At 61.4% G+C, this 57393-nt stretch carries 54 protein-coding genes (2 of these 54 running past the window's edge); 16 read left to right on the top strand and 38 right to left on the bottom strand.

Annotated elements, in window-relative coordinates:
* The 6 genes in view from PSV38_RS05795 to PSV38_RS05770 are tightly spaced (at most 53 nt apart) and all read right to left on the bottom strand, a layout consistent with a single transcriptional unit that may run on beyond the window.
* Positions 1–232 carry the beginning of a SprT family zinc-dependent metalloprotease gene (locus tag PSV38_RS05795; protein WP_300545851.1) on the bottom strand. 653 nt of this gene lie to the left of the window's left edge, so only the first 232 of its 885 coding nucleotides appear in the window; its start codon is at positions 230–232; the stop codon falls past the left edge of the window.
* Positions 233–248: 16 nt separating this feature from the next.
* Positions 249–857: a D-glycero-beta-D-manno-heptose 1,7-bisphosphate 7-phosphatase gene (gmhB, locus tag PSV38_RS05790; RefSeq protein ID WP_300545849.1), complete on the bottom strand. Its 609-nt coding sequence runs from the start codon at positions 855–857 to the stop codon at positions 249–251.
* A 17-nt stretch (positions 858–874) separates the two neighbouring features.
* Complete coding sequence (gene glyS, locus PSV38_RS05785) at positions 875–3007, bottom strand: glycine--tRNA ligase subunit beta (RefSeq protein WP_300545846.1); 2133 nt, start codon at positions 3005–3007, stop codon at positions 875–877.
* 2 nt (positions 3008–3009) lie between these two features.
* Positions 3010–3966, bottom strand: a complete 957-nt coding sequence (gene glyQ / locus PSV38_RS05780; protein ID WP_300545843.1) for a glycine--tRNA ligase subunit alpha — start codon at positions 3964–3966, stop codon at positions 3010–3012.
* A gap of 53 nt (positions 3967–4019) precedes the next feature.
* Positions 4020–5570, bottom strand: coding sequence for an apolipoprotein N-acyltransferase (lnt, locus tag PSV38_RS05775; protein WP_300545840.1), 1551 nt, complete (start codon positions 5568–5570; stop codon positions 4020–4022).
* Between the two features lie 50 nt (positions 5571–5620).
* Positions 5621–6475: a transporter associated domain-containing protein gene (locus tag PSV38_RS05770; protein ID WP_300546037.1), complete on the bottom strand. Its 855-nt coding sequence runs from the start codon at positions 6473–6475 to the stop codon at positions 5621–5623.
* Positions 6476–6630: 155 nt separating this feature from the next.
* Between PSV38_RS05770 and PSV38_RS05765 the strand changes: the two genes are divergently transcribed.
* From PSV38_RS05765 to hslU, 5 genes are all read left to right on the top strand, one after another.
* Complete coding sequence (locus PSV38_RS05765; RefSeq protein WP_300545838.1) at positions 6631–7671, top strand: GTP-binding protein; 1041 nt, start codon at positions 6631–6633, stop codon at positions 7669–7671.
* Between the two features lie 137 nt (positions 7672–7808).
* Positions 7809–8597 (top strand): RNA polymerase-binding protein DksA, encoded by a 789-nt coding sequence (gene dksA / locus PSV38_RS05760; protein ID WP_300545836.1) that lies wholly within the window; start codon positions 7809–7811, stop codon positions 8595–8597.
* 48 nt (positions 8598–8645) lie between these two features.
* Positions 8646–10445 carry an STAS domain-containing protein gene (locus PSV38_RS05755; RefSeq protein WP_300545834.1) on the top strand — a complete coding sequence of 600 codons (1800 nt, stop codon included), beginning with the start codon at positions 8646–8648 and terminating at the stop codon, positions 10443–10445.
* A 46-nt stretch (positions 10446–10491) separates the two neighbouring features.
* Entirely contained in the window at positions 10492–11040 is a 549-nt protein-coding gene (hslV, locus tag PSV38_RS05750; protein WP_300545832.1) for an ATP-dependent protease subunit HslV, read from the top strand.
* 4 nt (positions 11041–11044) lie between these two features.
* On the top strand, positions 11045–12376 hold the full coding sequence (gene hslU, locus PSV38_RS05745) for an ATP-dependent protease ATPase subunit HslU (protein ID WP_300545830.1): 1332 nt from the start codon (positions 11045–11047) through the stop codon (positions 12374–12376).
* A 1-nt stretch (position 12377) separates the two neighbouring features.
* Here the strand turns inward: hslU and PSV38_RS05740 are convergent, their stop codons facing one another.
* Positions 12378–13142 carry a type III pantothenate kinase gene (locus tag PSV38_RS05740; protein ID WP_300545828.1) on the bottom strand — a complete coding sequence of 255 codons (765 nt, stop codon included), beginning with the start codon at positions 13140–13142 and terminating at the stop codon, positions 12378–12380.
* Between the two features lie 206 nt (positions 13143–13348).
* On the opposite strand from PSV38_RS05740, the gene PSV38_RS05735 reads away from it, so the two are divergent.
* The gene (locus tag PSV38_RS05735; protein ID WP_300545825.1) at positions 13349–13927 is read left to right on the top strand and encodes a chalcone isomerase family protein; all 579 of its coding nucleotides are present in this window, start codon (positions 13349–13351) and stop codon (positions 13925–13927) included.
* Positions 13928–14033: 106 nt separating this feature from the next.
* Positions 14034–14876, top strand: coding sequence for an HDOD domain-containing protein (locus tag PSV38_RS05730; protein WP_300545823.1), 843 nt, complete (start codon positions 14034–14036; stop codon positions 14874–14876).
* A 9-nt stretch (positions 14877–14885) separates the two neighbouring features.
* On the opposite strand, the gene PSV38_RS05725 is transcribed toward PSV38_RS05730, so the two are convergent.
* From PSV38_RS05725 to PSV38_RS05710, 4 genes are read right to left on the bottom strand one after another with little or no spacing between them, the layout of a single operon-like run.
* Complete coding sequence (locus PSV38_RS05725; RefSeq protein ID WP_300545821.1) at positions 14886–15842, bottom strand: S49 family peptidase; 957 nt, start codon at positions 15840–15842, stop codon at positions 14886–14888.
* Between the two features lie 15 nt (positions 15843–15857).
* Positions 15858–16235, bottom strand: a complete 378-nt coding sequence (locus PSV38_RS05720; RefSeq protein ID WP_300545819.1) for a Rieske 2Fe-2S domain-containing protein — start codon at positions 16233–16235, stop codon at positions 15858–15860.
* On the bottom strand, positions 16228–16905 hold the full coding sequence (locus tag PSV38_RS05715) for an HAD-IA family hydrolase (RefSeq protein WP_300545817.1): 678 nt from the start codon (positions 16903–16905) through the stop codon (positions 16228–16230). The genes PSV38_RS05720 and PSV38_RS05715 overlap by 8 nt, the downstream gene beginning before the upstream one ends.
* Before the next feature lie 10 nt (positions 16906–16915).
* Complete coding sequence (locus tag PSV38_RS05710) at positions 16916–17902, bottom strand: RluA family pseudouridine synthase (RefSeq protein WP_300545815.1); 987 nt, start codon at positions 17900–17902, stop codon at positions 16916–16918.
* Between the two features lie 717 nt (positions 17903–18619).
* Between PSV38_RS05710 and PSV38_RS05705 the strand changes: the two genes are divergently transcribed.
* Positions 18620–21712, top strand: coding sequence for an Rne/Rng family ribonuclease (locus PSV38_RS05705; RefSeq protein WP_300545813.1), 3093 nt, complete (start codon positions 18620–18622; stop codon positions 21710–21712).
* 100 nt (positions 21713–21812) lie between these two features.
* Here PSV38_RS05705 and nagZ read toward each other — a convergent pair whose 3' ends face one another.
* The 21 genes from nagZ to PSV38_RS05600 all read right to left on the bottom strand — a co-directional run bounded on the left by nagZ (position 21813) and on the right by PSV38_RS05600 (position 41296).
* A complete protein-coding gene (gene nagZ / locus PSV38_RS05700; protein WP_300545811.1) occupies positions 21813–22928 on the bottom strand; it encodes a beta-N-acetylhexosaminidase in 1116 nt (371 codons plus the stop codon).
* Entirely contained in the window at positions 22925–23329 is a 405-nt protein-coding gene (gene acpS, locus PSV38_RS05695) for a holo-ACP synthase (protein WP_300545809.1), read from the bottom strand. The genes nagZ and acpS overlap by 4 nt, the downstream gene beginning before the upstream one ends.
* Positions 23326–24153, bottom strand: a complete 828-nt coding sequence (locus tag PSV38_RS05690; RefSeq protein ID WP_300545808.1) for a pyridoxine 5'-phosphate synthase — start codon at positions 24151–24153, stop codon at positions 23326–23328. Before PSV38_RS05690 ends, acpS begins: the two co-directional genes overlap by 4 nt.
* Positions 24150–24938 carry a DNA repair protein RecO gene (gene recO / locus PSV38_RS05685; protein ID WP_300545806.1) on the bottom strand — a complete coding sequence of 263 codons (789 nt, stop codon included), beginning with the start codon at positions 24936–24938 and terminating at the stop codon, positions 24150–24152. The genes PSV38_RS05690 and recO overlap by 4 nt, the downstream gene beginning before the upstream one ends.
* A gap of 24 nt (positions 24939–24962) precedes the next feature.
* Positions 24963–25922: a GTPase Era gene (era, locus tag PSV38_RS05680; RefSeq protein WP_300546036.1), complete on the bottom strand. Its 960-nt coding sequence runs from the start codon at positions 25920–25922 to the stop codon at positions 24963–24965.
* Between the two features lie 134 nt (positions 25923–26056).
* On the bottom strand, positions 26057–26863 hold the full coding sequence (rnc, locus tag PSV38_RS05675) for a ribonuclease III (RefSeq protein ID WP_300545804.1): 807 nt from the start codon (positions 26861–26863) through the stop codon (positions 26057–26059).
* A gap of 31 nt (positions 26864–26894) precedes the next feature.
* Positions 26895–27242, bottom strand: a complete 348-nt coding sequence (locus tag PSV38_RS05670) for a DUF4845 domain-containing protein (protein ID WP_300545801.1) — start codon at positions 27240–27242, stop codon at positions 26895–26897.
* Positions 27243–27259: 17 nt separating this feature from the next.
* The gene (gene lepB / locus PSV38_RS05665; RefSeq protein WP_300545799.1) at positions 27260–28231 is read right to left on the bottom strand and encodes a signal peptidase I; all 972 of its coding nucleotides are present in this window, start codon (positions 28229–28231) and stop codon (positions 27260–27262) included.
* Positions 28231–30039, bottom strand: coding sequence for a translation elongation factor 4 (gene lepA / locus PSV38_RS05660; RefSeq protein ID WP_300545796.1), 1809 nt, complete (start codon positions 30037–30039; stop codon positions 28231–28233). Before lepA ends, lepB begins: the two co-directional genes overlap by 1 nt.
* 437 nt (positions 30040–30476) lie before the next feature.
* Entirely contained in the window at positions 30477–32066 is a 1590-nt protein-coding gene (locus tag PSV38_RS05655) for a DegQ family serine endoprotease (protein ID WP_300545793.1), read from the bottom strand.
* A gap of 197 nt (positions 32067–32263) precedes the next feature.
* Complete coding sequence (locus PSV38_RS05650) at positions 32264–33004, bottom strand: sigma-E factor negative regulatory protein (RefSeq protein WP_300545791.1); 741 nt, start codon at positions 33002–33004, stop codon at positions 32264–32266.
* Between the two features lie 93 nt (positions 33005–33097).
* Complete coding sequence (gene rpoE, locus PSV38_RS05645) at positions 33098–33796, bottom strand: RNA polymerase sigma factor RpoE (protein WP_300545789.1); 699 nt, start codon at positions 33794–33796, stop codon at positions 33098–33100.
* A 32-nt stretch (positions 33797–33828) separates the two neighbouring features.
* Entirely contained in the window at positions 33829–34575 is a 747-nt protein-coding gene (locus PSV38_RS05640; RefSeq protein ID WP_300545786.1) for a hypothetical protein, read from the bottom strand.
* Positions 34576–34601: 26 nt separating this feature from the next.
* Positions 34602–35846: a beta-ketoacyl-ACP synthase II gene (gene fabF / locus PSV38_RS05635; protein WP_300545784.1), complete on the bottom strand. Its 1245-nt coding sequence runs from the start codon at positions 35844–35846 to the stop codon at positions 34602–34604.
* A gap of 76 nt (positions 35847–35922) precedes the next feature.
* Positions 35923–36162, bottom strand: coding sequence for an acyl carrier protein (gene acpP / locus PSV38_RS05630; protein ID WP_230181537.1), 240 nt, complete (start codon positions 36160–36162; stop codon positions 35923–35925).
* 99 nt (positions 36163–36261) lie between these two features.
* A complete protein-coding gene (fabG, locus tag PSV38_RS05625; protein ID WP_300545781.1) occupies positions 36262–37008 on the bottom strand; it encodes a 3-oxoacyl-ACP reductase FabG in 747 nt (248 codons plus the stop codon).
* Positions 37005–37943, bottom strand: coding sequence for an ACP S-malonyltransferase (gene fabD / locus PSV38_RS05620; protein ID WP_300545778.1), 939 nt, complete (start codon positions 37941–37943; stop codon positions 37005–37007). The genes fabG and fabD overlap by 4 nt, the downstream gene beginning before the upstream one ends.
* A 27-nt stretch (positions 37944–37970) precedes the next feature.
* Positions 37971–38951 (bottom strand): beta-ketoacyl-ACP synthase III, encoded by a 981-nt coding sequence (locus PSV38_RS05615; protein WP_300545775.1) that lies wholly within the window; start codon positions 38949–38951, stop codon positions 37971–37973.
* A gap of 63 nt (positions 38952–39014) precedes the next feature.
* Positions 39015–40184 (bottom strand): phosphate acyltransferase PlsX, encoded by a 1170-nt coding sequence (gene plsX, locus PSV38_RS05610; RefSeq protein WP_300545773.1) that lies wholly within the window; start codon positions 40182–40184, stop codon positions 39015–39017.
* Positions 40185–40326: 142 nt separating this feature from the next.
* The gene (rpmF, locus tag PSV38_RS05605; RefSeq protein WP_230181541.1) at positions 40327–40509 is read right to left on the bottom strand and encodes a 50S ribosomal protein L32; all 183 of its coding nucleotides are present in this window, start codon (positions 40507–40509) and stop codon (positions 40327–40329) included.
* 193 nt (positions 40510–40702) lie between these two features.
* Positions 40703–41296 carry a YceD family protein gene (locus PSV38_RS05600; RefSeq protein ID WP_300545769.1) on the bottom strand — a complete coding sequence of 198 codons (594 nt, stop codon included), beginning with the start codon at positions 41294–41296 and terminating at the stop codon, positions 40703–40705.
* A gap of 32 nt (positions 41297–41328) precedes the next feature.
* Between PSV38_RS05600 and PSV38_RS05595 the strand changes: the two genes are divergently transcribed.
* The 5 genes from PSV38_RS05595 to PSV38_RS05575 are packed head-to-tail and all read left to right on the top strand — an operon-like array spanning position 41329 to position 46300.
* Positions 41329–41955 carry a Maf family nucleotide pyrophosphatase gene (locus PSV38_RS05595; RefSeq protein WP_300545767.1) on the top strand — a complete coding sequence of 209 codons (627 nt, stop codon included), beginning with the start codon at positions 41329–41331 and terminating at the stop codon, positions 41953–41955.
* Positions 41952–42806: an SAM-dependent methyltransferase gene (locus PSV38_RS05590; RefSeq protein ID WP_300545765.1), complete on the top strand. Its 855-nt coding sequence runs from the start codon at positions 41952–41954 to the stop codon at positions 42804–42806. Before PSV38_RS05595 ends, PSV38_RS05590 begins: the two co-directional genes overlap by 4 nt.
* A 55-nt stretch (positions 42807–42861) precedes the next feature.
* On the top strand, positions 42862–43365 hold the full coding sequence (locus PSV38_RS05585) for a DUF3429 domain-containing protein (RefSeq protein WP_300545762.1): 504 nt from the start codon (positions 42862–42864) through the stop codon (positions 43363–43365).
* A gap of 11 nt (positions 43366–43376) precedes the next feature.
* A complete protein-coding gene (locus PSV38_RS05580) occupies positions 43377–45176 on the top strand; it encodes a peptidase M61 (protein ID WP_300545760.1) in 1800 nt (599 codons plus the stop codon).
* Positions 45177–45178: 2 nt separating this feature from the next.
* On the top strand, positions 45179–46300 hold the full coding sequence (locus PSV38_RS05575; protein WP_300545758.1) for a DUF3108 domain-containing protein: 1122 nt from the start codon (positions 45179–45181) through the stop codon (positions 46298–46300).
* Positions 46301–46307: 7 nt separating this feature from the next.
* Here PSV38_RS05575 and PSV38_RS05570 read toward each other — a convergent pair whose 3' ends face one another.
* Positions 46308–47078 (bottom strand): DsbC family protein, encoded by a 771-nt coding sequence (locus PSV38_RS05570; protein WP_300545755.1) that lies wholly within the window; start codon positions 47076–47078, stop codon positions 46308–46310.
* 20 nt (positions 47079–47098) lie between these two features.
* Positions 47099–48259, bottom strand: a complete 1161-nt coding sequence (locus PSV38_RS05565; RefSeq protein ID WP_366526642.1) for an FAD-dependent monooxygenase — start codon at positions 48257–48259, stop codon at positions 47099–47101.
* A 102-nt stretch (positions 48260–48361) separates the two neighbouring features.
* On the opposite strand from PSV38_RS05565, the gene PSV38_RS05560 reads away from it, so the two are divergent.
* Complete coding sequence (locus PSV38_RS05560; RefSeq protein WP_300545753.1) at positions 48362–50206, top strand: response regulator; 1845 nt, start codon at positions 48362–48364, stop codon at positions 50204–50206.
* 63 nt (positions 50207–50269) lie between these two features.
* Positions 50270–51361, top strand: coding sequence for a redox-regulated ATPase YchF (gene ychF, locus PSV38_RS05555; protein ID WP_300545751.1), 1092 nt, complete (start codon positions 50270–50272; stop codon positions 51359–51361).
* Positions 51362–51432: 71 nt separating this feature from the next.
* On the opposite strand, the gene PSV38_RS05550 is transcribed toward ychF, so the two are convergent.
* From PSV38_RS05550 to PSV38_RS05540, 3 genes are all read right to left on the bottom strand, one after another.
* On the bottom strand, positions 51433–52011 hold the full coding sequence (locus tag PSV38_RS05550) for a PEP-CTERM sorting domain-containing protein (protein WP_300545749.1): 579 nt from the start codon (positions 52009–52011) through the stop codon (positions 51433–51435).
* 84 nt (positions 52012–52095) lie between these two features.
* Entirely contained in the window at positions 52096–53034 is a 939-nt protein-coding gene (locus PSV38_RS05545) for a DUF72 domain-containing protein (RefSeq protein WP_300545747.1), read from the bottom strand.
* Positions 53031–54770, bottom strand: coding sequence for a RecQ family ATP-dependent DNA helicase (locus PSV38_RS05540; RefSeq protein WP_300545744.1), 1740 nt, complete (start codon positions 54768–54770; stop codon positions 53031–53033). Before PSV38_RS05540 ends, PSV38_RS05545 begins: the two co-directional genes overlap by 4 nt.
* A gap of 168 nt (positions 54771–54938) precedes the next feature.
* Between PSV38_RS05540 and PSV38_RS05535 the strand changes: the two genes are divergently transcribed.
* On the top strand, positions 54939–55451 hold the full coding sequence (locus PSV38_RS05535) for a chemotaxis protein CheW (protein WP_300546032.1): 513 nt from the start codon (positions 54939–54941) through the stop codon (positions 55449–55451).
* A 3-nt stretch (positions 55452–55454) separates the two neighbouring features.
* Here PSV38_RS05535 and PSV38_RS05530 read toward each other — a convergent pair whose 3' ends face one another.
* Positions 55455–57393, bottom strand: the 3' portion of a protein-coding gene (locus PSV38_RS05530; protein WP_300545740.1) for an FtsX-like permease family protein. It continues 680 nt past the right edge of the window; the window shows 1939 of its 2619 coding nt (coding positions 681–2619); its start codon lies off the right edge, out of view; it ends in the stop codon at positions 55455–55457.

The raw sequence follows: 57393 nt of genomic DNA, 5'->3' as shown, positions 1-57393 counted from the left end.
GGCGCACGCGCTGGAATTCATAGGCCACGATGACATCGCCCAGGCGCACTTCATGCTCGGCCTGGGGGTGGCGGAATACGGGAATGTCGGGCTGGGTTGGCGCGGGCATGGCGGGCGACTGGGCCAGGGCCGCGGAATGCGGCTCCTTGCCAGTGGCGCCATCCACCCAGGGCAGGCCCATCTGCTCACCCGACGACACTGGTGTCACTGTCTCAGGCGTTCGGTCACTCATCACTCAAACTTGTCTTTCATGTCAGCTCGCCCATGTGTGTGGCCACGGGGCTGTCTTCGCCATGTGCACGCCGATCCCGCAAGATCAGGAAATCGGCAAAGGACGACAGATCGGGATGGATCGTCAGATCGGAAACCTGCTGGCGCAAGTCGATCAATTCGGTTTCGGTCATCGTCGCAGCCTGCCCGGTGCGAACCAGGTGAGGCTCGCAACCCACCGACTGTGCGGCAAGAACGTCACGTGGCAAGTCACCCACCATCGGGACCCCTGCCAAAGACACGCCAAAGCGCTGCCCGATCATGTTGAACAGGCCGGGCAATGGCTTGCGGCAAGTGCATTGATCCTCAGGCGTGTGCGGGCAGAAGAAAACAGCCTCGACCCGGCCGCCATGGCGGGCCAGCAACTGGTTCATGCGCGCATGCATGGCATTGAGGGCCACCATGTCGAACAAGCCACGGCCGATGCCGGACTGGTTGGTGGCCACGACCACGTGCCACCCAGCGTGGTTGAGCCGGGCAATCGCTTCCAGCGCACCGGGCAGAGGCACCCACTCCTCCGCCGACTTGATGTAGTCGTCCCGCTCGTGATTGATGGTTCCGTCGCGATCGAGAATGACGAGTTTCATGCCCACTCCGAAAGGGGTCATGCGGCCAACCTGGACAGGTCGGCCACGCGATTCATGGCCTGGTGCAAGGATGCCAGCAAACCAAGGCGATTGGTGCGCAATGCCGCATCTTCCGCGTTGACCATGACGCCGTCAAAAAATGCGTCCACCGGGGTCTTCAGGACCGCCAGGGCTTGCAGGGAGGCGGTGTAGTCACCCTGTTCGAAAGCCGCCACCGCTTTGGCAGCGGCCATGGTGAGCGCGTCGTACAGAGCAGCTTCGGCCGGCTCCTTCAGCAAGGCGGCGTCCACCTTGGCTTCAACGGTGCCTTCGACCTTCTTCAGGATGTTGCCGACGCGCTTGTTGGCGGCCGCCAATGAGCCAGCTTCAGGCAGCGCGGCAAAAGCCCGAACGGCGGCCAGGCGCTGGCCAATGTCGGCCAAGCGCTGCGGACGCAAGGCCAGCACGGCATCGACTTCCTGGGCGCTGTAGCCCTGCTCGCGCAGGCTGCCTGCCAGGCGGTCGTAAATGAAATCGGTCAATGCCGGGGTGGCATCGGTGATCTTGACGCCGAAGGCGGCCGCCGCTTGTCGGAGGGTCGGCTCCAGGTTCAAAGGAAGATCGCGCTCGATCAGCATGCGGATCACGCCCAGGGCATGGCGGCGCAAGGCGAACGGGTCTTTGTCGCCCGTGGGCAACTGGCCAATGCCGAACAGGCCCACCAGGGTTTCCAGCTTGTCGGCCAAGGCCACCACCACCCCCACCAGATCGCGAGGCAACTCATCGCCCGCAAAACGCGGCTTGTAGTGATCTTCAATGGCTTGCGCCACCTGGTCACCCAGGCCATCGTGGCGGGCGTAGTAGCCGCCCATGATGCCTTGCAGCTCGGGGAACTCGCCCACCATGTCGGTCAAAAGGTCAATCTTGGCCAGTCGGGCTGCGGTATCGACATTGGCGGCCAGCGATGCCTGGCCCAAGGATTCCACGAGGCTCTTGGCGATGGCGCGCACGCGTTCGGCGCGCTCACCTTGCGTGCCCAGCTTGCCGTGGTAAACGACCTTGGACAGGCCCACGACGCGAGACTCCAGCGTCTTCTTGCGGTCCTGGTCGAAGAAGAACTTGGCATCGGCCAGGCGTGGACGCACCACGCGCTCATTGCCACCAACCACCGCACTGGCGTCGTCAGGACTGATGTTGCTGACGATCAGGAACTGGTTGGTCAGCTTGCCGGATGCATCCAGCAAAGGGAAGTATTTCTGGTTGGCCTTCATCGTGAGGATGAGGCACTCTTGCGGCACTTCCAGGAAGGCCTCTTCAAATCGGCCGGTCAGCACATTGGGGCGTTCAACCAGCGCCGTCACTTCGTCCAGCAGCGCGCCGTCATCGATGGGGTGGAGGTTGGTGCCTGCCTTGATGGCAGCAAGCTTGAGCTGGCGCGAGATCTCGTCGCGCCGGGCCTCGAAGCTGGCGATCACGGCGCCTTCTTGCATCAGTTGGTCTGCGTAAGTGTCAGCATTTTGAAGCACCACGGGGTTGACCTTGGCCTCGAAGCGATGGCCTTGCGTGTTGCGACCAGACACCAGGCCCAACGCACCCACAGACACCACTTGATCACCATGCAAAGCCACCAGGCCATGCGCCGGGCGCACGAAGTTGACGCTGGTCCATCCAGGCTGGAAATCAGCGCCGGGACCTTGCTCCAACTGGTAGTTCATCACCTTGGGAATGGGCAGCTTGGACAAGGTTTCGTCCAGCGCCTTTTGCAGGCCCTCGCTCAAGCTGGCACCGGCCTTGATACTGTCAAAGAACAGCGCCTCGGCCTTGCCATCGGGCAAACGCTTCAGGCTGCTGACCACTTCAGGGCCAGCGCCCAGAGCCGCCAATTTCTTCAGCAAAGCCGGCGTGGCCTGGCCTTCGGCATTCAAACCCACACTCGCGGGCATCAACTTTTGCTGCACGGACTGGTCAGCGGCCTTGGCCAACACCGACGTCACGAGCACCGCCAGACGGCGCGGCGAAGCAAAGGCCGTCGCCACGGAATCAGCACCGGCCAGCCCTTGGGCTTTCAGGCTGTCGGCCAGCACTTGGGCAAAGGACTCGCCCAACTTCTTGAGTGCCTTGGGCGGCAACTCTTCAACGAACAACTCAACGAGCAAATTGGAAGCGCTCATGCTCAGGCGACTTTCTTTTCTAGTTGTGCAAGAACCTCTTGCGCCCAGGCCCTGGGGGCCATGGGGAAGCCCAGTCGGGCACGGCTGTCCAGGTAGGCCTGGGCCACGATGCGGGCCAGGTTGCGGATGCGGCCGATGTAGGCCGCGCGCTCGGTCACCGAGATGGCACCACGCGCGTCCAGCAAATTGAAGCTGTGCGCGGCCTTGAGCACCTGCTCATACGCTGGCAAGGCCAGGTGCTGCTCGATCAGGTACTTCGCTTGCGTTTCGTAGTTGGTGAAAGCGCCCAGCAAGAACTCGATATTGCTGTGCTCAAAGTTGTAGGTGGATTGCTCGACCTCGTTCTGGTGGAACACATCGCCATACTTCAACGTGCGCTGAATCTTCTGGCCATCGGCGCCCACTTCTTCCCAACTGGTCCACACCAAGTCATAGACGTTTTCTACGCCTTGCAAATACATGGCCAGGCGTTCCAGGCCATAGGTGATCTCACCCGTCAGCGGCTTGCAATCAATGCCGCCCACTTGTTGGAAGTAGGTGAACTGCGTCACCTCCATGCCATTGAGCCAGACCTCCCAACCCAGACCCCAAGCGCCCAGCGTTGGGTTTTCCCAGTCGTCTTCAACGAAGCGAACGTCGTTCTTCTTCAGGTCAAAGCCCACGGCCTCCAGCGATCCAAGGTACAGCTCCAGGATGTTGGATGGCGCTGGCTTGAGGACGACCTGGAACTGGTAGTAATGCTGCAAGCGGTTGGGGTTCTCGCCAAAGCGGCCATCCTTGGGACGGCGGCTGGGCTGGACATAGGCCGCGCGCCATGGCTCGGGGCCCAGCGCGCGCAGGAAGGTGGCGGTGTGGCTGGTACCAGCACCCACTTCCATGTCATAGGGTTGCAGCAAGGCGCAACCCTGGGCATCCCAGTAGCTTTGAAGGCGCAAGATCAATTGCTGGAAGGTCAGCATGGCATTTTCGGGTCGGTGGGGTGGGCATCAACAAGTGACGCGAATGCCCGATTCTAAAGACTCGCGGCAAGACTCCGCGAACGACGCTTCAAGGCCAACACTGCCAGGGCCGCCAAAGCCACCATGGGCCACAGGCCGAAACGCCCTGCCCACTCGGCATAAGGCGTGTTGCCAACTCGTCCCTGGACCGATGCCACCAGGGCACCACGGGTGTTGGTGGCCAAAGCGGCAGTCACCTTGGCCGCGTGATCAATCACCACCGTGGCCCCTGTGTTGGTGGCCCTGATGGTGGGCAGTTGAAACTCGAGCGATCGCATCCTGGCGATTTGCAAATGCTGGTAGATCGCCACCGTGTCGCCGAACCAGGCCAGATTGCTGACGTTGGCAAACACGGTGGGCGCAGGCTGCCCTGGAATCACGAAACGCTGAGCCAATTCTTCGCCAAACAAATCTTCATAGCAAATGGTGGGCGCCACCCACTGGCCTTTGACGCCAAACGATGGCGCAGCGCGTGGACCCCGCGTGAAGTCACCCAAAGGCATGTTCATCATCTGAACAAACCAGTGAAAGCCCAGCGGGATGAACTCGCCGAACGGCACCAGGTGGTGCTTGTTGTAGCGGTAGAAGCCGTCAGGCAACGCCTTGGTGGCCGATGACAAGCCCACCACAGAATTAGTGTAGCCCCGCTCGAAATCACCCAAGGGCAGCCCGATCAGGGCGGCCCGATCACCCACATGGAAAGCACTTGCCAACTCGGCCCAATAACCTTCAGGCATCTGGGCGGGCAGCAGCGGAATGGCTGTCTCGGGCGCCACCACCAGGTCGCCTTTGGCAGCCACCAACTGGCGGGCATGCCAGATCAGCTGGTCAATCAGGTGCGATTGCGCAAACTTTTCATCCTGAGGAATGTTGCCTTGCAGCAAGGTCACGGACAACGGTGCCCCATGGGCGCGGGTGAACTCATGCCACGGCCGCCCACCGATGAAAGACAAGCCCCCCATCAGCAGCAGCAAGGCGGACACACTGACCAGCATTGACCGCAACCGGGGCGCGGACAACACCACCCAGGACAGCATCAAAATCCAGACCGCGCCCAGCGCATAGACACCGATCCAGGGTGCAAGAACGGCCAATGGTGAGTCCACCAGCGCATAACCGCTGGCCGCCCACGGAAACCCCGTAAAAATGCACCCGCGAATCCATTCGGCCAGCCACCACAAAGCCGCCAGCAAAACGCCATCTGAAAACCAGGCACCTCGCCGCCACCCCACCCAGGCGGCAGCCGCCAAGGCCATGAAACCCGACAGGGCCGCGCAAAGGGCCAACACGGCCAAACCTGCGATCCACGCCGGCAGGCCGCCAAATTTGTGCAGGCTCACAAACATCCAGCCGGTACCACTGACCAGCCACACCGTGCCGAACAAAGCGCCACACTTGGCCGCCAGGGAAACCGATTCCACACCGCGGAGAACACTTATAAAAGCAATCACCGCCAGCGACAACAAAGTGGCTGGCCAGGCCGCCCCTAAAGCGGCCATCCAGGGTGAAAATGCCCCCGCCAGCAGCGCCCCCGCCACCATGGACAACATCAAGGCCTTACCCACGTGCAAACTGCCTGGACGAGCACAGGCAACGGGAGCAACCGGCGTCACCCTCAAGACCCGCTCATGTCCGCGGCATCAGGCGCTCGCGTGACTTTGAACCAGCGAACTGCCCCGCCACGTGCCAACATCACCGAAAATCTGAGGCCGCCCACTTCCACAGCCTCCCCTCGGCGCGGCACTCGCCCCAATTCGTGGGCCACAAAGCCGCCAATGGTGTCGAAATCATCCATCGGCAGGTGGATTCCGAACGCGGTGTTCACGGCTTCGATGTCAGCGTCGCCTGCCACCCGCTGGCTGCCATCGGCCAAGGTGAAGATGCCGTTGTCACTCTCTCCAACGTCAAACTCGTCTTCAATTTCACCGACAATTTCTTCCAGCACGTCTTCGATGGTGATCAGACCGGCGGTCTTGCCGAACTCGTCGATCACGATGGCCATGTGGCTGCGGTTGGCGCGGAAGTCACGCAGCAACTCATTCAGCCCCTTGGATTCAGGCACGAAGACGGGCGGGCGCAGCAGAGTTCGCAAATTCAACTCAGGTGCGCGCTGAAGCTTGAGCAGATCCTTGGTCATCAACACGCCGATGATGTTCTCTCGGCCATCCTCGAACACGGGGAATCGCGAATGTCCGGCATCGATCACCTGATTCAGCAAGTCCTCGTAGGGTGCATTGATGTCAAGCAAATCCATGTGCTTGACGGCCACCATCACATCGCCAGCGCTCATGCCCGCCATGCGAATCACCCCCTCCAGCATCACGCGTGATTCGGGCTCGATCAACTCGCGCTGTTCGGCGGTGGCCAGCGATTCAATCAGCTCATCGGTGGAATCAGGCCCGGGCGCGATGAATTCAACCAAGCGCTCAAAAAGACTGCGTCGGTCTTTCCCATGGTCATGGAGCTGCAAAAAGGCGGATCTGTCGGCTTTGGTGGGCCGACTCTGGGAAGGTTCGGACACGGCAGGAGTGTCTTGGTGGCGATGTTGCAAGAATACCCGATGAAGATGGCGATTGTGCAACCCCACGGCGTCAAAGCCTTGGCAGCCGGGGCTACACTCGCAGGATGAGCCTGATACCTGTCACCATCCTTACCGGTTTCTTGGGCAGCGGAAAAACCACGCTGCTCAAGCGCATCCTGACCGAAGCACACGGCCAGAAGATCGCGGTCATCGAAAATGAATTCGGTGAAGAAAACATCGACAACGACATCCTGGTGGCCGACACCAAGGAACAGATCATCCAGATGAACAATGGCTGCATCTGTTGCACCATCCGGGAAGATCTGCGAGCCACCCTGACTGACCTGGCCGCCAAAAAACGCGACGGCAGCCTGAAGTTCGACCGGGTGGTCATCGAAACCACTGGCTTGGCCGACCCCGGCCCCGTGGCGCAGACCTTCTTCATGGACGACGAGATTGCAGAGATCTACCTGCTGGACGCCATCGTGACCCTGGTTGATGCCAAGCACGGCCAGACCCAGCTCGACCAGCGTCAGGAAGCCCAGCGCCAGGCCGGTTTCGCCGACCAGATTTTCATCAGCAAGACCGACTTGGTCACCACGGCAGAAGCCGATGACCTGTCCCACCGCCTCAAGCACATCAACCCCCGCGCGCCTCAGCAAAGGGTGCATTTCGGCGAAGTGCCATTGGGCAATGTGTTCGATCTGCGCGGCTTCAACCTCAATGCCAAGCTGGAAATCGACCCCAGCTTCCTGACCGACGAGGCGCACGACCATGGTCACCATGACCATGACCACGACCATGTGCACGACGAGCACTGCAACCACCCGCACCACCACAAGCACGACGATGATGTGAAATCCTTCGTCTACAAGTCCACCCGTCCCTTCAACCCCAGCAAGCTGGAAGATTTCCTCGGGTCGATGGTGCAGATTTATGGTCCGCGCATGCTGCGTTATAAAGGCGTCTTGAACGTCGTGGGCATGGACCGCAAGGTTATTTTCCAGGGTGTTCACCAGTTGATGGGCAGCGATGTGGGTCCGAAATGGTCGCCCGGGGAAGACAAAACCAGCAAAATGGTCTTCATCGGCATCGACCTGCCCCAAGACCTGTTCCGCACAGGCCTTGAACAATGCCTGGCTTGATGGATGAACAGGGCCGAGGGATAGTCTGGTGAAGTTGAGCTAGGAGCCTCGCTACAATCCGCGCGCCCTCACTCATGCCAAAAGCACAACCAAGGCGATGGGCCATTAGCTGGCCATGCGTCTCTTAGGAGGATCCTGTGACGAAAGCATCTGACAAGCCCTCGACCAAATCGAGCGCCACTGCCCCCGCCAAGACGGCCAAGGCGGTCAAGGACACGCCGGTCAAACCCGCTGCCAGCAAGCCCGTCGCCAAGGCTCCTCCTCAACCTGTTTCGACGACTCCCGCCAAAAAAGAAACCTCCGCCGCCAAGAAAACCAGCACGGTGGCCCCTGCCAAATCGGCTCCGCCACCTGCTTTCGCTCAAGCTTCCCCTAAAACGGCCGAAGCTGCCGTATTGGCCAAACCCGTGGCCCCGGCACGCTCACCGTCCAAAATCAGTACCCCAGACCACATGCCTACCACCGCAACCAAGGTTGACAGCAAGCTCGCCAACGCATGGAAAACCAAAACCGGCCGGGAACTCACCGAGCCTGAGTTGATGGCCATGCCTGAGACCGAGTACATGAATGAAAAGCAGTTGGACTTTTTCCGTGGTCGCCTGACCGTGCTGAAAGACGACCTGCTGTCCAATGCCGGCGAAACCACCGAACACCTGCGCGAAGACACTTCCATCGTTCCCGATCCGGCCGACCGCGCCACCATCGAGGAAGAACACGCCCTGGAACTGCGAACCCGCGATCGCGAGCGCAAGTTGCTCAAAAAAATCTCCCAAGCCCTGACCCGCCTTGATTCTGGCGAGTACGGTTACTGCGACGAAACTGGCGAGCCCATCGGTCTGGGCCGCCTGATTGCACGGCCTACCGCCACCCTGTCGCTGGAAGCCCAACAGCGCCGGGAACTCAAGCAAAAGATGTTCGGTGACTGATCTGCTGTTGCGCACCCTCACTTCTATGCCTTATTTCGGCCTGCGATCATGAGCAAGGACTCCGGCGGATTTTTACGCAAGGTGGCTCGCTTCGTTGCCAATCCAACCACGGATTGGACGCAGCTGGACGCCCCGTCTGTCGGCTCTCCTGAGAGCGAGTACGCCAAGACCGAGATCAAGGCCATGATTGAGCGCAAGCGCCGCAACGACTTCGTGCGCAAGCGCGAACTCGACATGCTGCGCAAGATCCGCCGTGAAGGCCTCAGCCAGGACAACGCACTGGCCCTGTCCGGCGCATCCAACCTGGATTCCGAATCACGCCCTCACAGCGGCCCTCGCTCGGACATCGCGGTCAAAGCCAAGATCGACGCGATCGAGCAGCAAATGGTGGGCGATCAAAGCGCGGCACGGCAAGCCGCCCAGTCGGCGCCTGCGGCCCCACGGCCGCCGCCATTGCCATTGAATGCCGCAGCAGCCTATGCGCCCACCGCTCCCAATGAGCTGAGTGCACCGGAAAGGCTCAAAGCTCGGTCCGAATTGAGCCCCCTGGAATTCGATCCGCCTGAAATTTCACAGGCCGTGTTTGATTCAGCACGCGCCAACCAGCCCCGCATGAGTGGATCTCCGCCACCGCCCATGCTCAACGAGCACCTGCCGCCAACCGCTTTCACTGGCGGCGCAGGTGTTGAGGTGACGGAGATGGAACACGATCCCGAGCTGGATGAGGCCGTGATCGCATTCGCCAATGCCGACTTCGACGAGTGCGAGCGCGCCTTGCTGGCCCTGATCGCCCCGGGCGGCCCACGGCACGAACAATCCGAAACCTGGATGGCGGTCTTCGACTTGTACCGGGCTCTGGATTTGCCACAAAAGTTCGACCACTTGGCCGTGTCGTTTGCGCACCAGTTCGGACTGTCCGCCCCGCACTGGTATTCCTTGCCTCAGCGGGTGCAGGCCTTCGTGGCCATCAGCGAACAGCAAGCCGCAGTGGCCGCCAAGGCAAACCAGGGTGACGAAGAAGGCCCAGCCACCGAACCTGGCGAAGGCGAAGCGGCACAACCCCGCGCGCTCGAAGGCTGGTTGTCCCCTGCTGTGATCGACTCGGAGGCCGTGGCGCAATTGCGCTATGAAATCCTGCAACTGCCCCGCCCATGGACCATGGATTGGAGCAACGTCCAGAAGGTCGAGCCCGAAGGTGCAGCCCAGTTGAGCCAGTTGATGAAAGCCTGGGCCAAAGACCCTATTGGCATGGCCTGGATTGGCGCCGACCAATTGCTGTCCGTGCTGGCCGAGAGCTCGCCATCAGGCGCGCGAGATGCCGACCCGGCCTACTGGATGCTGCGTCTCGATACCTTGCGCCTGTGCAACCGGCCAGACCAGTTCGACGAAGTTGCCATCGAGTACTGCGTGACTTATGAACTGTCACCCCCCTCGTGGGAGGCCTCGGCCTGCCAGGTGCGCCACATGCGCGATGGCGTCACGCCCCACACCGTGATGCTGTCGCACGTCAGTGACGTGACCACCAGCTTTGTCGAATCCCAGATGCACGACGACATCGAGTTCGTGCAAGTCGCTGCGCTGAACCTGTCGGGCCAGCTGATTGGCGACATCAGCGAAACGCTGCGCAAGTTGGACAACCAGTTAGGCGCCAGCATCACGCTGGACATCGATTGCGAGCACCTCCTGCGGGTGGATTTCATCGCAGCCGGAGACCTCCTGAACTGGGTGCTTGCTCGTCGCGGTGAAGACCGTGAAGTCACTTTTGTCAAGCCACATCGGCTCGTGGCGCTGTTCTTTGGCGCCATGGGAATCAACGAGCACGCCAAGGTCAAGCTGCAGCTGATCTAATGCCTCTGCCCATTCACAGGGCACAGGCACTCACTTGAAAAACCCCATGGATTCTTACCACGGCACCACCATTGTCAGCGTGCGCCGTCAAACACCCACCGGTTGGCAAGTGGCCATCGGCGGCGACGGCCAAGTCACGCTGGGACACATCATCGTCAAAGCCACTGCCCGCAAGGTGCGCAAGCTCTACCGCGATCAGGTGCTGGCAGGCTTTGCTGGCGCCACAGCCGATGCCTTCACCTTGTTCGAACGCTTCGAATCCAAGCTGGAAAAGCACCAGGGGCATTTGACACGCGCCGCCGTTGAGTTGACCCGCGATTGGCGCACAGACCGCGTCCTGCGGCGCCTGGAGGCCATGCTGGCCGTGGCCGATCGGGAGACCTCGCTGATCATCACGGGCAATGGCGATGTGCTGGAACCCGAGCACGGGATCATAGCGATCGGATCAGGTGGGGCTTATGCGCAAGCAGCCGCACGTGCCTTGGTACAGCACACCAAGCTGGACGCGGCCGATGTGGTCAAGAAGTCGCTTGAAATCGCCGGCGACATCTGCATCTACACCAACCAGAGCCACACCATTGAAACCCTTGGATGACGCCATGAGTGGCATGACCCCACAAGACATCGTTAACGAACTCGACCGCCACATCATTGGCCAGCGAGAAGCCAAACGGGCCGTGGCAATTGCCTTGCGCAACCGCTGGCGCCGTCAGCAGGTCGAAGGCCCCATGCGCGGCGAGATCACGCCCAAGAACATCCTGATGATCGGCCCCACTGGCGTGGGCAAGACCGAAATCGCTCGTCGCTTGGCCAAGTTGGCCGATGCGCCCTTCATCAAGGTCGAAGCCACCAAGTTCACCGAGGTGGGCTACGTGGGCAAGGACGTTGACACCATCATCCGCGACCTGGTGGAATACGCGGTCAAGCAAGAGCGCGCAGTGCAGATTCAAACTCAGCGTGCGCGCGCTGAAGACGCTGCCGAGGACCGCTTGCTGGACGTGCTGGTGCCACCACCCCGCTCCGAATTCGGGATCTCTTCCCCGCCCCCGGACAGCACTGCCCGCCAAGTCATGCGCAAGCGCCTGCGCGAAGGCACGTTGGACGACCGCGAGATTGACATCGAACTGGTCGACAGCAAGGCACCTGCCCTGGAAATCATGGGGCCTGCGGGCATGGAAGAGATGGCCGAGCAGTTGCGCGGCATGTTTGCGCAAGCCGGGGGGACGCGTCGCAAGGCCCGCAAGGTGACGGTGGCCGAAGCCCGAGCACAACTGATCGAGGAAGAGGCCGCCAAGCTGGTCAACGACGATGACATCAAGACGCGTGCGCTGGAGCGGGCCGAGCAAAACGGCATTGTGTTCATCGACGAGATCGACAAGGTGGCCAGCCGCCTTGAGGGCCAGGGCGCCGAAGTCTCGCGTCAAGGTGTGCAGCGCGACCTGCTGCCTCTGGTTGAAGGCACCACGGTCAACACCAAGTACGGCATGGTCAAGACCGACCACATCCTGTTCATCGCCTCGGGCGCCTTTCACCTGAGCAAACCCAGCGACCTGATCCCCGAATTGCAAGGCCGCTTTCCGATCCGCGTGGAGTTGTCGTCACTGTCGGTCGATGACTTCGAGGCCATCCTCACGCAACCCAGCGCCAGCCTGATCAAGCAGTACCAGGCGCTGCTGGCCGCCGAAGGCGTCACCTTGGAGTTCACGCCCGACAGCATCCGTCGGCTGGCTCAGATCGCCTATGACGTGAACGAGCGCACGGAGAACATCGGGGCACGCCGCCTGGCCACGGTGATGGAGCGCTTGCTGGACGAGATTTCGTTCAATGCCCCAGGCATGTCAGGCCAAACCCAGACCATCGACGCCGAACAGGTCGACGCCCGCCTGGGTGAGTTGTCGCGCAACGAAGACTTGTCGCGCTTCATCCTTTGAATCAGGCCTGCGACGCCAGCGTCAGCAGGCCTTCAAAGATCAGGTTCTCGACCACCCGCACCGGCAGTTCGGTCACGTGGGACAAGCGGGACACCGCACCACCCGACATCACCAGCAGGGGTTCGCGCCCCGTGTGCTGCTGTAGCCGGCGCAGGCTGCGCTCAATGGCCCCGGCGATGGCATCGGTGCCACCACTCATCAAGGCGTCGCTCGTGTTGGTGGGAAAGTCCTGCACCTCGCCCGTGGGCACTTTCAGGCCGGCGGTGCCACTTTCGAGCGCGCGGTACATCAGGCCAAAACCCGGCATGATCAAGCCGCCCAGAAAGCGACCCTGCACATCCACGGCGTCCACGGTGACTGCGGTGCCGACCATCACAGCCAACACGGGCGGCGGCGCATCGGCCGACACCTGCAAGGCGCGTTGCCGGGCCCCGATGATGGCGGCCCAACGGTCGGCCCCCAAGCGCGCAGGGTGCTCGTAGCCGTTGACCACACCAGACGCACGTGCCGACGACACCACCCAGCGGGGCTTCACCCCCCAGTTGGCCAGTTGCTCCTCAACCCGCCGTTTGATGGCATCGCCCGCCACCACGCAACCCAGCATCGCCTCAGGGGCGGCCAAAGCTTGCCATTCTTGGGTCCACAGGTGGTCAATATCCTCCAGGACCACAGCCCCATGCGCCAGCAACGCGGCACCTGGAACGCCTTGCGCATACAGACCCCACTTGAGCCGGGTGTTGCCAATATCGATGACTAAAAACGACATGCATCTATCTCGCGAACAAACCAACCGAACGATAAGGTGAAGCCCGATTTTGCCTGCAAGATCAAGTCAATATCGTTGTGGCGACGCTGCACCCGGTGAGGAACGCTGGGTATGCAGTTTTTGCAAGGCATAGTATCGACCCGCCACCTCACGGCGAATGAATGGCTGGGCACGCAAAATGCCAGGCTCAAAGAATGGAAAACACAATGACATCAATTGCACGAGCACTGCTCCTCTCGATCGCCCTGCTGGCATTGCCTGCCGTGGCCGCCACCGAGGTCAGAGGCGTCAAGTTCACCGACACCCTTCAACTTGCGACCCAACCCCTGCAGCTCAATGGCGCGGGTGTGCGAGTCAAAGTGATCATTGACCTCTACGCCGCCGGCTTGTACGTGCTCAAAACAGACACCAACGCGGCCAATGTGGTGGGTCAACCTGGTGCCAAAGTCATGAAGATCGTGTTGCTGCGCGATTTGACGGGAGAAGACTTCGCCGATGCCACCGTCAAGGGCTTCAAGGCCAACAACAGCGAGGCAGATCAGGCCAAGTTCCAGACCAAGCTGAACGAGATCAAGGCCATGATGCTGGACTTTGGCCCCGTCAAGAAAGGCACGGTCATTCAGATCGACTTTGTGCCCGGCGAAGGCACCCACGTGCTGCTGGACGGCAAAAGAAGAGGCCCAGAAATCACCGGCGATGACTTTCAACAAGCCGTGTTGCGCATCTGGCTGGGGCCCAAACCGGTGGACTCCGACTTGAAGCAATCACTGCTGGGCGGCAAATAAGACACAAAACACCCGCCTGTGAGCAATATCATGATTGAAACGCCTTGAAACAATTTCGCTTATTGTCGATAAGGTGACCATCTGCAGTTGATTTTGCAGGCTCCTCATGATTGATCAAGCATTACCTACCCTCAATGACTGGGTCACGGTTTTCACCCGAGCCGCGATCCCAGTGTTGCCCGCCTCCGTTGCCGAGCTGGCGGAGATGCGGGCCATGGAGGATGCCAGGGGCGACGTGGATGCCCACATGCTGTCGCAAAACCTGGGTGGCGACCCCTTGATCACGCTGAAGGTGCTGATGCAGGTCTCACAAGACTGCCATCGTCGGCACATCAGCTCGCCCGAGACATTGACGTCCGCCATCCTGATGCAAGGCATTGGGCCGTTTTTCAGGTCCAACGAGAACGTGCCATCGGTGATCAACTGGCTGGCAGACTACCCAGAGGCCTTGAGCGGATTACTCAAGGTCATCAAGCGGGCTCGCCGGGCCGCGCATCTGGCGGTCACTTTCGCCAGCCACCGTCAGGACGAAGACGCCGACATGCTCCAGGAGGCCGCCCTGCTGCACGACTTCGCCGAGATGCTGCTTTGGTGTCATGCCCCGCTCCTGGCCCTGACCATCGCCCAGCGCCAGAGAGCCGACCACACGCTTCGTTCAGCCGATGTGCAGAAAGAAGTGTTGGGCATTGAATTAACCGACTTGGCGCACGCCTTGATGCAAGCTTGGCAACTGCCCGAGCTGCTGATCAAGAACACCGATGATCGCAACGCCGAGCACCCCCGTGTGAAGACGGTATTGCTGGCCGTTCGCATTGCCCGCCACACCCAGTACGGCTGGGACGACCCTCACGCCCAGGCAGCGCTGCCCGATGACATCGCCGACGTGGCGCAGTTGCTCACGCTGTCGGACGAATCAGCCAAGCGCAAGATCATGGAAATCGACAGCTGATCCAATCCATCAGCGGATCGACACCGAACTGCGCATGGCATGCACCACCCCACTGCCAAAAGCCGCGCCAAAACGTTTGGCCAGGCGTTCAGCCAAGTTCTCCTTGAGCGTGTAGTCGATGATGTCCTCGGCCTTGATGACGTCACGCGCCAGGATGTCCAGACTGCCCACGTGATCGGCCAAACCCAGCCTCACCGCCTCTTGCCCGTTCCAGAACAGGCCTGAAAAAGTCTCGGGGGATTCTTGCAGGCGTTTGCCGCGCCCCTGGCGCACGACAGCAATGAACTGCTGATGGATCTGATCCAGCATGGCTTGGGCGAAGACTTCGTGTTGCGGATTGCGCGGCGAGTAAGGGTCCAGCATGCCTTTGTTGGCGCCAGCCGTCAGCAGGCGGCGTTCAACCCCGGCCTTGTCCATGATGCCGACGAAGCCAAAGCCATCCATCAGCACCCCGATCGAGCCGACCATGGAGGCTTTGTCCACGTAGATTTCATCGGCGCCCACAGCGATGTAATAGGCCGCCGAGGCACACATTTCTTCGCACACCGCATAGACTTTTTTCTTGTGCAACACCTTCAGACGGCGGATCTCGTCATTGACCAGGCCAGCCTGAACCGGACTGCCACCGGGTGAATTGAGGCGAATGACCACGGCCTGGGCACCAGCATCCTCAAAGGCGCTGCGCAAGGCGGTGGTCAGGTTGTCGGCATTGGCCTCGGTGTCACCCCCGATCTCGCCCCGCACCTCGACCAGCGCGGTGTGAGGTGCAGAAGGTGCTGTCGATGCCGGCATGTTTTCCAGCGTCGCCCAGATCATGGTGGCAGCGATGAGGATCCACACCATGCGCCAAAACCAGCGCCAGCGATGCTCACGGCGTTGCTGAAGCAAATAGGCCCTGGCGAACTCTTCCAACATGCCTTGCTGTGCCGCAGCGACAGGGGAAGAAGACGGATCAACTGCGCTCATGAACAAGACACTCTCTTAGAAAATAGGCTGAATTCGGTCGCTAGGATACCAATACACCTGCTTGTCGCGCTCTTCCACGGTCATCTTGACCAGACGCTTGCCCACACAGGGGCCGCCCACGCATTGGCCGTTCGGCGGGTCGTACAAGGCGCCATGGACCGAGCAGATGATGAAGCGCTTGTCCTGGTCCCAGAACTTGCCTGGCTCCCAGTCCATCTGGGTGGGCACGTGGGCGCACTGGTTCAGGTAGGCCACCACCTCGTTGTCGTAGCGCACGGCAAAGGCCGACACGCTTTGCCCCCACTCCAGCACGTCGAAAACCACGGCTTCACCGCACTCTTCCAATGCGGACGACTCACACAAAAATTGGGGCTCTTTGTTCAATTCAGGCATGTTGCATCAACCACTGCTTCAATTCGGCCACGGAATGGGCCACGTGACGAGTCGGGTAGTCCGCGAAGGCTGCGGGCTCGTGGGCGCCATAACTCACCGCCAGGGAATGGGTGCCCGCGTTGACCGCCAATTGCAGGTCGTGCGTGGTGTCGCCGATCATCAAGGTGCGCTCAGGGGCGATGCTGAACTCGGCCATCAGCTCCTGCAGCATCAGGGGATGCGGCTTGGATTGGGTTTCGTCGGCGGTCCGGGTGGCGTCGAACACGCCGCGCAAGGCGACGTGCTCCAAGGCTTCGTTCAAGCCTGAGCGGGTTTTGCCCGTGGCCACGGCCAGCCAGTGGTGGCGAGACTTGAGTTCGGCCAGCAACTCCAGCGAGCCGTCAAACAGGCTGAGTTCGTGCTGGCGCTGGAAATAGTGATGCCGGTAGCGCAGGCCCAGCTCGGGCACGCGCTCCTTGGGCAAGGTGGGGGCCACATGCGCCAGGGCATCGTGCAAACCCAGGCCAATCACATAAGACGCCGCCGTGCGCGACGGAATCGGCAGTTCCAGGTCAGCGCAAGCCGCCTGGATGCACCGAACGATCAGCGCTGTCGAGTCGTACAGCGTGCCGTCCCAATCAAAAACGATCAGGTCGAACTGGCGGGGGCGTGATGAAGAGGGTGAATTCATGGTCAGCACTTTACTTCTTGGGCGCTGACGCCAGCGCGGTCAACAGCGACTCGCAGTCGGTCGGCAAGGGCGCTTGAAACGTCATGTCTTCACCCGTGGCGGGATGAGGCAAGCGCAAATACCGGGCATGCAGGAACATGCGCTCGAAGCGCACGCCTGAAACCGCCCCCCCCCGGGCCATGGCTTTGTTCAAGGTGAAATCACCATATTTGTCGTCGCCCACGATGGGGTGACCTTCACTCAGCAGGTGAACGCGGATCTGGTGAGTGCGGCCGGTCTTGATGGTCACGTCCAGCAGGCTAAAGTCGGCGTAATGCTTCATCACTTTGACCAATGAAATGGAGCGGCGGCCATCGTCGTTGTCGTCTGCCACGGCCTTGACGCGGCGCTCGCCATCCGCCGTCAGGAATTTGTGCAGCGCCACATCGATGACCTTTTTGTGGTCCGGCCAGGCGCCAATCACCAACGCCGCGTATGTTTTTTGCACCTTGCGCTCACGAAAATGGTCTTGCAGTGTGGTCAAAGCGCTGCGTTTTTTGGCCACCAGCAATATGCCCGAGGTTTCCTTGTCCAGCCGGTGCACCAATTCCAGAAACTTGGCTTGAGGACGCGCGCGGCGCAATTGCTCGATCACGCCGAAACTCACACCGCTGCCGCCGTGCACCGCCACACCAGCGGGTTTGTTGATGGCCAACAGATGCTCGTCTTCAAACAATATGGGGAATTCCTTGGCGGGTATCGCCGCCGTGGTTTCCTCAGATTTCTCGGACAGGCGCAGGGGTGGCACGCGCACCTCGTCGCCCAGGACCAGGCGCGTGTCGGCCGAGGCCCGGCCTTTGTTGACCCGCACCTCGCCGCTGCGGATGATTCTGTACACCAGGGTTTTGGGCGCGCCTTTGAGCACCTTGATCAGGTAATTGTCAAGGCGCTGGCCGGCACCGCCTTCATCGATGGTCAAGCGCTGTACCGCAGCAGGGGTCGAAGTGCTTGAATTCACTGGCTTTTTTGGACTGTGAGATGCAGATTTCGCACCTATAATGGGCTGAGCCACGTGATGAAGTGTTGTGATTGTTAAATTGCAGTCGCAATCTTTGGCGAAGCCAAGCGAGAGTTTACCTTTTGAGACCGCTTTGCATCGCCCAGACGTGGCCCGGCGGGGAGTCCCGCCAAATTGATGGTGATGCATCACGTGCTGCGTTCCGGAGAAAACCACCCAAGGTGTGGTCTTGCCAGGTCGCCGCGTGTGTCAGAGCCAATGTCGAACGAACCACGACTCAAGGTTTTTTGGCGCCAGAGATTCATTTCGCTGGTGTCCGCGTCGAGTGACCGCACTAATGTCCCGGCCTATCCTGCACGTTTCCATTGCCGCCCTACACCTCGCCCTGCTTCGCACAACGAAGCCGGGCGCTGAGGTTTGCGCGCGCCACTGGACAATACGGCCCGATTCGCCCTCCTCCTGCCCGATGCCCTGGTTTGACGAGGACTTGCTGTACAGCGGTCCCGACAACCCGGGGTGGTCGCCAGGGGTTTGTGCCATGTCACCCGCGCATGCGCCCCTGCTGCACTGACCCTCTCGGGTCACCAGCCACGGCAATTCCTTCTCGGTTCTTTCTGCGTTGACTCGTGCATGAAGGTTGCCACTGACTCCGGTCGGTGGTGAATCGAGGTCTGCCTGGTGCCATCCAGGGCCGGCCTCGCATGGACTGGAGTTCACATGAAACGCATGCTGATCAATGCCACGCAGCCTGAAGAGCGCCGCCTGGCCATCGTCGACGGACAAAAGCTCCTCGACTTCGAGACCGAAATTGAGGGCCGCGAACAGCGCAAAGGCAACATTTACAAAGCCGTTGTGACCCGCGTCGAGCCATCGCTTGAGGCCTGTTTCGTCGATTACGGCGAAGAGCGCCACGGTTTCCTGCCCTTCAAGGAAATCTCGCGCCAGTACTTCCGCGAGGGTGTCGACGTCCGCTCGGCCCGCATTCAAGACGCGATCAAGGAAGGGCAAGAATTGCTCGTCCAGGTCGAAAAAGAAGAGCGCGGCAACAAGGGCGCTGCCCTGACCACCTTCGTGTCGCTGGCCGGCCGCTATTTGGTCCTGATGCCCAACAACCCGCGTGGTGGTGGCGTCAGCCGCCGCATCGAGGGCGATGATCGCGAAGAACTCAAAGAAGCGATGGATCAGCTCGAATACCCCAAGGGTATGAGCCTGATCGCCCGCACTGCTGGCATCGGCCGCTCCGCCGCCGAGCTGCAGTGGGACTTGAACTACATGCTCAAGCTGTGGACGGCCATCGACGATGCCTCCGGCACTGGCAAGGGCGCCTTCCTGATCTACCAGGAATCGTCACTGGTGATCCGCGCCATCCGCGACTACTTCACCTCCGACATCGGCGAAATCCTGATCGACACGGACGACATCTACGAGCAGGCCAAGCAGTTCATGCTGCACGTCATGCCCGACACGGCCAACCGCGTGAAGCGCTACCGTGACGATGCCCCGCTGTTCTCGCGTTTCCAGATCGAACACCAGATCGAAACGGCCTTCAGCCGCACAGTGAACCTGCCTTCCGGCGGCGCCATCGTGATCGACCACACCGAAGCCTTGGTTTCGGTAGACGTGAACTCGGCGCGCGCCACCCGTGGCAGCGACATCGAAGAAACCGCCACCCGCACCAACCTTGAAGCGGCCGACGAAATTGCCCGCCAGATGCGCTTGCGCGATTTGGGCGGCCTGATCGTGGTCGACTTCATCGACATGGAAGAGTCGAAGAACCGCCGCGAGGTCGAGACCCGACTGCGCGATGCGCTTCGCTTTGACCGTGCCCGTGTACAACTGGCCGCCATCAGCAAGTTCGGCTTGCTGGAAATGTCCCGCCAACGCCTGCGCCCTGCGCTGAGCGAAGGTTCGCACATCACTTGCCCACGTTGTAACGGCACTGGCCACATCCGCGACACCGAATCTTCGGCGCTGCAGATCCTGCGCATCATTCAAGAAGAATCGATGAAGGACGGCACGTCCGCCGTGCACGTGCAAGTGCCCGTCGAAGTGACCTCGTTCCTGCTGAATGAAAAGCGGACCGAGATCACCAAGATCGAATTGAAGCAACGCGTGACCGTGCTGTTGATCCCCAACAAGCACATTGAAACGCCGAACTACAAGCTGGAACGCCTGCGCCACGACGACCCGCGTCTGGAAAACATCCAGACCAGCTACTCGATGATCGAGGAGCCTGAGGAAGATGTCGGCATCACTCGCCGCGAGAAGAGCAAGCCCAAGCAAGAGCCGATCATCAAGGGCGTGTTGCCCGATCAGCCCGCGCCCATGGCCGTGCCCAAGCACGAACCCGCGCTGGAATCGGCAGCGACGCCTGTCGCCGCTGCGCCCAAGCCTGCGGCCGCGCCTGCACCATCGACCGGTGGTTTCTTTGGCTGGATCAAGAGTCTGTTCTCCAGCACGCCAGCCTTCACGCCTGCGACTGAAGTCAAGCCCGCGCCAGAAGCCCCGAAGGACCCCGCCAAAGACGATGGCAAGGGTGGCCGGGGTGGCAAGGGCCGTGGACGTCGTGACGGTCAAGGCCGTGGCGGCGAACGCAGCGCCAACGGTAATGGCGAACGCGCCGAGCGTGGCGGTGAACGTGGTGGCCGTGGCGAGCGTGGTGAACGCGCCGACCGTGGTGGTGAGCGTACCGAGCGCCCTGCCGCTGCCGAAGGCCGTGAGCCCCGTGAAGGTGGTGGTGGCCGCAGTGGACGTGGCCGCGCCCCGCGCGAAGACCGCGCCACCGCAACCGAGATCACCAGCGAGTTGAATGCCCGTGGTGAAGCCGCCGCACCGCGTCAAACTGACGAAGCCCGCCCCGAAGGTGGCCGTGGCCGAGGTGGCCGTGGGCGTGGTGATCGCCAGGACCGCGCACCCCGTGACAACATCGCGGTGGAAGTGCCTGAAAACGCATTTGTCGACACCATTCCCGTGGGCACCAATGCGCAAACGGAAGGAACTGCCGAACGCGATGGCGCACGTCGCCGTCGCCGTGGTGGCCGTGGTCGTGGCGAGCGTGACGATGCTGCCTTGAACACAGAAGGCCAGGCGACTGAACAACAGTCCGCCGAGTCAGGTGAATCAGCACCTCGCCAGCCAGAAGAGACCGTTCGCACCGAAGGTGCTGACGACCTCAATGAAGGCGAACGCCCTGAAGGTGAAGGCGAAAATGCCGATGGCCGTCGCCGTGGCCGTGGACGTGACCGCAATCGCCGTGGCGACCGCCGTGATCGCCCGGCGGACACAGACGAGGCTCAAGCCGCCATCGAACCCGCACCACAAGCTGGCTTGAACTTGACCTTGCCGCCACCATCGGCCGATGTGGGTCCATTCAGCCTGGCGCCCAACAGCGTTTCGACAGCACCCACTGCTGAAGCGTCTTTTGAGCCGGTGGAAGAAACGCCGCCTGTGGCCTTGGCCGTGGCCCCGGTGGAAGCCATCCAGGTGCCAGCCCCCGTCGCGACAGCGGCCCCTGTCGTCGCTGCCGAACCAGTGATGGTCGCAGCACCGGCAGCCCCTGAGGCCGAAGCCTTTGTCTTGCCCTTGAACGACCTCAATGCCATTGCGCAAAACGCAGGCCTGCAGTGGGTGAACTCGGACTCGGACAAGGTCAATGCCATCCGCGAAGCGATTGCCAGTGAGCCCAAGCCGGCCCATGTGCCACGCGAGCGTCCACCCATGGTGATCGCTGATGAAGGCCCGCTGGTGTTGGTCGAGACCCGCAAGGACCTCAATCAGATCAAGCTGCCTTTCGAGTCGACCACCAACTGATCGAAGCCCAATGAAAAGCGCCATCCCCTTAACGGAGATGGCGCTTTTTTCATGGGCCGCCCACTTTGTCGTGGGCGACTAATCGGTCAAGATGCGCGCGTCAACCCGGCAGGCGGGCCAGGGCTTGGTGGTACGGGGCGTGGTGCATCAACTCATCCCAGGTGAAGGGTGCGGTTTGCGGCAACAGGTCTAAGCGTCGAGCTTCGCTGTCGGCGCTGGGCTGCCAAAGGCCGCGCGCATGGGCAATCTGCAACCCATCGAGCAGGTCGTCCACGGCCCTGCCACCTTTCAAAGACTGGTTGCACAGCAACACGAGGTCGCAGCCAGCATTGAGCGCGGCCACGGCACCTTGGGTGTGGTCGCCCGCCACGCTGGCGCCTTCCATGCTCAGGTCATCGCTGAAGATGGCCCCGGTAAAACCCATCTGCTCACGCAGGATGTCCTGCAGCCAGCGCTGCGAAAAACCAGCCGGCATGTCGTCCACCTTGGGGTAAATGACATGGGCCGGCATCACACTGGTCAGCGAGGTACTCATCCACTCATACGGCTTGGCATCGTCGCCCAGGATCGCCTTGAGGCTGCGGCGGTCAATGGGCACGTCGACATGCGAATCGGCCTTGACGAAGCCGTGGCCCGGAAAATGTTTGCCGCAATTGGCCATGCCAGCCAGCAGCAGGCCATGCATCACGCTTTTGGCCAGCATGGCCACCACGCGCGGATCTCGGTGAAAGGCGCGGTCACCGATCACGCTGCTCTCACCAAAGTCCAGGTCCAACACCGGGGTGAAGGTCAGGTCAACGCCGCAGGCGCGCAACTCGCTGGCAAGCACGTAGCCACAAGCCGTGGCGGCATCGGTAGCCGCCATGGCCCCACTGCCCTCGCCCGCCTTGCCATCCTTCATCCACATCTCACCCAAACGGCGCATGGGCGGCACGTGCGTGAAACCATCGGTCTTGAAGCGCTGCACACGTCCGCCTTCATGGTCCACGCAGATCAGCACATCGGGCCGCAGCTCTTTGATCTCGGCGCACAAGGCCGTGAGTTGAACGCGACTCGCCCAGTTGCGGGCAAACAGGATCAGCCCGCCGGTGAGCGGGTGCTGCAGGCGACGCCGGTCATCGGCATTGAGGCTCAAGCCTTCGATGTCGAGCACCACGGGAGCGTGGATGATGTCGGAATCGACATTGGCCTGGACGGAATGGGGCGATGGGCTCATGGGTGGTCGGTTTGGGTTTCGATGACAACGAAGGCCAAAGCATGGTCCACCTCATCGGTGACCGTGACATGGGCCTGCCATTTTTTTTGGGTGAACCAGTCGGCCAGTTCGCCATTCAACACAATGCGCGGGCGGCCGCTGGACTCGTTCAGGATTTCGCAGGAGCGCCAGGTCATGGGCCAGTGAATGCCCAATCCGATGGCCTTGGAAAAGGCCTCTTTGGCGGCAAAGCGCGTGGCCAGGTAGCGAAGGCCGCGAACAGCCACGCGGGCCTGGCGTTGGCGGTAAACCAACAGCTCTTGGGGGCCCAGCACCTTCTCGGCAAAACGCTCGCCGCGCCGTTGCAAAGCCTCCTGGATGCGACGGATGTCGCACAGGTCGGTTCCGATGCCGACGATCACGCGGACACCGCCCGGCGCGCACGCACGATCTCGGCCTTGAAGTCGGCGATGGCCTGCTTCAGCCCCACCATGAGTGAATGGCCGATCAAGGCATGACCAATGTGCAACTCGGTGATCGCGGGCATGACGGCAACCAGGGCGGTGCTGCTGGACGTTGGGGCCTCGACCCCGGGCGTGGGCAGCCAGTGCTCATGCAAGGCCAGTCCGTGTCCTGCATGCGTGCGCAGGCCCAGGCTTTGCGCGAGCTTCAGCCCGGCTTGAAGGCGTTGCAACTCGGCTTGCACACCCGAAGCATCACCGGCCCACCAGGCGTTGGCTAAAGCACCTGTGTGCAACTCCACACAGGGGGCACCTGCTTGTGCCACCGCTTCGATCTGAGCCGGATCAGCGCCAATGAACAGCGACACGCGCGCCCCCACGGCGGCCAAACGCGTGCAAGCATCTTTCACCCTGGACAGCTGCCCCAATACATCCAGGCCGCCTTCGGTGGTGATTTCCTGGCGCCGCTCGGGCACCAGGCACACATGCTCGGGGCGCGTGCGCTCGATGATGTCCAACATCTCGTCGGTCACGGCCGCTTCAAAGTTCAAAGGCGTTGCGATGCTGGACTTGAGGCGCGCCACGTCGTCATCGCGGATGTGTCGGCGGTCTTCACGCAAATGAAACGTGATGATGTCGGCGCCGGCCTCGGCCGCCAGGATTGCGGCCGCCACGGGGTCGGGAAAACGGCCACCGCGGGCATTGCGCACAGTGGCGACGTGGTCGATGTTCACGCCCAGCAAAGGGGCGTCGTGCGTGGTCAGGTGCGTGGCAGAAAAAGTCATGCCTGTTGAAGCTCCATCATGAGCTGGCGAGTGCGCAGCGTGTGAGATCCGAGATGATATTGAAGCAAGGCGCGCAGCACCGTTTTGAGTTCACTCAGGGCGGGAATGCAGGCCGCCATCAGGGGCGGCATGGCCGGGACCAGTATCGTACGCCCGCCCTCACCTTCGGTTGACAAGGCGGCTTCCAATTGACGCAAAACCGCACCATCCAGGACGGACCCATCCTCGCGTTGGCTTGCGCGCGACACGCCCAACTCCGGGTGAACTTCATAGCGCTGAACTGGCTCGACCGCTTGACCATCAACGGTCACCTGCGACAGGTCTGGCAAATGACCCAACTGGCGCAGCAGCACCATCTCGAAAGCCCGCAACGCAGCCTGCAGCAGGCTGGGATCGGCCAGGGCCGACAAGGTCTGGGCGTAGGCATCGAACAAGCCGGGGTGTGGGTCGTGACGGGCCAGCAGGCGCATCAGCAATTCGTTCAGGTAAAAGCCCGGCAACAAGGCCGCCCCACCTGGCCAAGCTGGACCACCAGCCCATTCGGCCTGGCGCAGCAGCCAGACTTCAGCCTCGTCAGAGCGCTTCACGCCAAACCCCACGTGCAGGCGCTGAAAGGGCATCAGCACCGGGCGAAGTTGCGAATAAGGTCGCTTGGCCCCCTTCGCCACGGCCACCACGCGACCTTGGTCGCGGGTGAACAGATCCAGGATCAGGCTGGACTCGCTCCAGTCATGGCTGTGCAGCACAAAGGCTGCACTGGAAGGACGGGACGCCGCACGGGCCACGCAAACGCCTTTGGGACCGCGCTGTTACTCGTAGCCGTAGGTGCGCAGACGGGCGTCGTCATCGGCCCAGCCTGAACGCACCTTGACCCAGATCTCCAGGAAGACCTTGCGGCCCCACAGGTGCTCCAGCTCGGTGCGCGCTTCCATGCCGATGCGCTTGAGGCGTTCACCCTTGTCGCCAATGACGATGCCCTTGTGGGTTTCGCGCTCCACCACGATGGTGGCGGCGATCCTGATGATGCCGGTGGCGCGCGGGTGATTGGCCAGGGGCGGCTCGTCCGTGTAGGTGTCGATCACCACGGTCGAGGTGTAGGGCAGTTCGTCACCGGTGAGGCGGAACAGCTTTTCGCGCACGATCTCGCTGGCCAGGAAACGGTCGGTGCGGTCGGTCAGTGCGTCCTGGTCGTACCACCAGCCTTGCTGTGGCAAGTAGGGCCGCACGATCTCCAGGAGGCGCTTGACGTCGTCATTGCTTTGGGCCGACAGGGGCACGAACTCCGCGAAGGGGTGGCGCTCCTGCATGCTCTGCAGCCAAGGCATGATTTCAGCGCGGCGGTGCACCAAGTCCAGCTTATTGGCCACCAGGAAGACGGGTTTGTCTTTCGGGCACAAGGCCAGCACCTTGGCATCGTCCAGCCCAAAACGACCGGCTTCGACCAGGAACAGCACCACATCCACATCGGCCAGCGTGGCCTGCACGGTCTTGTTCAGGTTGCGGTTAAGCGCGGCTGTGCCCTTGACCGTGTGCCGGGTCTGAAAGCCAGGCGTGTCCACGAACACGAACTGCGTCGTGTCATCGGTGTGGATGCCGGTGATCCGGTGGCGGGTGGTCTGTGCCTTGCGCGAGGTGATCGACACCTTCTGCCCGACCAAAGCGTTGAGCAAGGTTGATTTGCCCACGTTGGGGCGACCAATGATGGCGATGAGGCCGCAGCGTTGGTTCGCCACATCTGCGCCAGCCTTGGCACCGCCCGTTTTGGCCATCGCCAGCCCAGCCAGCATGTCATCCAGTGACGGGTTCAACGCATCAACGACCGGTGGTGCAGTGGGTGCCTGGGCAGGTGCCTCGGGCGAAGTGTCATCTGGTGACGAAGGGGTATCGGGCATGGTGAGAAGTGTCAAAGAGAACGTTTAGCACCCATCGCACGTTTCTTCGATGGGGTTTTAGAAATGGTGACGCCAGCACTCGGCTGGCCGGGAACACTGACCGACGGCGAAGGCAGTTGCTGCAGTTGGAGCAAGGCCAGTTGAGCCGCTACCTGCTCGGCGGCGCGCTTTGACAGACCCTCGCCCAGAACGGAAATCCCAAAATCTGGCAAATCGCAAGCCACCACGAACACCTGCTCATGCGCCTTGCCCCGGGTGGCATCCACGCGGTAGACAGGCACGGCCATCTTGCGACCTTGAAGCCATTCCTGCAAGGCCGTTTTGGCGTCCTTGCTCCAGACTTCCAGGGTGGTTTGGGCCATCACAGGCTCGAACAGGCGCAGCACCCAGGCGCAGGCTGGCTCAAAACCTGCATCCAGGTACACCGCACCGATGACGGCTTCCAGGGCATCCGCCAGGATGGAGGGCCGCTGAGCACCACCACCACGGGACTCGCCCTCGCTCATTTTCATGACCCCTGGCAAATCCAGGTTCAAGGCCAGTTTGTGCAGCATGTCCTGGCGCACCAGGTGAGCGCGCACGCGGGTCAGGTCACCTTCATCACTGCGGTCAAATCGCGCGTACAGCATGCTGGACACGGCCAGGTTCAGGACGGCATCGCCCAGGAACTCCAGGCGTTCGTAATGATCCTGCCCAAAGCTTTTGTGGGTCAGGGCTCGCGCCAACAGGGCGGGATCCTTGAATTCATGGCCCAACCGTTGCTGCAAAGCCTTCAGCGGCGAAGCAACCGCTGCGGTCGCCGTCGTGGATCGGGGCATCAAAATCCCACGCGATCAAAACCAGACGCCATCACTTGGATTGACCGTGGAACTTGATCAAGAGGTAGACCGGCTCAATCAGTTCGATTTCCTTGTCGTAGGCAAACTTGACCACGATCTTGTCGTTTTCCTTGGTGATCTCCAGATCACGCGAACTGATGGCCTCGACGTTGTACTGCACCGACTTGTCTCGGTCAAAGGCCGCCCGGATTTCCGGGACTGTGCTGCCTGCACCGGCGGCGCTCGTGACCATCTTCTGGATGGTCTGGAACTCCATGACGGCCGGCACCACTTTCATGATGACCAAGGCGAAGCTGCAAAGAATCACCGCCCAAAACATCAAGCCGATCAATGTGATGCCCGACTGCGAACGTTTCATGTTGTCCCCCACACGAATCATTGGAAAAAGCCAATGCGCTTCAAACTGCTGAAATTCATCCACACCACGAATGCCTTGCCGACGATGTTTTCGTCAGGAACAAAGCCCCAGAAGCGCGAATCCTGTGAATTGTCGCGGTTGTCGCCCATCATGAAGTAATGGCCGGCTGGCACCTTGCAGACCACACCTTCAACACTGTAGCTGCAGTTTTCCTTGAACGGATATTCTTCAATACCCTGAGCTGGAATATCAGGCTGGCGGGCTTTGTCCACCAAAATCCGGTGATTCGTACCGCTGAGGTTTTCCGCAAACTGCAAGAAATAACGCAGGCTGTCCTCGTCGTAAAATTCGGCCAAGGGCGTTTGTTCGATGGGCGTGCCGTTGATGGTCAGGCGCTTGTTGATGTAGGCGACCGTGTCACCCGGCAGACCCACCACCCGCTTGATGTAATCCAGGCGAGTATTGACGGGGTAACGGAACACCATCACATCGCCACGCTTGGGATCGTGGTTGGCGATGATCTTTTTATTGATCACCGGCAGGCGGATGCCGTAGTGAAATTTATTGACCAGGATGAGGTCGCCGATCAGCAAGGTCGGCACCATGGAGCCGGACGGGATCTTGAAGGGCTCGAACAAGAACGAGCGCATCAGGAACACCACCACGATGACGGGGAACAAGCCGGCCGTCCAATCCAGCCACCAGGGCTGCATCAACAGGCGCTCTTTGGCCTCGGTCACATTGCCATCAACCTGGGCAATGCCTTGACGCCTCAGTTCCGCACGGCGGGTTTCGTCTTGCGCGACAAGGTTGGCAGCAGCCGCTTCGCGCTGAGGCTGGAACTTGAAGCGCTCAGCCAGCCAATACAGCATGGTCACGACAGACATGATGAACAGCAGGAACGAGAAGTTGCCTTGCCATTGACCAACGTACCAGCCGCCCAGGTAGATTGCCAGGGCGCCATAAAAAATACCGGTGAGAAAACTCATCAATCTTCCACTTGAAGGATGGCCAGGAACGCTTCTTGGGGCACTTCAACCGACCCAATCTGCTTCATCCGCTTCTTCCCGGCCTTTTGTTTTTCGAGCAACTTGCGCTTGCGGCTGATGTCGCCGCCGTAGCATTTTGCCAGCACGTTCTTGCGCAGCGCCTTGATGTTCTCCCGCGCAATGATGTTGGAGCCAATGGCCGCCTGGATGACCACGTCGTACATCTGCCGCGGAATGTGTTCGCGCATTTTGGCGGCCACGCCACGACCACGGAACTGGCTTTGCACGCGGTGCACGATGATCGACAGGGCATCGACTCGATCACCATTGATCAGAATATCGACCTTGACCACGTCGGAGGCGCGGTACTCCTTGAAGTCGTAATCCATCGAGGCATAACCGCGCGACACGCTCTTGAGCTTGTCGAAGAAGTCGAGCACGATCTCGGCCAGCGGCATCTCATAGGTCAGCATGACCTGGCGGCCGTGGTAAGCCATGTTGAGCTGCACGCCACGCTTCTGGTTGGCCAGGGTCATCACCACGCCAACATGGTCTTGCGGCATGTACAGGTGCATGGTGACGATGGGCTCGCGGATCTCCTTGATGCGGCCCAGCTCGGGCATCTTGGACGGGTTCTCGACCGAGACGATCGTACCGTCGTTCAACTCGACCTCGTAGACCACGCTGGGCGCGGTCGTGATCAGGTCCTGGTCGAACTCGCGCTCCAGGCGCTCCTGCACGATTTCCATGTGCAGCAGGCCCAGGAAGCCGCAGCGGAAGCCGAAGCCCAGCGCTTGCGAAACTTCTGGCTCATACCGCAGCGACGAGTCGTTGAGCTTGAGTTTCTCAAGCGCATCACGCAGTTGGTCGTACTCGCTGGCCTCGGTCGGGTACAGGCCGGCAAACACCTGTGGCTGGATTTCCTTGAAGCCAGGCAGGGCTTCGGTGGCCGGGCCCGCGTTGTTGGGCTGCTTCTTCTCGACCGTGATGGTGTCGCCGACCTTGGCGTTCTGCAGCTCTTTGATGCCGCAGATCACGAAGCCCACTTCGCCTGCGCGCAATGCAGGGCGATCGACCGACTTGGGCGTGAAGACACCCAGGTGTTCAGCGGGGTAAACGGCATTGGCCGCCATCAGCCGAATGCGTTCGCCCTTGCGCAACTCACCGTCAATCACGCGCACCAGCATGACCACGCCGACGTAGTTGTCGAACCACGAGTCAACGATCATGGCGCGCAGCGGGCCATCGGGATTGCCTTGCGGTGGTGGCATGCGGGCCACGACGGCTTCGAGGATGTCTTCGACACCCATGCCGGTCTTGGCAGAACAAGGGATCGAGTCGGTGGCATCGATGCCGATCACGTCTTCGATCTCCTCCTTGGCGCGCTCGGGGTCGGACTGCGGCAAGTCCATCTTGTTCAAGACGGGGATGACCATGACACCCAGGTCAAGCGCGGTGTAGCAGTTGGCCACGGTCTGCGCTTCAACACCTTGGCTGGCATCGACCACCAACAGCGCGCCCTCACAGGCCGACAGCGAACGGCTGACTTCATAAGAGAAGTCCACGTGTCCAGGGGTGTCGATCAAGTTGAGGTTGTAAACCTGACCATCTCTGGCTTTGTAAGACAGCGCAGCGGTCTGGGCCTTGATGGTGATGCCACGCTCTTTCTCGATGTCCATCGAGTCGAGCACCTGGGCTCCCATCTCTCGGTCGCTCAGGCCTCCACACAGCTGAATGATGCGATCGGCCAGGGTGGATTTGCCGTGGTCGATGTGGGCAATGATGGAGAAATTACGGATGTGATTCATAAAAAAAAGGCACGTCGAAATGTATGACGCGCCTTCCAACAAAAACGTATGGCAACTGCTTGTTGGGACTTCATTGTAGCCAAAACGACCCCACCCAGAGCCGCATCCCGGCCGGGCAAAGGGTCGTTGCAGGCCGCCAACAAAGACATTGTCAACAGGTTATCCACAGACTCTTGTTGACAAGTTCGGCGATTCGGGGACCCGTTCGGTCATTCGGCGATGACCTCTCATATCCCGATCAGCAATGGCGCGCTCAACGGGTGGATTGTAGCCAGATTCCAACGCGATCGAGCCGAGTTATCAACAGCAATTGCACAAGAAAAAGACTTGCAAGATGTGCCACAAGTCCGTGTATTTTTTGCAATAAGAAATCCCGCAAGCCCTTTTGGAGCTTACGGGACCGGTTCAGTCGGGCTTTCGCAAATCAGCCAGGCTCATCACTTGCTGGGGCGAATCAGCACGTATTGCGCGCCATCACCACGGCGCACCAGCACATTCACCGGGCGGCCCTTCTCCAATTTGGCCAAGGCCGCCTCGAATTGGCGCACGTTGGCGACCTGAGCGTTGCCAACGCTCAAGATGACATCACCAGGGCGCAAGCCTGCGCGTGCGGCCGGACCACCCACCTCTTCGACCAACACACCGCCGTTGATCTTGAGCTCGGCTTTTTGCGCGGACGTCAGATCGGTCAGACCCAAGCCGAGGGACGCCACCGCAGTGGGCTTGGACTCGGCCGGTGCGTTGTCACCAGCGGCGGCTTTGGCGGCCTTCTCAAGGTCAAGCTCGACCACCGTGATGCCCAGGTCTTTGTAGGCGCCGCGACGGAACACTTGCAAAACCGATTTGGTGCCGGGCTTGGTGCCCCCCACCAAACGTGGCAGGTCACCAGCGGTCTCCACCGTCACACCATTGAACTTGGTGATGATGTCACCGGCTTCCAGCCCAGCCTTCGCTGCAGGGCCACCGGGCTCCACCATGCGAACCACCGCGCCTTGCGCCTTGCTCAAACCCAAGGACTCGGCCACTTCTTTGGTGACCGGTTCAATCTGCACACCAATGCGGCCACGCACCACCTTGCCGCCCGAGCGCAGCTGGTCGGCGACCTTGATCGCATCGTCGATGGGAATCGACAAGGAGATGCCCATGAAGCCGCCCGAGCGACTCAGAATCTGCGAGTTGATGCCCACCACCTCACCGCGCATGTTGATCAGCGGACCACCGGAGTTGCCGGGGTTCACCGCCACGTCGGTCTGGATAAAGCGGACCTCTTCACCGGTGTCGCGCGCTTTGGCGCTGACGATGCCGGCCGTGACCGTGTTCTCCAGGCCGAACGGCGTGCCAATGGCCATGACCCATTCGCCCACCTTGAGTCGACTCACATCACCGATGCGCACTGCGGGCAGGTTCTTGGCTTCAATCTTGAGCACGGCCACATCGGTGCGCTTGTCGGCCCCCACCACCTTGGCCTTGAACTCGCGTTTGTCGGTCAAGGTGACGTAGACATCATCCGCGCCATCAATGACGTGGGCATTGGTCATGACCAGGCCGTCAGCGCTCAGGATGAAGCCAGAGCCCAAACCACGGGGGCGCTCCTCGCCCTCGGCATCGCCTTTGGGCGTGGCCTTGGGGGTGCCTTTTCGCTGACCTTGCCCTGGCATGGGCGTGCCAAAAAAGCGGCGGAAGAACTCACGCATCTGCGCATCAGCATCGTCACCGCCGTCTTCGCCAGCGTCAGTGGCGACTCGTTGGGTGGTGCGAACGCTGGCCACAGACGGCCCCACTCGCTCCACCAACTGGGTGAAGTCAGGCAGCCCCTGGACCAACAAGGGAGGCTGAGGCGTGGTGGGCGCTGGGACGGCGATAGGCGTCGCTGCGGCCAACACGGTGGCTGGCTGCTGCGCCTGGGAGGCGTGAGGCAACAGGCTGGAGCTCAATAACAGGCCCACCGCCATCACGACGCCGCCCACGACCAAGGTGCGACGCACGACCGAGCTGGTGGAAGGTCCCGACTGGAAAGAAGATGTCATTGCTGAAAACCTCACAAATACAAACAAGTAACGATTGAATCAACGTTGGAGCCACTCAACCGAATGACAGTTCACCATCCGATGGTTTCTGTTGGTAAAGCGGCACCCCCGGCATGATCACTACAAACAGCAACGCCGCTTGGGCAAACCAGAGCGGCGCTACATCACAGGATGGTGGATTTCAAACAACGCGGTGATCAGGGCGTTTCATAGAGCACATTGCGCACCAACCCACCCGGCGAGGCAAATGATGGCTGGCCGTGGCCTTGAGCACGACGAGCGGACAGAGCTTGCTCAAGCTGTGGATCACGCCAGACCGACGCGCCCGCTGCCGCAGGATCATTGCCCATCGTAGAGGGAAAGGCAGCCCCCTCGGCCAAAGAGGCGGCGGTCACGCCACTGCCTGACCACGTCGCAATGGTTGCCGTGGCAGATGGCGCGAAGGCCTGTTGTGCTTGGTCAGGGGCCGGAAAGGCGCCCTGAGCCAGACTGTCGGCGGGCAAAGACTGCCCGGTCGGCAAACCACTTTGATGGGTCACCAAAGCGCCCACCACCATCACGAAGCAGGCGGCCACGGCCATGGGGCCAGCCCACACGCGTCGGCGCAAGGGCTCGGCACGCGGCACAGCCACCACACCGATGTCGACCACGGAAGACTGGTGGCGCGCCACCAGACCGGCGGGCGCCAGCACGACCGGCTCTTGAACCAGCCGCTCACGGAATGATTTGAGGAAATGTGAACTGCCGGATGCATGGGCCAGTTCATCTGAACGCATGACGTCACCAATGAGGTGGTAGTCGCTCCAGCGAGCACGAGCCTTGACATCATCACGCCACGAGGCACAAGCGCGGGCGACCTCAGCGACGTCAGCCTCGCCATCGGCCAAAGCCGAAAGCGTTTCCAAGGGCAAATCATCATCCATGCGGCGGTCAGACATAGGCGGGCTCCGTGTCGACATTTAAATCAGGCCAAGGAATTTTGGCCATTCTGGCAATTCAGAGGCCCCAGTTCACAAAAAGTTCACTCAACTTCACCAACGATCGCCATCTTTGGTGTCCAGCAGGGGGCGCAAGCGTTGCGCGATGGCATCCCGGGCCCGAAAAATGCGCGATCGAACCGTGCCAATGGGGCAACCCATCACCTCGGCAATCTCCTCATAGCTGAGGCCTTCGATTTCGCGAAGGGTGATCGCTTGGCGCAAGTCTTCGGACAAGGCCTCGATGGCGGCATTGACGGTGTTGGCAATCTGGCGGCTGGCCATCAAGGATTCGGGGGTTTCCCCGGTGGTGAGTTCGTTCTCGACGCGGGAAGTGTCTGAATCATCGTCATCACCCGCGCCTGCTCGCGAGGATTCAGTGACCAAGGGGTCACGGCGCAAACCAATCAGCGCCTTTTTGGCGGTGTTGACCGCGATGCGGTAAAGCCAGGTGTAGAACGCACTTTCGCCACGAAAGTTGGGCAAGGCGCGGTAAGCACGGATGAAGGTCTCCTGGGCAATGTCTTCCACCAGGTCAACATCGCGCACCATGCGGGCAATCAGGCGCTGGATGCGGCGCTCGTATTTCACAACCAGCATTTCAAAGGCACGTTGGTCGCCGCGTTGCACGCGCTCGACCAACAAGGCGTCCACGTCAACGATGGGCGTGACCGGGCCGGCATCTTGGCCTTCCACGCCCACCGCGATCAGGGATGGGTCGAAGGCCTCCGCTGACACAGGCTGGTCAGGCATCACGGGCGGCTCGGAAGGCATGCGCGGCGGAGTCACGAGCGTACCTTCCGTTGAACAGCCTGCTTGGATTCAACCAGGATCATCGTTTCGGCAAAGTCACTGTTGACCACTGCATCGTTGGGTTTGAAGGATGAAAGCAAGTTGGACCACTGACGTTGACGATGCCCGGATGATGCCACCACTTGCTCTGAACCGACCTGATTGGCTCGCGGGCTGAACAGCAGTGCCCGCAGGTGGTGCCCCGCGCCGCCTTTGAAACAAATCCTTGCGTTCAGCCATGACCAGGACACCGCTGGTTGCTCCTGCCCTTTGCAAAGCATTTTGACCAAAACCCAGGAGCCCAAATCAAAAACCACATGAACAACGACGGCCTGTGAGCACGCTGAAGGAGCTTCTTTCACCGACCATCCGGGAGGGATCTCGGCCGGAGAGCTGCCTGGGCGGAAAGGCGGCAAACCACCCCAATGCAAAGTCACCGCCCGGTTGACGTTCAGGCTCTGCCATGACCGCCAACACATCATCATCCAAGGCACACCCACCGTGAATGCGATCACAACGGGGAGCCTGGCCCCCTGCCCTGACCATGCTTGCGAAACCAGCGCCAACGTCCAAGTCAACAACAATGCCGTGGCAGACAGGAGCAAAGCCTGAGCAGCCCGACGCACTGGTCGCGCTTGGGCCACACCCATGGGCAACTGCCATTGTGCGTGCGACCCCAATAGCCCCTGATGCAAAAAGCGCCCGTCCGCAGCCCCCGCAATGTCATCGGCGAAAGGCATGGAACGGGCGCTCAAAACGCTGAATCTCAGATCCGCTTGAACACCAACGAGCCGTTGGTGCCACCAAAGCCAAAATTGTTCTTCAGGGCGGCATCGATTTTCATCTCACGCGCGGTGTTGGCGCAGTAATCCAGGTCGCAATCAGGATCCTGGTTGAAGATGTTGATCGTGGGCGGCGAGATCTGATGGTGAATGGCCAAGACCGTGAACACCGATTCGATGCCCCCAGCGCCGCCCAACAAGTGGCCGGTCATCGATTTGGTCGAGTTGACCACCAGGTTTTTGGCATGATCGCCGAACGCACGCTTGATGGCGTTGGTTTCGTTGGCATCGCCCAACGGGGTTGAGGTGCCATGTGCGTTGAGGTACTGCACCTGGTCAGGGTTGAGGCCGGCGTTGCGCAGCGCGGCCCTCATTGAACGCGTGGGGCCGTCCACATCGGGCGCGGTCATGTGGTATGCGTCGGCGCTCATGCCAAAACCACTGATCTCGGCGTAGATCCTGGCACCACGGGCTTTGGCGTGTTCGTATTCTTCGACGACCATCACGCCGGCGCCCTCACCGAGGACGAAACCATCGCGGTCCTTGTCCCAGGGGCGTGATGCCGTTTGAGGATCATCGTTGCGTGTCGACAGGGCGCGGGCAGCGGCAAAGCCGCCAACGCCCAAAGGCGAGACCGTGGCCTCGGAGCCGCCAGCGACCATGACGTCGGCATCGCCGTATTCGATCATGCGCGCGGCTTGACCGATGCTGTGCAGGCCGGTGGTGCAGGCCGTGACGATGGCCAAGTTGGGGCCCTTGAAACCGCAATGAATGGACACATGCCCCGAGATCATGTTGATGATCGAAGCCGGAACGAAGAATGGGGAGATGCGGCGCGGGCCGCGGTCAGCGTACTCTTGGTGGGTGGCCTCGATCAAAGGCAGGCCACCAATGCCGGAGCCCACGATGCAGCCAATGCGCTCGGCCACTTCAGGGGCAAGAGCATCGCCCATGGGCAGGCCTGAATCCTTGACCGCCTGGATGCTGGCAGCCAGCCCATAGTGGATGAAGGTGTCCATGTGCCGGGCTTCTTTGGCGGGGATGTAATCCTCGATGTTGAAGCCCTTAACCTCACCGGCAAAACGACAGGCGAAGGCCGATGCGTCGAACTTGGTGATGGTGTCAATGCCGGACTTGCCAGCAATCAGATTCGACCAGGACTCATCGACCGTGTTTCCAACGGGGGTGACGAGGCCTAAGCCGGTGACAACGACGCGACGACGGGTCATGCTGGGTGTGGCAAAAAATTGAGGGTTAGAGACAACCAAGGCCCCGAAGGGCCTCAGAGATCAACAAGTTGTTATTTTAGGCCTTGGCGTGGCCCTTGGCATAGTCGATGGCCAGCTGAACGGTGGTGATCTTTTCAGCTTCTTCATCGGGGATTTCGATGCCGAACTCGTCTTCGAGCGCCATCACCAATTCAACGGTGTCCAGCGAATCAGCGCCCAGATCGGCCACGAAGGCTTTTTCAGGGGTGACTTCGGATTCGGCTACACCGAGTTGTTCGGCAATGATCTTCTTGACGCGTGCTTCGATATCGCTCATGACTCCTCCAGGAGTGGGTGCAAATAAATCGGGGATTTTAGCGGCTTAGCGGCACAAACCGCCAAACCCGAAAAACGAATTTGAGAACCCCGTAAAAACTCAATTCATCAACATGCCACCGTTGACGTGTAATTCCGTCCCGGTGATGTAAGCGGCTTGAGGCGACGCCAGAAAAGCAACCGCCTCGGCAATGTCTTCAGGTTGGCCCAGGCGCCCCAAGGGAATCTGGGCCTTCAATGTAGCTTGCTGTTCGTCGGTCAGCGCGCGTGTCATGTCAGTGTCGATGAAACCGGGGGCCACGCAATTGACCGTGATGTTGCGGCTACCCAACTCGCGCGCCAGGGCGCGGGTCATGCCGGCCACACCAGCTTTGGCCGCAGCATAATTGGATTGGCCACCATTGCCCATCGCCCCCACCACCGATGTGATGTTGATGATGCGGCCATGGCGTTGTTTCATCATGGGGCGCATCACGGCGCGGCTCATGCGGAAAACGGCTTTGAGGTTGGTGTCCAGCACGGCGTCCCAATCGTCATCCTTCATGCGCATGGCCAGGGTGTCGCGCGTGATGCCGGCGTTGTTGACCAGCACGTGCAGAGCGCCGTGTTCTTTGAGGATGACATCGATGGTGGCGTCTACCGCAGCGGCATCGGTCACGTTCAGGACCAGGCCTTTGCTGCCCGGAAAAGCGCTCAACGCCTCGCTGATGGACTGCGCGCCGGATTCGGTCGTGGCCGTGCCCAGGACCTTGTAGCCGCGTTGAGCAAGCGTCACCGCGATGGCGCGGCCAATGCCACGGCTGGCGCCGGTGACCAGGGCCACTTGGGGAGTTGATTCGCCGCTCATGCCAGCAAGCCTTTCGCTTCCAGCAAGGATGCCGGGTCAAAAATGGTGGCGCTGATCAGTTCGCCATCAATGCGCTTGACCATGCCGGACAAGACTTTGCCAGGACCACACTCGATCACATGGGTCAAGCCGCGAGCCTTCAGCGCGTGGATGGTTTCCACCCAGCGCACGGGGCCGAACGCCTGGCGATACAGGGCATCGCGCAATTCATCAGCCTGCGTGACCGAGGCCACGTCGATGTTGTTGATGACGGGGATGGAAGGCAGGGAGAAGGTCGTGGCCGCGAGCTTGGCCTTGAGCCGTTCAGCGGCGGGCTTCATCAAGCTGGAGTGGAAAGGGGCGGACACCGACAACAGCAATGCGCGCTTGGCGCCTGCCGCTTTGAGCACCACGCAGGCCTGGTCCACCGCAGCTTTGGTGCCGGCGATCACGGTTTGCTTGGGGTCATTGAAGTTCACAGCTTCGACCGCTTCACCGCTGGCTTTGGCAGCTTCAAGGCACCCCGCCCTGACGGTTTCAGCATCCAGGCCAAGGATGGCGGCCATGCTGCCCACGCCCACGGGCACGGCCTCCTGCATGGCCTGGGCACGGAAACGCACCAGGGGCAAGGCTTCGGCCAGGGTCAGGGCGCCTGCGGCCACCAGGGCCGTGTATTCGCCCAATGAGTGCCCGGCCACGGCAGCTGGCTTCAAGCCGGTCTCGGCCAGCCAAGCGCGCCAGCAGGCCACGCCCGCAGCCAGCATCACCGGCTGGGTGTTGGTGGTCAGGTCCAGGACCTCTTTCGGGCCTTCGGCGATCAGCCGACCCACGTCTTCACCCAGGGCCTCGGAAGCCTCGGCCAGGGCGTCGCGCACGGCGGCGTGCCCTGCCCAGCCATTGAGCATGCCCACGGACTGCGAGCCTTGCCCGGGAAACACGAATGCAAATGCGGTCATCTTGTTTGTGTCCTCAGTACCCATCAATCAGTAATCCACCAACACGGCGCCCCAGGTGAAGCCACCACCCACGCCTTCCAGCAGCAGGGTCTGGCCTCGCTGGATGCGGCCATCGCGCACAGCCTGGTCCAGCGCCAGGGGCACGGACGCGGCCGAGGTGTTGCCATGCTCATCAAGCGTGACGATCATCCTATCTTCTGGAACCTGCAGCTTGCGCGCCGTGCTTTGCATGATGCGCAAATTGGCTTGGTGCGGCACCAGCCAGTCGATGCAGGAGGCATCCCGACCAGCGGCTTGCAGCACTTCGTTGGCCACTTGCTCCAGCACGGTCACCGCGAGCTTGAAAACACCAGGGCCGTCCATTTTGACCGTGGGATCGCCCAGAATCGCCCCACCAGAAACCGTGCCAGGGGCGCACAGCATGCCAGCCTGCTGACCGTCAGCGTGGAGGCGTGACGCGACGATGCCGGCTTGCTCGGACCCCTCCAGCACCACCGCACCGGCGCCATCGCCGAACAGCACACAGGTAGTGCGGTCGCTGAAATCAAGCAAGCGGGAAAACACCTCAGCCCCGATGACGAGCGCGCGGCGCGCTGAACCTGTTCGGATCATGGCGTCGGCCACGGTCAAGGCGTAAATGAAGCCGGAGCACACAGCCTGCACGTCAAACGCCGCGCATCCCCGGATGCCCAGCTTTTGCTGAATCAGGCAAGCGGTGGACGGGAACACCATGTCGGGCGTTGACGTGGCGCAGATGATCAGGTCGATGTCTTTGGCCTCAATGCCTGCGGCTTGCAAGGCCTTTTGCGCCGCCAGCACACCCAGGTCGCTGGAGCCGACGTGCGGCTCGGCAAAGTGGCGCGCGCGGATGCCCGTGCGAGACACGATCCATTCATCGGAGGTTTCGATGCCCTGACAGGCCAGCTGATCGGCCAAATCCTGGTTGGTGAGTCGTCGTGGCGGCAGGTGAGCGCCAGTACCGGCTATGCGTGAGTGCTTGATGGGCATTTCAGGGGGGCAACGCGGTGCTGGTTAAAACACCCCGATGCCCTTTGGGCACGGCCCGAAGGATCAGGCCGCGCGGTCAACCGCACCTGCAGATCCAACAGCCGCCGACGTGCCTTCTGGATTGGCTGAACCGGCTGCATCTGCAACCGGCAAACCATCGAGCGATGCCGCGATGCGGTCATGTACACGCTCCAAAAGGCTGTGACGAGCCGCATCATAGGCCCTGTTGATGGCCAACTCGAAAGCAAAGGCATCGGCAGAACCATGGCTTTTGAACACCAGGCCGCGCAAGCCCAGCAAAGCCGCGCCGTTGTAACGGCGGTGATCGGCCCGCTTTTTGAATTGGTTGAGCACCGGCATGGCAATCAAGGCCACCAGCTTGGTCAACAGATTGCGCGAAAATTCTTGCTTGATGAAATTAGCCAACATGGACGCCAGCCCTTCGGCCGATTTGAGCGCCACATTGCCCACAAAGCCATCACACACGACGATGTCGGTGGTGCCTTTGAAAATGTCATTGCCCTCGACATTGCCCTGAAAGTTGATCAGGCCCTTGTCGCCAGCATCGCGCAGCAATTCGCCAGCGCGCTTGATGACTTCACTGCCCTTGATGACTTCTTCGCCGATGTTGAGGAGGCCCACGGTGGGCGATTCCTTGCCATCCACGGCCGACACGAGCGCGCTGCCCATGACCGCGAATTGCAGCAGATGCTCGGCAGAGCAATCGACGTTGGCCCCCAGGTCGAGCACCGTGGTTGAGCCATCCAGCTGATTGGGCAAGCCAAAGGCAATGGCCGGACGGTCGATGCCTTCAACTGTTTTGAGCACGTAGCGCGCCACGGCCATCAAAGCCCCGGTGTTGCCCGCAGACACGCAGGCGTGCGCATTGGCGGGCGCATCGGCCGAAGCCTTGACCTGCGACACAGCCACACGCAAAGATGAATCTTTTTTGCGCCGCAAGGCCACTTCCACCGGATCGTCCATGGCGACGACCTCACTGGCTGGAACCAGGGTGACACGCTCCCAATCCTTGGCGGGCGCCAGGGCTTCGGGCAACCCCACCAACACCAGCTCGGCCTCCGGGTGCTTGGCCAGGAAGGCCTTGCACGCGGGCAACGTGACCGACGGGCCATGATCACCACCCATGCAATCAACTGAGATGCGAACGCGGCCTTGGCGATCCGGAATGGCGGCACGGCTGGGGGCCAAGGTGGAAAGGGTCGAAACAGTCATCGGGTGGGTCTTGGGTGGGGGTATTGCTCAGCGAGCCCAAAACAACAATGGGCCGGAGGGCTGACCAGTGTCAGCCTATCCAGCCCTTTGCTTCTTGACGAATTTTGAAAGAACCCGGCACAGGGCCAGGCTCGATCAAGAATTAAGCGTCAGCCTTGGTCTTGAGCACCTTGCGACCACGGTAAAAACCGGTGGGGCTGATGTGGTGACGCAGGTGAATTTCGCCGGTGGTGCTTTCGACGGCGGTGCCCGGGGTGTTCAGCGCGTTGTGCGAACGGTGCATTCCGCGCTTGGAGGGGGACTTTTTGTTTTGCTGAACGGCCATGGATGACTCCAGAAACCGAGCCTCACGGCTCGTTGGATGCAAGCTCTCACCGACTTTTACAGCGCGAAATACCAATGACTTGATACCCGTCGCGCCAGTCGTTTTTAGCCTGCGAAGTTGACAAATTGTATAAATCCCGGGGCCTTTCCCGGAAAACCATAGATTCTAGCACGAGTGAGCCAGACAATTCAAATCAGGAACTGCCCTTTTTCAGGGAAGCCAAGACTGCGAAAGGATGGGGCTTGTCGGTCGCTGATTCTTCGTCCGCCAATTCATCCACTGGCGTGCCGTCGGGCGCCACCAGGCCGGATTGCATCAGAGACTGCACATCCGTGGGACATTCGTCGTGCCGGGGAACGATGGGCTGAGCCATGATCAATTCATCCTCGATCAAGGCCAGCAGGTCGAATTGGCGACTGATCGCGAGCACGTCGTCGTCAGAATCCGCGTCCAACTCGGCGGCCGTGGCCTCGTCCGCCACAAAACGAACGGTGTGGTCCACGGTGACGGGGATGAACACCGGCTGAAGGCAACGCTGGCACTCCCAGGGGAGGTTGCCCTCGGCGTGCAAATCCAGCCACAGCTGGGGGCCACCCGTGCGCTGGGGCTCCAGTCGGCCTTCAGCCCACCAGGTTAAAGGCTCAAGGGGCGTCAAATCGAGGTCTTGTGCCAGACCGGAGGCCAGGCGAGTCAGCGCGACCACGGGCAACTGCCCTTCCAGGCGCGACTCTTCATTGATGAAAGCCCCCAAGTCGAGCTTGTGGGGCAAAAACGTGCGTGCATTCATGCCAGGTAGTGTAGAGGCTGGACAATAGAGGGATGACCACAACCGCTTTCCCCCGCCTGATCCTGGGCTCAACCTCACGATACCGCCAAGAGTTGCTGCAAAGGCTGGGCCTGCCCTTCGATGTGCAGGCGCCCGATGTGGACGAAAGCCCCCTGCTTGGTGAAACCCCGGCCGATCTGGCCATGCGCCTGGCCTTGGCGAAAGCCCACGCGGTCGCGGCATTGAACACCGACGACGTGGTGGTGATCGGCTCCGATCAGGTGGCCGACTTGGCAGGCCGACCCTTGGGCAAGCCTGGCAACCATGAAAGCGCGGTAGCGCAACTGACGGCCATGCGTGGCCAAGCAGTGCTTTTTCACACGGCTGTGGCGGTGGTTCGACCCCGCACGAGTTACTCGCAAACGCTGATGAGCACCACCCGAGTACAAATGGGCCACTACAGTGACGATGACATCGAAACCTACTTGCGGTGCGAGCAGCCCTATGACTGCGCCGGCAGCGCCAAATCCGAAGGATTGGGCATCGTGCTGTTAGAGCGCATCGAGTCGGACGACCCCACTGCCCTGATTGGCCTGCCGCTGATCCCCACTACCCAAATGCTTCGACAAGCGGGGCTGGATCCCCTGGCCTGGCGCGCCATGCATCACCCACAATCATGACCACCAAACCAAAAACCGACACTGTTGCGAGCCCCAAAGGGCGTCTTCTGCTGATCCCCAATACCCTGGACTTTGGCTGCGTGGCGGAGGGGCCCGACGCCGTATTGCCCGACCTGCGCGATGTGCTGCCCATGGGCGCGCTGAACGCGGCGGCACGATTGCAGCATTGGGTGTGCGAGAACGCCAAGACCACACGCGCTTTTTTGAAACGCGTGGATGCCATCGTGCCCTTGGCCGCGCCATTGCAAGCCCTGGACATCCAGGCTTTGCCCCGCCCCAACAAGGGCGGTGAGAAAAGCGCCAACAAGACCCATAAGAAGCCCGATGGCAAGCCCGCGCCTAATCCGGATGCCGAGATCGACGCCTTGCTGGCGCCTGCCTTGGCGGGCCACGACGTCGGCTTGATGTCGGAAGCTGGTTTGCCAGGCGTGGCCGACCCAGGTGCTGCCTTGGTGCTGGCGGCGCATCGCCTGGGCGTGACGGTGGTGCCGATTTCTGGCCCCAGTTCCCTGGTGCTGGCACTGGCCGCCAGTGGCCTGAATGGCCAAAGCTTCGCCTTCGTCGGCTACCTGCCGGTGGACGCTATTCAACGGGGTGACCGCATCCGCGAACTGGACCAGCTGTCCCGCCGCGCACGCCAGACGCAGCTGGTGATCGAAACACCCTACCGAAACACCGCCCTGTGGTCCGCCCTGACCAAGCACCTGCAAGCCGACACCTGGCTGAGCGTGAGCTGTGGTTTGACGCTGGAAAAAGGCTGGAGCCGCACCCAGCGCGTCAGCCATTGGCAAAAGCATGCACTGACGTTGCCGGACGACATCCCCACCGTGTTTGCGTGGCTGTCAGCGTGAACCACCCGCCGGGCACCTCGCTTCTTGCCACAATGCCGAGTACTTGCAGTCATCCATGAATACGCCTCCTTCATCCACGATTCCATCGCCCCACCCCGGCCTGGCAGAACCCAACGAACTGGCCCGCAAACTGGGCCACGCCGGACTGATTCCCTTTGTGGGCGGCGCCCTGTTCGTGTGGCTGTTGGTGGGCCGCATCGAGCCTCAGCCTTTTGCTTTCGTGGTGAGTGCCTTCACCAGCTACGCGGCCTTGGTGGTGTCCTTCCTGGGCGGCCTTCCCTGGGGGTTGAGCATGCTGCGGCAGGGCTATGACCAGCCCGCTTCGCCCGCACAGAAGCTGGGTTTGATCTGGGGCGTGGTCTATTCATTGGCGGCCTGGCTGGCCCTGATGATGCCGCCTCATGCCGGCTTGGCCGCCCTGGGCGGCCTGCTGATCGGCTGCTACTTGGTGGACCGCAAGTGCTATCCGGAACTGGGCGCGGCTGGCTGGCTCAAGCTGCGTTTCAGGCTCACCCTGGTGGCCAGCCTGAGCTGCTTCCTGGCCGCCGCCCAACTTTGAGAGACGCCCCCATGATCGATTACCGCATTGAGGTAGGTAGCGCCCACGCCCATCGTTTCCTGGTCACCTTGCGCATCGCGCAGCCACAGGCCAGGCAGCGCTTGAGCTTGCCGGTGTGGATACCCGGTAGCTACCTGGTGCGCGAGTTCGCCAAGCACCTGTCGCCGCTGTCAGCGCAGCAAGGCCAGCGCGTGCTGGAGGTCCAGCAGTTGGACAAATCCAGCTGGGTGGTTGATTGCACCGGCAAAGGCGCTCTGACGGTCACCTACGAGGTCTACGCTTTTGACAACTCGGTGCGCGCAGCTTTTCTGGATTCGCGCCGGGGGTTTTTCAACGGTACCAGTGTGTTCCTGAAGGCCGATGGGTTCGAGGACCAAGTACAGAGGCTGAAAATCACCGGGCTTCCCAAGGGCTGGGGCGTGGCCACCGGGCTGCCCCCCGTGAAGGTCAATGCACATGGCTTGGGCGACTACCAGGCCCCTGACTATGACAGCCTGGTGGACCACCCTGTCGAGCTGGGCACCTTTTGGCGCGGCACGTTCACGGCCAAGGGTGTGGTTCACGAGTTCGTGGTCTCAGGAGCCACCGCAGACCTGGATGGCCCCCGACTGCTGGCCGACACACAACGCATTTGCGAGGCGCAGATCGCCTTCTGGCATGGCCGCCGCAAAACCGCTTTTGAGCGCTACGTGTTTTTGCTCAACGCGGTCGATGACGGCTATGGCGGCCTGGAGCACCGCAACAGCACGGCCCTGATCTGCGCGCGCCGCGACCTGCCCCGCCATGGTCGGCCCGTCAACACCGAGGCCTACCAGACCTTGCTGGGACTGATCAGTCACGAGTACTTCCACACCTGGAACGTCAAACGGCTCAAGCCTGCCGAGTTCGCGCCTTATGACTTCACGCAAGAGAACTACACCTCATTGCTGTGGTTCTTCGAAGGCTTCACGTCTTACTACGACGATCAGTTCCTGCTGCGCACAGGCCTGATCGACGCCAAGACCTACGTCAGGTTGCTGGCCAAGACCATCAACCAGGTGCAGGCCACGCCAGGCAGGCACCGCTACAGCGTGGCCCAGGCCAGTTTCGACGCCTGGACACGCTACTACCGCCCCGACGAGAACACCGCCAATGCCACGGTGAGCTACTACACCAAGGGATCGCTGGTGGGCCTTTGTCTGGACCTCAGCCTGCGCCAATGCCCCGCTGATGGCAAGAACACGCCATCGCTGGACGGCGTGATGCTGCGCTTGTGGCAGTTGCATCGGCCCATTCAGGAGGCCGACATCGTTCAGGCACTGCAGGACGAAGCACCAGGCGGACCACCGGCCTGGGCCACCACCCACTCCTGGGCCAAGCTCTTGCACACCTGGGTGCACGACACCGACGAGCTGCCCCTGAAATCCCTGCTGAGCACTGCCGGTGTGACCTGGGTCAGCAAGCCTGCCGCCCTGGCTCAGCGACTGGGGGTGCGGCTCAGCGATGCCGGGGGTAACCTGAAGGTTCAGGCGGTGATGCGCCACAGCGTGGCCGAAAGCGCAGGCTTGAGCGCCACCGATGAACTGATTGCCCTGGACGGGTGGCGCCTCCGCAAAAACGATGACCTGGCCTTGTGGCACAACGAGCGGCAACCTCAAGCTCTGCTGATCTGCCGGGACCAGGCCATGCTGACGCTCACTCTGCCTGCGCTGGTGTCGGCCCATTCTGCGACTGGCCCCAAAGGCGCCAGCGGCGAGATCATTGCCCTGGCGCTGACCGAGAATCTGGATGCCAGCACGGCACAACGACGGCACCAATGGCTTAAATACTGAGCATGTTGCAGTCGGGGTCACGTCGCTGGTGGTTGCTGCTCATCATCCTCGGGGTGATGGGCTTGCACGCCTGGCTGACATGGTCGATGGCCTCGTTGTTGACCGACATGCAGCCCAGCGATACCTCCGGCATCAAGCCGATGGAAGCCACGGCCATGAGCGAGCTCAAGCTCAGCGATCCACCTGTGGCCGCGCCCGCGCCCGCCAAGCCACGGGCTTCCCCAAAAGCCTCGCGCAAACGCCAACCCAAGCCCCCGGCTCCGACGGCTTCGGCCCCCGAGCCAGCACCGCCACCGCCGGATGAGGGAGCCAGTGCGTCCGAGACCGCGGAGGCAGCTGTCGCCGTGGCCGAAGCCAGCAGTGCCCCCGAACCAACTGCTTCCGAACCCATGCCCGTGGTGTCATCGGCCAGTGCGCCCAGCACACCCACGGGCCCACCCTTTGTCTGGCCCTTGGCCACCCGAGTCAGTTACAAGGTCCGCGGGTACTTCCGTGGCGACGTGCATGGCAATGCCAAGGTGGAGTGGGTTCGGCAAGGCATGGACTACCAGGTTCGCGTGGACACCACGATCGGGCCCAGCTTTGCACCCATTGGCTCATGGAATCTGATCAGCGCAGGCACCATCACCCCGGAAGGCTTGTCCCCTAAGCGCTTTGAACAAGTCAATCGCTTGCTGATCAAAACATCGCCCCCCCGCACCGTGGTCTTCAATGATCAGGATGTGGTGCTGGATTCAGGCGAGAAACTGCAGCGCATCCCGGGCATGCAAGACGCTGCCAGCCAGTTCATCCAACTGTCCTACCAGTTCATCATGCAGCCCGACCTCCTGCGCCCAGGCAACACCATTTACATCCCACTGGCCTTGCCCAAGCGCCTGGAGATCATTGCCTACGACGTGATCGGCGAAGAAATGCTGGACACGCCCATTGGCAAAGTTCCCACCTTCCACGTCAAGCCCCGCAAGATGTCCACAGAAGGTGGTGTTTTGCCGGTCGAGATCTGGTTCGCGCCTGGACTGCAGTACCTCCCGGTGCGAATCATGGTGCGGGCGAACGACAAATCCTACATGGACCTGCAGATGGAGCGGGCCCCTGAGCAGGCCCCTGAGCTGCTCGGCCAGTGAAACAGCTTCAGGAGGCGCCGCCCACCTTGGCGGTGGCTTTGGTCAGTCGCTGCTCAATGACATTGACCGGCGCGGCAGAAGGCAAGCGGGTGCCATCTTCAAAGAACATGGACGGAGTGCCGTTCACGCGCAGCTTCTGGGCCAGCGCATTGTTGCGCTGCGTGGGCGTGGCGCACATGCCAAACGCCTTGGGCGGCTCGGTGTTAGCCAGCATCCAGTCCCGGTAGGCCTGAGTGCGGTCCTTCATGCACCAGATGTTGTTGGCCTTGACCTTGGAGTCATCACCCAGGATGGCCACCACGAAGGTGTAAACGGTCACGTCTTTGACCTGCTGCAGGTCTTTTTCAAGGCGTTTGCAATAGCCACAGTTCGGATCGGCGAACACCACCATGCGACGCTTGCCGTTGCCGTTCTTCCAGACCACGGCGTCCTTGAGGGGCAGACTGGCGAAATCAATCTGGTTGATCTCGTCCATGCGCTCTTCAGTGAGGTTGCGCTGCGTTTTGGTTTCCACCAGATTGCCCTGGATGATGAACTCGCCCTTGGGGTCGGTGTAGATGATGTTGTTGCCAGAGCGCAGCTCAATCAAGCCCGACATGGGCGTGGTTTGCGCCGAGTCGATGGGGGGGAAGTCGGGCAGATTTTGAGTCAGCCTTTGCTTGAGCTGCGCCAACTGCGCGGGCGACAACTCGCCAGCCCACGCGGATGACGCCAACAGCACCATGCCGACGCCCAAGATGGCCTGCAGCGGGGATTTCAAAACGGAGAGGCGATTCATGACAGGAACCTTATTTGAATTCAGGCGTCAAGCGCGCGGCTGACCAGCCAGCGTTTGACAGGAGATATTTGATCTAACAGAGCCATGCCGGTGTTGCGAAGTTCCCTCAATGGTGCCCGATCATCGGCAAAAAGACGCAACAAGCCATCGGTGACCCCGGCCATGGCGCGGGTTGGCAGCTCGCGCCGCCGAGCGTAACGCCGAAGCAAACGTTCATCGCCTGCGGTGCGCCAAGGCTCCATGCGGCGCGACTCGGTCAAGGTGGACACCAGCGTGTCGACATCGGCCAAGCCCAAATTGAGCCCTTGGCCGGCCAAGGGGTGAAGCTGATGAGCGGCATCGCCCAGCAGGACCCACCCCGGGCCACTCCAGCGTTCGGCCTGGGCCAGTGCCAAGGGCCAGGCCGCCACGTGCGACCTCAAGGACAAGGTGCCCACCACGGCAGATGCCCCTGGATCAACCTCGTCAAGCGCCTGCCGCAAGGCGGCTTCGAACTCGGCCGGGGCCAGCGCCATGACTTCTTGGGCCCGAGCCTGGGGCAAGGACCAGACCAGGCCGTAAGACGAGCCCGGCACCGGGTCGTGAAACGGTAGCAAGGCCAAAACATCGGGTGAGCGAAACCACTGGCGGGCCACGCCCTGGTGGGGCTGGGTGCTGCTCAAACGCGCGGCCACGCCCCAATGGCCGTAGTCCGCCTTCTTGAAATCGACCCCCAGGGCGGCGCGGGTGGCTGAATGCTTGCCTTCGCAAATGGCCAACAGGTCGGCATCCACCGGTGGCGAGCCCTCGGCCAAAGGCGGCACCACGGTCACATGCGGGGCGAACTTCAAGGCTTCGCCCAGCAAACGCTCCAGGGCGGCCGCGTCCACGATCCACGCCAGCTCCGACACGCACTGCTGCCAGGCCGAGAAGGCCAAGTGCCCACTCCCATCGCCGCGAATCTGCATGTTGTGCACCGGGGTGGACGCCGATTGCAATGCTGGCCAGATGCGCAGCCGCTCCAATAATGCGACAGAGCGGGAATTCAGGGCGTAGGTTCGAATATCCTCCGCCTTGGCCTGACCGCCTTGTTCAGCGCATGCCCAGGCCACACGCCAGCCGTTGCTGGAAAGTGCCAAAGCAAGGCCGCGAGCCACAGCACCCGAACCGCTGATACACACGTCGAATTTTTTGATCGTCATCTAGGGATTCTAGGTAATCCAATGGCCGAATAAGCAAGACACCATCAAGTGTCGGGTAAGTGACATTTTCTGACCGATGAACAGGGACATGCATTGGATCAAGTGAAACAGCCTGAACCGCCCGGCGAAATGCGCCGCGACCGGTTCTTGTCTTTGATTGAACGAAAAACCGCGCTTGGGTTTTACCTCATCGCGGCGGTCGCCTGCCTGCTGGTATGGGGCAGCGAATTGACGGCGGGCATCAGCACACCCCATGACCGCTGGGCCCAACCCCTGCTGGCCCTGCTGCTGCTGTGGATGTGGGCCATGCTGCGCCGCAATCCGCAATCACTGATGCTGACGCAACGCGTGGTAGTGGCCGGTGTGTGCCTGTATTTCGTGGTGGGCTCACTCAGCGTCCTGATCTTCAACCAGCAGCCAGCCTCGCCTTACTGGATCGCCACCAATTTCCAGTGGATGCCCGTGGTGGCCTTGCTGATGCACATTGCCTGGCCGTGGCGCTGGGCGGTCGGCCTGTCGATTGCGCTGCTGGCGCTGGTGGCCATTCCGGCTTGGGTGCTGGAAGTTGGCGCGCAAGACGAGGTTTGGTCCGGTGTGGTCCGGTCCTTGGTGGTCAATGGCGTGTTGATGCAGGTCACCTTCCTGGTCAGCCTGCTCAGCGTCACACGCCTCAAGCATGGCGTCAGCCTGGTGGTCGCGGGCGATCCCCACGGCCCCACCGATGCGCGGGATGCCTTGAATGCCTGGGTGCAGGAGCGCACCTCCGAGCTGGCCCAGGCCCGTGACGCGGCAGAGACCGCGTCCTTGGCCAAAAGCCGTTTCCTGGCGGTCATGAGCCATGAGTTGCGCACGCCTTTGCACGCCATGCTGGTGTCGGCCGATCTGTTGGCCGACCACCCCGAGCGCGCCCGCGACCCGCGTGATGCGCTGCTGATCCAGACCATCCACAGCAGCGGCCAGCACCTGCTGACCTTGATTGACCAGGTGCTGGAGTTGTCGCGCATCGAGTCGGGCAAGGTGGAACCCGTGCTGGCTCCGTTTGACTTGTCGGCGATCGCGGACAAGGCACTGGCAGCCGTGTCACCCCAAGCCACGGTCAAGGGCCTGGAGTTGCGGCGCCATGTCAGCCCCAGTCTGGCCTTGAACCGCATGGGCGACGAACTGCGGCTCACCCAGGTTCTGATCAACCTGCTGGCCAATGCCATCAAGTTCACCGATCGGGGGCATGTGTCGCTCAGCATGGGCCCCAGCCCGGCCAAGGCCCTGGATGGGGTGGCTGGCGTGCGGCTGTCGGTCAGCGACACCGGGCAAGGCATGTCCCAGTCAGAACAGTCGCGCGTGTTCGAGGCCTTTTTCCAGGCAGACACCAACAGCACACGCACCAACGGTGGCGTGGGCCTGGGCCTGACCATCACCCAGGAGCTGGTGGGGTTGATGCAAGGCACCATCAACGTGAACAGCCGTGAGCGCCAAGGCACCCGCATCGACATCGATTTGCCGCTGGCAGTGTTGGCCGATGACGCCCGCGTGCCTGCGCGCCGGGTCTTGGGCAGGCCTGATCTAAAAGGCACCGAGGTGCTGGTGGTAGACGACGATCCCGTCAACAGCATGCTGGCCGCCGAGGTGTTGCGCGCGGCCGGGGCCACGGTGTTCACCGCCGACACGGGCCCAGCGGCTTTGGCATTTTTGCGCCAGCACACACCCAATGTGGTGCTGATGGATTGGCGCATGCCGGGCATGGACGGCCTGGAGGCCACACGCCGCGTTCGCCTGGGCGAAGCAGGCGCAGCAGCGCTGGATGTTCCTGTGTTGGGCCTGACGGCCAATGCCTTTTCGGAAGACCGCAGTGCGTGCCTGAACGCCGGCATGAATCATGTTCTGACCAAACCGGTGGACCGCCAACAGCTTCTGGAAGAGGTTGGATATTGGGCAACTCAGTCGGACTGAGCTCGCAAACACGCGATCACCGGTAAAATGGGGGGTTATCCACCCTCCAGTCCAGGAACGTCCATGAGCCTCAAATGCGGCATCGTGGGTCTGCCAAACGTCGGCAAGTCCACCCTCTTCAACGCGCTGACCAAGGCCGGCATTGCCGCCGAGAACTACCCGTTCTGCACCATCGAGCCCAATGTGGGCATCGTTGAACTGCCCGACCTGCGTCTTGCTGGCCTGTCGGACATCGTCAAGCCCGAGCGCATCGTGCCGGCCATTGTTGAGTTCGTCGACATCGCCGGCTTGGTGGCGGGTGCCTCGCAGGGCGAAGGCCTGGGCAACAAGTTCCTCTCGCACATCCGCGAAACCGACGCCATCATCAATGTGGTGCGTTGCTTTGAAGACGACAACGTGATCCACGTGGCCGGCAAGGTCGACCCGATCTCCGACATCGAAGTCATCCAGACCGAGCTGTGCCTGGCCGACCTGGGCACGGTTGAAAAAAGCCTTCATCGCTACAACAAAACCGCTCGCTCAGGCGACAAGGAAGCCGCCGCGCTGGTCAAGGTGCTGGAGAAGTGCCAAGCCGCGCTGGACCAGGCACAGCCCGTGCGTTCCATTGATTGGACCAAGGAAGAACTGGTGCTGGTCAAGCCGCTGTGCCTGATCACCGCCAAGCCCGCCATGTTCGTGGGCAACGTGGACGAAAGCGGTTTCGAGAACAACCCCTTCCTGGACCGTCTGAAGGAATACGCTGCCAAGCAGAACGCCCCCGTGGTGGCCATTTGCGCCAAGACCGAAGCCGAGCTGTCGGAGATGAGCGATGAAGACCGCAGCATGTTCCTGTCAGAGATGGGCCAGGACGAACCGGGCTTGAACCGCCTGATCCGTGCCGCTTTCAAGCTGCTGGGCCTGCAAACGTACTTCACGGCAGGCGTCAAGGAAGTGCGCGCCTGGACCATCCACATCGGCGACACGGCGCCTCAGGCGGCTGGCGTGATCCACACCGACTTCGAGCGCGGCTTCATCCGGGCCCAGACCATCGCTTTTGATGACTTCATCGCCTTCAAGGGCGAGCAAGGCGCGAAAGACGCGGGCAAGATGCGCGCGGAAGGCAAGGAGTACATCGTCAAGGATGGCGATGTGCTGAATTTCTTGTTCAACGTCTGAACGAAAAAGGCGACTTCAAAAGGCTGTTTAAGCCTTTTGAAGTCGCCAGATCAATGCCCCGCAGCAGTTGATCAGCGGCGGCGGCGCCTCACCGCGATGCCAACCACGCCCAGGCCTGCAGCCAGCAAGGCATAGGATCCGGGCTCTGGCACGGCCGACGTGCTGTACCACAACGACGAGTCCGCGCCCGAGATTCCCACCCCTTGGATGTGCGCCGCAAAGCTCAGCGTATCGAGGCTTTGATTGGCACCAACCCAGGTCCAGCTCACCGACTCGTTGTCAATCAAGCGGGCTTTTTTAGGCCCGGTGAGGTCAATGCGAAAGTCAAACACCCCGCCCGGGCCGCTGCCATTGCCGAACGCCACGGGTGAATCGCCCACTACAGACGAGATGGAACCAGTCTTGAGACCGTCGACCGCGATGGCACCCAGGAAAGAGTCAGGGCCCAGCAGGTCAAGGCCTTTCGCCGACAACGAGAAATTGAGGTCATTGCCGCTTTGGGTCACTGTCAGCGTGGCCAGATTGAGATCTTGCGGACCATTGCCTGACAACAAAGTGCCAAATGTGTAGGTGGCTGCCTGGCTGCCCAGGGCCACCATTGAAACCGACGCCGCCACGAGCGCCGCGCGCGCTGCATTTCTGATGTTCATCACTGTCCTCTGGATTGGTAAATGATATTGATGTGTGCACAAACACGTTTCAGTCAATTTATACGAAACCCGTTGGCCCATGTGTCAGGAAGCGTTTAACAACACCCCTTGTTCAGGGGGCAGGAAGGTCGAAATGCCCAGTTTTCCCATCAAGGTGACCGCGTCGAAAGGGGCCCTGACCTTGATGTCGTTGTCGAAGTAGCAATGGATGTCACGGTGTGCGCGCTTGGGCGGCGTGTGGTTTGAATCAACAAGGTGGGCATCCTTGGGCTGATCACCCTGCGACCAGACCGCCATGCGCGCGGCCCAATGGTCCAGGGCCTTGTCGGTGTACCCGCTGGCGTACAACTCGGCATCGCCATGCAGGCGCAAGTACATGAAGTCGGCGGTCACGTCTTCCAGATAAGGCCATTTGCCAGCCGTGTCGGCCACGACCAGCGCCACGCGGTGCTGGCGCAACATTTTGATGAAAGCCGGGGTCGCAAAGCTCTCGTGGCGGATCTCGATGGCGTGACGCAGGGGCCGGTTCGCGTCGATCTCCAGGCTTTCCCGCTTGGCCATGAAAGCGTCGCGCTGCCTGGCCAGTTTTTGCGCTTCTTCGGTGTCATGCGGCAGGTCTTTCAGAAAAGCCTCCATCAGGTCCGCATCGAAGTGAAAGCTGGGCGGAAACTGCCACAACACTGGTCCCAGCTTTTGACGCAAGCGCAACACGCCAGAGGCAAAGAAATTGGCCAGGGGTTGGCGCACATCCTCCAATCGGCGGATGTGGGTGATGTACCTGGGCGCCTTGACGCTGAAGACAAAATCATCCGGCGTCTGCTCAAACCATTGCGCAAAGCTTTCGGGCTTTTGCATGGCGTAGAAGGTGCCATTGATTTCAATGCTGGGCAAGGCGCGGGAGGCGAATTCCAGCTCACGGCGCTGCACCAGCTTCTTGGGATAGAACACACCACGCCAGGGCTCGTAGCGCCAACCTGATATGCCAATGCGGATGACGCTGTGGGGAGACGGTTTAACACTCATGCTGTTGACGCACTCTTTCGTCGCGATTTGGCGGGTTGCACACAGGTGGCCACGAAGCAGCGGGAGTCACCCGAGGGGAACTTCACGGTGACGGTTTCGGCATCGGCAGCGGTGACGGTGCCTTGCCCGTAGCGGGCCACGCGCACCAGATCGTTTTCGGCAAAAGCCGCATGCGGAGAGGCCAGCTGGGTGGCCATCGGGTGCTCGATGGGTGCTGAGGGTTGCTGGCGCTGTAAGGCGCTCAGGCGAAGGCAGTTGTCGCAGGTGCGGCAACGCTCAAAGTCCGCGCCTTCACCGAAATGCTCTTGAAGGACTTTCCAGCGGCACAGGCCGGTCTGCCCATAAAACACCATTTGCTCAAGCAAGGCCTTGTCGTGCTCACGTTTGACGCGATAGGCGCCAAGCAACTGATCCATGGCCGCATCGCTCAAGCCACGGCGCAGCAAACGCAATTCGCCCGTCCGGTTCTGCGCCACGATCTTCTGCTGGCGAAGCAGCCTCAAAGCCACTTGCAGCTTGTTGGACGGCCGGTTCAAGATTTGCTGCAGCCAGGGCAGCGTCCAGCGCTGGCCTGAGGGCGGGTCTTGAACCAGGGCGCGGCACAAGGCGTCGATGTCCTGCAGATCTGGATAGCGCCCTGCCATGAAGAAACGCTGCACAGCCCGGTCCCGATGAAGGTACAGCAAGCAGCAGGTGGCCGCTTGGCCGTCTCGTCCTGCCCTGCCCGACTCCTGGTAATAGGCGTCCAGGCCCGAGGGGATCTGGTAGTGCAAAACGAAACGGGTGTCGGGCTTGTCAATGCCCAGGCCGAAGGCGTTGGTGGCCACCATCACCCTGGCTTCGTTGCGCATGAAGGCCTCCTGGTTGGCGTGGCGCTCGGCTTTGGGAAGTCGGCCGTGGTACATCGTGACCGACTCGCCTGCGTCTTTCAAAGCCAGGTACACATGCTCCACAGTCTTGACAGTGGCACCATAGACCACGCCCGAGCCTGTGGTCGATTGCAAGAATGACAGGGCTGTGGTCATTTTTTCTTCCTCGCTCACCACCTGTTTGACTTCGTACCGCAGGTTGGCGCGGTAAATGCCGGTGTTCACCACGCCCAATCCTGGGGCGTCCAGCTGCCGAGCGATGTCGTCGATGACGTCGGGGGTGGCAGTCGCGGTGAGCGCCAGCAGCGTGGGCTGGCCTAACGAGGAGCGCGCGGCCGATATTTCCAAAAATGCGGGACGGAAATCGTGGCCCCATTGAGAGACACAGTGCGCCTCGTCCACCACCAGCAGACTGGTTGGGCGGTGTTTCAGCAAAGTCAGGAACTCGGGCGCCGCCAACCTTTCCGGGGTGGTGAAAACAATGCGAGCTTCGCCAGATGCCAGGGCCTCCTCGGCCTCGGCAACCTCGGGGGCGGCCATCGCACTGTGCAATTGCACCGCGTGCACACCGATGGCCTGCAAGGTATCGCATTGGTCTTTCATCAAGGCGATCAAGGGAGAGACCACGACGGTGCGGCCGGACAGCAGCAAGGCGGGGAGCTGATAGCAGAGTGATTTGCCTGCCCCGGTGGGCATGACGGCCAGGGTAGATTGCCCCTGCATGACCCGGCAGATCACGGCATCCTGCCCTTCTCTGAGGGCCTGGATGCGGAAGGTTTGCTTCATCAGGCGACGCAACCGGGGTTGCCAAGCCTCGCCGTCAGAGGTAGGTATGGCGTGGTCGATCGTGGTGGTAGGGGAACTCATCAAACCATGAGAGCAACCGGCAGGCCCACGGCCAGGGCTCAAGTTTCCCGGCCAATGACCGACATCCTGGGGAGACCATTTATTTTCGATTCGAGGACGTGTATGGAAGCCCTTCAAGTAGCCGCCCCCAAGCCAGCATCTGCGGTACGGCCCGGCGCGCCCGGCAGTATGTCCAGCCGGAGCAATCCAGCCCGTCAAATTCAGCATGCGGTATCGGGCCGTGAATTCCTCACGTTCCGCCTGGGTACCGAAGAATATGGCATCGACATCCTGAAGGTTCAGGAAATCCGCTCGTACGAGCCGCCCACCAAGATCGCCAATGCCCCCTCTTACCTCAAAGGGGTGGTAAACCTGCGCGGTGTGATCGTGCCCATCGTCGACCTGCGCGTGAAGTTCAACTGCGTGAATGCCCAGGGCGAAGGCGACATCAACGACTTCACCGTGGTGATCGTGCTGAATGTGCGCGGCCGCGTGGTCGGCGCGGTGGTGGACTCCGTCAGTGATGTGATCCAACTGGCCGAGCAGATGATCAAACCGGCCCCCGAAATGAGCGCCTCAATGGTGGACACAACCTACATCACCGGCATTGCCAACATCAACGAACGATTGCTGATTTTGATGGACATCGAGTCGCTAATGAGCAGCTCCGAGATGGGCCTGATCAGCAACCTGACACCTTGAACTTCACTGGGCAGCCCGCCGCAAGGTATTGACGACGGGCTGCTCCAACACACCTCGCAGGCTCCACCAGCCGGCCAGCGCCGCCAGCAAGGCCCCCACGGCCGCGCCCACCAAGGGCCACCACAGCGGCGCGTTCCAATCGAACTCGAACACCCAGCGGGCCAGCGCCCAGCCGACGCACAGCGCCGCGCTTGACGCCAAGGCTCCGGCCAAGGCCCCCACTCCCAGCAACTCGACCCGCTGCACTTTGGCCAGCATGCGCTGTGACGCCCCCAGGGCCTTGAGCACGGCCCAGTCCTTGGCCCGGCGCTCACGCGACGTCAACAAACCCGCCATCAGCACGATCAGGCCCGCCGCCAAGGTGAAGGCGAACAGGAACTCGACCGCTGCGATGACCTGGTCCATGATCCGGTTGATCTGCGCCAGGGTGGCCGACACATCCACCACCGTGACGCTGGGGAAGGACTGCACCAGGATGCGGTCGAGCTTGCCATCCGGCGGCGCGCGGAACGAGGTGATGAAAGTGGCCGGCCATTCGGGCATCGACGCCATGGGGGCCATCACGAAGAAGTTGACCCGCATGGAGGCCCAGTCCACCTTGCGCAGGCTGGTGATGCGGGCCGCGTGCTGAACACCGCCGATGTCGAAGGTGAGTTGGTCGTTCAGGTGCAGGCCCAGGGTCTTGGCAAGGCCCTCTTCCACGCTCAAGGCGCCCTTTTCGTTCGGCTGGTACCTGCCGGCGACCACTGGGTTGTAGGCGGGTTGTTGGGCTGAATAACTGAGGTTGAACTCGCGGTCGGCCAGGCGCTGGGCCCGGTCATCGGTGTAGTCCTCGGGCTTGACGGTTTTGCCGTTGATCGCCACCAGGCGGCCCCGGATCATGGGGTACCAATCGAACTGCTTGACGCCGGCTTTTTGCAATTGAGCCTTGAAGGGTTCAGTCTGGTCCGGCTGGATGTTGATGACGAAGCGATTGGGGGCATCGACTGGCGTGGCCGCCCGCCAACTGGCGATGAGGTCCGTGCGCAGCAGAACCAGCAACACCAGCGCCAGCAGGCCAATGGCCAGTGCACACACCTGCACCACGGTCTGACCTGGTTGGGCGGTGAGCTGCCGGGTGGCCAGCACCAACCAGGGGGGGGCCACGCCGCTGAGCTTGTTCAGCAGCCACTGAAGGATGAACACCGCCAGGGCACTGAGGGCCGCAAAGGCCAGCACGGCGACCGCGACGCCACCCAGCGCGATCGCGCCCAGCTTGACGTCACGCGCCACCATCATCAACAAGGCCAGCAGCGCTAACCCGCCCGCGCCCACGGCCATCACCGATGCGCCTTTCAGTTCGCCCACATCGCGGCGCAGCACGCGCAGCGGCGGCACACGGGCCAGTTGCAAGACCGGCGGCAGGCCAAAGCCCAGAGTGAGCACGACGCCCACGCCCAGCCCCAGGACCACAGGCCAGATGCTGGGCGCGGGCAAAGCCACGGGCACCAACTCGGACAGCAGCACCACGAACACCTGATGAAAGCCCCAGCCCAATGCCAGCCCAATGATGCTGGCCACCAGGCCGACGATCAGGAACTGGAGCCCATAGGTCAGTGCCATTTGATTTTGCGGCACGCCCAGGACGCGCAGCATGGCGCAGTCGTCCAGGCGCCGCTGGGCAAAATCTCGCGAGACCAGAGCCACAGCCACGGCCGACAGCAAGGCTGCCAACAAGGCCACCAGGCGCAGAAAAAGGCCGGCGCGGTCCAGGGTGGCGCGCATTTCGGGGCGGCCCTGGTCCAGGGTCTCCACGCGCAGGCCCCGGGTGGTTCTGGATTGCTGTTCGGCGGCTGTGACGAAGGATTGCACGGCCTTGGCAGAGGTGTTGGCCGCAGCGGACTTGCTGTTGCTGGCCCCAACGCCAGCATCACCAGCCCGGGCAGGCCCAGCCACCAGCAAG

Source organism: Aquabacterium sp. (genome assembly GCF_029946005.1).
Lineage (GTDB): Bacteria > Pseudomonadota > Gammaproteobacteria > Burkholderiales > Burkholderiaceae_C > Aquabacterium.
Note: the sequence above shows the minus strand (reverse complement) of the source record. Positions and strands in the feature narration are given on the sequence as shown.

Bases quoted from the DNA above. Each gene is read 5' to 3' on its own strand.
- gmhB (WP_300545849.1), bottom strand. From the start codon at position 857: ATGAAACTCGTCATTCTCGATCGCGACGGAACCATCAATCACGAGCGG.
- glyS (WP_300545846.1), bottom strand. From the start codon at position 3,007: ATGAGCGCTTCCAATTTGCTCGTTGAGTTGTTCGTTGAAGAGTTGCCG.
- glyQ (WP_300545843.1), bottom strand. From the start codon at position 3,966: ATGCTGACCTTCCAGCAATTGATCTTGCGCCTTCAAAGCTACTGGGAT.
- PSV38_RS05765 (WP_300545838.1), top strand. From the start codon at position 6,631: ATGAGCCTGATACCTGTCACCATCCTTACCGGTTTCTTGGGCAGCGGA.
- PSV38_RS05755 (WP_300545834.1), top strand. From the start codon at position 8,646: ATGAGCAAGGACTCCGGCGGATTTTTACGCAAGGTGGCTCGCTTCGTT.
- hslV (WP_300545832.1), top strand. From the start codon at position 10,492: ATGGATTCTTACCACGGCACCACCATTGTCAGCGTGCGCCGTCAAACA.
- hslU (WP_300545830.1), top strand. From the start codon at position 11,045: ATGAGTGGCATGACCCCACAAGACATCGTTAACGAACTCGACCGCCAC.
- PSV38_RS05740 (WP_300545828.1), bottom strand. From the start codon at position 13,142: ATGTCGTTTTTAGTCATCGATATTGGCAACACCCGGCTCAAGTGGGGT.
- PSV38_RS05735 (WP_300545825.1), top strand. From the start codon at position 13,349: ATGACATCAATTGCACGAGCACTGCTCCTCTCGATCGCCCTGCTGGCA.
- PSV38_RS05730 (WP_300545823.1), top strand. From the start codon at position 14,034: ATGATTGATCAAGCATTACCTACCCTCAATGACTGGGTCACGGTTTTC.
- PSV38_RS05725 (WP_300545821.1), bottom strand. From the start codon at position 15,842: ATGAGCGCAGTTGATCCGTCTTCTTCCCCTGTCGCTGCGGCACAGCAA.
- PSV38_RS05720 (WP_300545819.1), bottom strand. From the start codon at position 16,235: ATGCCTGAATTGAACAAAGAGCCCCAATTTTTGTGTGAGTCGTCCGCA.
- PSV38_RS05715 (WP_300545817.1), bottom strand. From the start codon at position 16,905: ATGAATTCACCCTCTTCATCACGCCCCCGCCAGTTCGACCTGATCGTT.
- PSV38_RS05705 (WP_300545813.1), top strand. From the start codon at position 18,620: ATGAAACGCATGCTGATCAATGCCACGCAGCCTGAAGAGCGCCGCCTG.
- nagZ (WP_300545811.1), bottom strand. From the start codon at position 22,928: ATGAGCCCATCGCCCCATTCCGTCCAGGCCAATGTCGATTCCGACATC.
- PSV38_RS05690 (WP_300545808.1), bottom strand. From the start codon at position 24,153: ATGACTTTTTCTGCCACGCACCTGACCACGCACGACGCCCCTTTGCTG.
- era (WP_300546036.1), bottom strand. From the start codon at position 25,922: ATGGCCAAAACGGGCGGTGCCAAGGCTGGCGCAGATGTGGCGAACCAA.
- rnc (WP_300545804.1), bottom strand. From the start codon at position 26,863: ATGCCCCGATCCACGACGGCGACCGCAGCGGTTGCTTCGCCGCTGAAG.
- PSV38_RS05670 (WP_300545801.1), bottom strand. From the start codon at position 27,242: ATGAAACGTTCGCAGTCGGGCATCACATTGATCGGCTTGATGTTTTGG.
- lepB (WP_300545799.1), bottom strand. From the start codon at position 28,231: ATGAGTTTTCTCACCGGTATTTTTTATGGCGCCCTGGCAATCTACCTG.
- lepA (WP_300545796.1), bottom strand. From the start codon at position 30,039: ATGAATCACATCCGTAATTTCTCCATCATTGCCCACATCGACCACGGC.
- PSV38_RS05655 (WP_300545793.1), bottom strand. From the start codon at position 32,066: ATGACATCTTCTTTCCAGTCGGGACCTTCCACCAGCTCGGTCGTGCGT.
- PSV38_RS05650 (WP_300545791.1), bottom strand. From the start codon at position 33,004: ATGTCTGACCGCCGCATGGATGATGATTTGCCCTTGGAAACGCTTTCG.
- rpoE (WP_300545789.1), bottom strand. From the start codon at position 33,796: ATGCCTGACCAGCCTGTGTCAGCGGAGGCCTTCGACCCATCCCTGATC.
- PSV38_RS05640 (WP_300545786.1), bottom strand. From the start codon at position 34,575: ATGCCTTTCGCCGATGACATTGCGGGGGCTGCGGACGGGCGCTTTTTG.
- fabF (WP_300545784.1), bottom strand. From the start codon at position 35,846: ATGACCCGTCGTCGCGTCGTTGTCACCGGCTTAGGCCTCGTCACCCCC.
- acpP (WP_230181537.1), bottom strand. From the start codon at position 36,162: ATGAGCGATATCGAAGCACGCGTCAAGAAGATCATTGCCGAACAACTC.
- fabG (WP_300545781.1), bottom strand. From the start codon at position 37,008: ATGAGCGGCGAATCAACTCCCCAAGTGGCCCTGGTCACCGGCGCCAGC.
- fabD (WP_300545778.1), bottom strand. From the start codon at position 37,943: ATGACCGCATTTGCATTCGTGTTTCCCGGGCAAGGCTCGCAGTCCGTG.
- PSV38_RS05615 (WP_300545775.1), bottom strand. From the start codon at position 38,951: ATGCCCATCAAGCACTCACGCATAGCCGGTACTGGCGCTCACCTGCCG.
- plsX (WP_300545773.1), bottom strand. From the start codon at position 40,184: ATGACTGTTTCGACCCTTTCCACCTTGGCCCCCAGCCGTGCCGCCATT.
- rpmF (WP_230181541.1), bottom strand. From the start codon at position 40,509: ATGGCCGTTCAGCAAAACAAAAAGTCCCCCTCCAAGCGCGGAATGCAC.
- PSV38_RS05600 (WP_300545769.1), bottom strand. From the start codon at position 41,296: ATGAATGCACGCACGTTTTTGCCCCACAAGCTCGACTTGGGGGCTTTC.
- PSV38_RS05595 (WP_300545767.1), top strand. From the start codon at position 41,329: ATGACCACAACCGCTTTCCCCCGCCTGATCCTGGGCTCAACCTCACGA.
- PSV38_RS05590 (WP_300545765.1), top strand. From the start codon at position 41,952: ATGACCACCAAACCAAAAACCGACACTGTTGCGAGCCCCAAAGGGCGT.
- PSV38_RS05585 (WP_300545762.1), top strand. From the start codon at position 42,862: ATGAATACGCCTCCTTCATCCACGATTCCATCGCCCCACCCCGGCCTG.
- PSV38_RS05580 (WP_300545760.1), top strand. From the start codon at position 43,377: ATGATCGATTACCGCATTGAGGTAGGTAGCGCCCACGCCCATCGTTTC.
- PSV38_RS05575 (WP_300545758.1), top strand. From the start codon at position 45,179: ATGTTGCAGTCGGGGTCACGTCGCTGGTGGTTGCTGCTCATCATCCTC.
- PSV38_RS05570 (WP_300545755.1), bottom strand. From the start codon at position 47,078: ATGAATCGCCTCTCCGTTTTGAAATCCCCGCTGCAGGCCATCTTGGGC.
- PSV38_RS05565 (WP_366526642.1), bottom strand. From the start codon at position 48,259: ATGACGATCAAAAAATTCGACGTGTGTATCAGCGGTTCGGGTGCTGTG.
- ychF (WP_300545751.1), top strand. From the start codon at position 50,270: ATGAGCCTCAAATGCGGCATCGTGGGTCTGCCAAACGTCGGCAAGTCC.
- PSV38_RS05550 (WP_300545749.1), bottom strand. From the start codon at position 52,011: ATGAACATCAGAAATGCAGCGCGCGCGGCGCTCGTGGCGGCGTCGGTT.
- PSV38_RS05545 (WP_300545747.1), bottom strand. From the start codon at position 53,034: ATGAGTGTTAAACCGTCTCCCCACAGCGTCATCCGCATTGGCATATCA.
- PSV38_RS05540 (WP_300545744.1), bottom strand. From the start codon at position 54,770: ATGAGTTCCCCTACCACCACGATCGACCACGCCATACCTACCTCTGAC.
- PSV38_RS05535 (WP_300546032.1), top strand. From the start codon at position 54,939: ATGTCCAGCCGGAGCAATCCAGCCCGTCAAATTCAGCATGCGGTATCG.